Raw genomic sequence first — 57,671 nt, 5'->3', positions numbered from 1 at the left:
TTACTAAACGTTTCTTCTGCAGGTGGATTGAACTTTCCTTTCAACTGAAAAGCGACAACTAATACGAAAACAATACAAAATGTAAGTACAATTAATCGTTTATTCATTCCCCTTCTCAACCTCACTTTTCAAATTACAGCCTTTTCTTGCTTATTATGAGAAAGGGACTCTATGTTTATACAAAAAAAACACTCTCCTGAGGAGAGTGCTTGTACTTTCGTCTATTTAAGCTAGGAACTGATCCGATTATGATGGTATTGTTCAATCGACATTAGCACCTCTCGAGGCTTGCTGCCTTCGTACGGGCCGACGACCCCTTTGGCTTCCATAGAGTCAACCAGCCTTGCCGCACGTGTATACCCGACTCTCATACGTCGTTGCAGCAGGGACACAGAGGCTTGCTTGGCTTCCAATACAATTTGAACAGCCTGGTCGTACAGCTCGTCTTCAAATTCATTTTGTTGTTCCGGCATTTCTTCCACATGCGGAACCATTTCTTCTTGGTAATTCGCCTGCTCCTGCGTGCGTACAAATCCAACCACATGTTCAACCTCTTGGTCAGATAAAAAGGCACCCTGAATACGAACAGGTTTGGACGCGCCAACTGGCAAATAAAGCATATCGCCTCGACCTAACAGCTTCTCGGCTCCGACCATGTCCAAAATGGTCCTTGAGTCTACTTGAGACGAAACACCGAACGCAATACGTGATGGAATATTGGCTTTAATCACACCCGTAATAACATCAACGGATGGTCGTTGTGTAGCAATAATTAAATGAATACCCGCAGCACGGGCCATTTGAGCAAGTCGCGTGATAGAATCTTCCACATCATTAGCAGCAACCATCATTAAATCGGCTAACTCATCCACAATAACCACGTAATAAGGCAGAGGGACTGCTGTACCGCTTTCTGTCAACATTGCATTGTAGCCCTCAATATTTCGGGTTCCGCTTTTTGAGAATAGTTCATAACGCTTTTCCATCTCAACGACGACTTTCTTAAGTGCTAACGAAGCTCGTCGAGGATCAGTTACAACTGGTGCCAGTAGATGAGGAATCCCATTGTAAACATTCAATTCAACCATCTTCGGATCGATCATAAGAAACTTCACTTCATTCGGCTTTGCTTTATACAAAATGCTCGTAATAATCCCATTAATACAGACGGATTTACCTGAACCGGTCGCTCCAGCTACAAGTAAGTGAGGCATTCTTGCCAAATTTCCGACAATTGGTTGTCCAGAAATATCTCGTCCAAGTACAACGGATAGCCTTGAGCTGGATTCTTGAAAAGCAGATGTTTCCATGACTTCACGCATGGTCACAATCGAAACCTCCAGATTCGGCACCTCAATGCCGATCGCAGCTTTACCAGGAATCGGCGCTTCCATCCGAATATCCTTGGCTGCAAGCGCCAACGCGATATCATCGGTCAAAGAGACGATTCGGCTGACCTTCACACCCACATCAGGCTGTATCTCGTAGCGTGTCACGGCAGGGCCTCTGACGACCTCCAGCACCTTGGCACGAACCCCAAAGCTCTCCAAGGTGGCTTCTAGCTTCCTTGCATTCGCTTTATAGTCCGCCATCTCACTGCCTTTGCCAACAGCAGGCTTCGCTAATAATTCAAGGGACGGCATCTCATATGGCCGTGTTTGCACAATCGGCACATTCTCCTGAAATTCTAGCGTAACTGGTTCATCATCCGTGTCAACAGCCCCTGCTCCCTGTACTTTAGAAACAGGCGCTGTAGAGGAAGCTGCAGGATGTTTGACTGCCTGCTGAGCTTCTTGAAAAACCTGCTCCTGAAAATCACGAATAATAGGTGTGATTGGTTGATCTGTGGATGGTGAATCAGATTCAGCAGCTTGCTTCGCACTTGACTTATAAAGAACTTGCTCGGTTTCATCTGCTGCATCTAAATCATTTAATTCATCTGAATTTGAATTACTCTCGACTGCCGTCTTTTTCCGACTTTCCTTATTTGGACGAAGCAGCTCCATAAAGAGTGGTGTCTTCTTCGCCCGTTTAACAGGCTGGAAAACCTCCTCATCGAACTCATCATCAACTGGAACATAAGAGGATTTCTTCGCCTTAGTCGTACTAGTACCTGCGGAGACAGTTTGGGGCTGACGTGTTTCGCGATCCTGCAGCCACTCTTTCATTCTATCTTTAAAATTTTGGCCAACATTACTGAATCGACCCTTCACGATATTGCCAACGTCCACGTAAGAAATGCCTGTTGCCAGAATAAAGCCCATGACAAACAGGGCGTATTGGATTAATCTCGCTCCCAAATAATCGAACAGAAAGTAAAGGACACTGTATAGCATAGCGCCAATCATTCCGCCACCAATACCATGTTCCAATGCCGCTTTGCCAGCTTCTGTTGGTTTCAGACCATCTAACATAGCATTCCATGTGGATGCAATGACTTTCCCTGATGTGAAACCGCCATCAGGATATAATTGAGCGAACAAATCAATATGATTTTTTATTAGTAGGCCAAGAATGAACAGCAGTATGCCTGCTTTCTTGGGCGTAACCATCTGTGGCCAAGCTCTCTTGATCATCGCATATAAGGCCACATATATGAAAATCAGCGGTATAAGTGAATACCACGTTCCCACAAAAAATCGAAAAAGGTAAATCAACGAATTCCCAACATGCCCTTGATGAGCAAGTGCAATGACCGAGAAGATTAGAATGAGAATACCATATAACTCGAATAACAAGCTTGTTTTTAGAGCCTTGCCTTTTTTCTTGCGTTTCGCCACGCTTGCCACCCCCAAGTCCACATTATACCATATTTGACTTGGGGGATGATACAGGAAGAGCAGGCTAGAAAGTTAAAGTTGCCTCAACTACAGGACTATATGAAATAATAGTTCCTGGGGCATATTGATTGTTCAAATAATCCTGAGGATTACAGCTAAACAACCTAACGATTCGTGCCTGAAAGCCACTAATCGGTTCAATTTGCATTTTGACTCCACCCTGATCGATCTCGATAAACTTGGGTTCATAAGTCTCCATTCCTTCAAAAATCACATCCATCGGGATAACGGAGTAATGGATCATTGTACAATGCCTCCGCTCGCCGCTGCTTTCTTAATCTCTATACGCTGATTAAGCTCACGGATTGCATCACCGATACCGCCTACTTGATCTATCAATCCATACTTAACAGCGTCTATACCAATGACTGTTGTCCCAATATCCCTTGTCAACTCCCCAGTCTTAAACATCAACTCTTTAAACTTTTCTTCTGTTACATTAGAGTGCTTCGTAACAAACCGCACAACACGTTCCTGCATTTTATCCAAATATTCAAATGTTTGTGGGACTCCAATAATTAAACCATTTAAACGAATTGGGTGAATTGTCATCGTTGCCGTTTCAGCAATAATCGAGTAGTCCGCTGATACTGCGATAGGAACACCAATACTATGTCCGCCACCAAGTACCAAAGCAATGGAAGGCTTCGATAGTGTTGCCACCATCTCTGCGATGGCAAGTCCTGCTTCTACATCTCCCCCTACCGTATTTAAAATAATCATAACGCCTTCAATCTTCGGATTCTGCTCTGCGGCGACTAATTGCGGAATTAGGTGCTCATATTTGGTCGTTTTATTCTGGGGAGGGAGAACAATATGTCCTTCCACTTGTCCAATAATGGTGAGGCAGAAAATATTAGATTCGCCAGAAAGTGTATTCGTTTGACCTAACTGTTGAATGTTTTCGAGAACTGCGTTTTTCTTACCTTCTTCAGTTATTGGTTCTTGTTGTTTCGGTCCTGTGGGTTCTGCCACTGAAAATCCCCCTTCGAGTTTTGCTTTTGCAAAAACAGCTTTGTAAGCTTAAACTGCATTGTGCTAGCAAACTTTGCATGTACGGTTCATAATCTCCCATAGTATGAATAAATTTGCGTACTTTCATGCATTCGCACCCTGCGGACTAGAAGAAAAAAAGCTCCCTCCAGTGATGGAGAGAGCTTTTACTATTTGCATAGGTTCAAGTGACTTGTTCGAGCCTAGACTTCCATGATAATAGGAAGGATCATCGGTCTTCTTCTGGTTTGTTCATATAAAAAGCGTCCGAGAACATCTTTCACATTTGTTTTTAAAGATGCCCACTCATTTACATTTTCATTCATTAATTTCGTTAACGTATTCGTTACGATACGATTAGCTTCTTCCAAGAGACCCTCAGATTCACGTACATACACGAATCCGCGAGAAATAATATCTGGTCCAGATAAAATTTTGCCATCTTGTTTGCTGAGTGTAACTACGACCACAAGGATTCCGTCCTGAGACAGTAATTTACGGTCACGCAACACAATGTTGCCTACATCTCCAACACCCAGTCCATCAATCAGAATGTTGCCGCTTTGAACTTTAGATCCTTTGCGAGCAACGCCATTTTGAATTTCTACCGTGTCACCGATATCGCACATAAATATATCTTCTTTAGGAATGCCGACAGACTCGGCTAGGATGGCATGTTGACGCAGCATGCGATATTCGCCATGAATCGGAATAAAGTACTTAGGCTTCATAAGATTGAGCATTAATTTCAATTCTTCTTGACTACCGTGACCTGATACGTGTACGCCAGTAACAGAACCTGGACCGTAAATCACATTAGCGCCAATACGGAATAACTCATCTACGGTACGGCCTACATAACGCTCATTCCCCGGAATTGGAGTTGCCGCAATAATAACCGTATCACCAGGTAAAATATCAATTTTACGATGGGTTGAACGTGCCATTCTTGTAAGAGCCGACATCGGCTCTCCTTGGCTTCCTGTGGAAAGAATGACAACGCGATCAGCGGCAAGCTTGTTAACTTCCTCTGGCTCAATTAGCATGCCATCCGGAATGTGCAAGTACCCTAGCTCGCTAGCGATCGAAACCACGTTAACCATACTGCGACCGATTACTGTTACTTTGCGATTTGTTGCTGCGGCTGCATCAAACACCTGTTGAACACGGTGAATGTTGGATGCAAATGTCGCAATAACAACTCTTTGCTTAGCTTTACGGAACACTTCTTCAATTTCAACCCCAACACTGCGCTCAGAACCTGTGTAACCAGGGCGTTCTGCATTTGTGCTGTCGGAAAGCAAGGCAAGTACGCCTTTCTTCCCAATCTCTGCCATACGATGCAAGTCCGCATATTGATCATTTACAGGAGTTTGATCGAACTTAAAGTCTCCTGTATGAACAACAACACCTTCCGGTGTATCTAAAGCGACACCCACAGAATCAGGAATACTATGATTGGTTTTGAAGAATGTTGCAGTAAGAACGCCTAAGGATAGAACGGATTCCGAATTAATGAGGATCCGATTCGTAGTACCAAGTAAATTTGCTTCCTTCAGCTTAGCTTCGATAAGTCCCATTGTAAGCTTAGTTGCATAAAGTGGAACGTTAAGATGCTTAAGTACATAAGGTAAGCCGCCAATATGATCTTCGTGGCCGTGAGTGATGATAATGCCGCGCACTTTATCCCGATTCTCCGTTAGATATCCAATGTCTGGAATCACGATGTCGATTCCAAGCATGTCCTCCTCTGGAAATTTCAAACCACTATCAATGACGATGATATCGTTCGCATACTGAACGCAATACATATTTTTTCCGATTTCGCCCACGCCGCCAAGAGCGAAGATCAAAAGTTTATCAATATTTTTTTTGGACAAGAATATACCTCCTTCTAAGATTGGACGACGAATTTTAAATGAAAAAACCGAACTAGTCACTTGCAACCATTATACATGAAAAAAAACAACAAATACAAGTTAATACCTATTACTTTAGATTTCCCAAAAAAAGAAAACCGATGCCGGAAGCACCGATTCATTAGGCGTTATCATACAAAAAGTGATTGGATGAATTGTCCTTCTTGCTCGGATACACGAACTAACGGAAGTCTTACGCCTCCAGTTTGAATGCCTTTCAATGCAAGAGCATGTTTAATTGGAGCAGGACTCGGTACACGGAAAATGCCAGTAAAAACAGGATGAAGCTTACGATGAAGTTCTGCCGCTTGCTGAGTGTTACCATCTAAATAATACTTTATCATAGATTGCATTTCTTTTCCAATCACATGACTAGCAACACTAATAATTCCCTGACATCCTACCGCTAGAGCAGGCAGCGCACTGCTGTCATCCCCGCTATACACAAGGAAATTAGGAGCTGCATCATTAAGTATACGTGTCAATTGATCCGTGTTAGCGCAATCTTTGGTAGCCACGATATTCGAAATTTGGGATAGACGAATAGTTGTCTCCGCATCCAAATTCACCCCTGTGCGTCCCGGTACATTATAGAGCATAATCGAAATCTGAACAGACTCAGCTACTGCTTTAAAATGCTGGTACAACCCTTCTTGGGAAGGGCGGTTATAATAAGGAGCTACGATCAGTAAAGCATCGACTCCAAGTTTCTCAACTTTTTGGGAAAAATGAATAGTGTGCACAGTGTCATTACTTCCAGTACCTGCAATGATCTTGCAGCGCCCCCTGGCATAACGAACGGATAGTTCGATAAGCTTCAGCTTCTCATCGTCTGTTAATGTTGGTGCCTCACCGGTCGTGCCACAAATAACAAGGCTATCGGACTGCTGTTCTTCGATCAAATAGTTAATTAATGGTTCCACTTGCTCCCAGTTCACCTGTAAGTTCTCGTCAAAAGGAGTGACCATAGCTGTAATTACTCTTCCAAAATCCAACGTTATACCTCCTCAATCTCACATTTCACTTATATAAATTGAACTTATGATGTAGTGCCCTAACTGATTTAATCATATCAATACCATGGACAAGCACCCAAATCGTTGTATTAGAGTCGGCTGATTGAAGGATACGTATATCCTCTACCGTTAATGCCTCAACAATTTGCGCCATAATACCTGGCACTCCGTTCATACCGCCGCCGATCACTGAAACTTTTGCACACCCACTCACGGCCTTAGGATCATAGCCTTGACTTCTGAGCAGTTTTAAAGCGCGTTCCGCTTCATGATCGAACACCGTATAAACGACTCCCGATGGATTGACGTTTATAAAATCAACACTAATCTGATGCAGCGCCATCGTTTTAAATACACGAAGCTGAAGATCGAATTGACCTTCAACCGCAGCAACATGAATTTGAGTAATGTTCGTAAAATGGGCAATTCCTGTAACGAATCGATCCTTCACTTGACTAATATCCGTAGGGCTACTGTCTGAGAATGTTACCAACGTTCCTTCTTCTTTGGAAAACGTAGATCGCACGCGAATCGGAATATTAGCCTGCATGGCTACTTCTACCGCGCGTGGATGTATCACCTTAGCACCGTTATGTGCCATATTGCAGATTTCAGCGAAGCTTACGCGAACTAACGGTTTAGCATCCTCAACGATCCGTGGATCCGCTGTCAATATCCCGTTGACATCCGTGAAAATATCTACAATTTCAGCTTTAAGGGCAGCCCCAAGAGCAGTAGCCGATGTATCACTACCCCCGCGCCCTAATGTGGTTAGTTCGTCTTGGCTTGTTTTACCTTGAAATCCGGTAACAATGACTACCTTATCTTGCTCCAACAATTCAAGAATCCGGTTGGGCTGCATAGCTACTATTTGGGCATTACCGTGAACATCATTCGTAAGAATACCAGCTTGCCCACCTGTCAAAACCGTAGAGCTAATACCTGTTGCCTGTAATAAGCTGCACAAATGTACCGCAGATATTAACTCTCCGCAGCCCATTAACATATCGAGTTCCCGGGCTGGCAGCCCCTCCCCGTTCTTGCGAACGAGGTCTAAGAGCGTGTCAGTCGCATAGGGTTCTCCTTTTCTTCCCATCGCAGATACAACAACAACCAATTTATAATGATTGATAAGTGCGTCTTGAATGTGTCCAATAACGTGTTCTCTGGCATGAGCGGTAGAAAGCGAAGTGCCTCCAAATTTTTGTACAAGGATTCGCATGAGTTTCCCCCATATTCACTGCATGATGATTACCGCAGTCATACTTGCCGATTATTGTTCTATAGCAATATATTCAGCAATTTGTACAGCATTCCAAGCAGCACCTTTAAGCAGATTGTCAGAAACAATCCACATATTTAGCGCTTTCGGATTACTCAAATCACGGCGTACACGACCAACGAAAGTTTCCAGTTTACCCGCTGCATCTGTAGCAAGTGGATATTGCTGCTCAGCCGGGTTGTCAACTAGAACAATACCAGGGGCATTAGCAAGTAACGTCTTCACTTCTTCTACGTCGAAATCTTCTTTTAATTCAACATAGACAGACTCAGAATGACCATAAACAACCGGAATACGAACGCATGTAGCTGTAACTTCAATGGACTCATCGCCCATAATTTTTTTCGTTTCAAGAATCATTTTCATTTCTTCATTGGTAAAACCGTTATCGAGGAACTTATCGATTTGCGGAATCGCATTGAAGGCGATTTGATGTTTCACTGGCAAAGAACCAACCGGCAATATATCCGGATTCACATCATTTCCTTCAAGCACTTCTTTCGATTGTCTCAACATTTCGTTAATCGCTTTAGCACCAGCTCCAGAAACAGCTTGGTACGTAGATACGATGATACGGGAAATCCCATATCGATCATATAAAGGCTTAAGTGCAGCTACCATTTGGATCGTGGAACAATTCGGATTGGCAATAATGCCTTTGTGCTCGTTAATTTTCTCGACATTTACCTCAGGTACCACAAGTGGTGTTTCAGGATCCATGCGGTATGCACTCGTATTATCGATACAGATCGTCCCCGCCTTAACAGCGTGAGGAGCCAATGCCTTCGTAACATCGCCTCCAGCACTAAATAAAGCTATATCAACGCCTTGAAAGCTTTCCGGTGTCGCTTCTTGAACGGTTACTTCTTGACCTTTGAAAGAAAGCTTTACGCCCGCTGAACGAGCGGAAGATAGTAATTTCAATTCCTTGATGGGGAAATTCCGTTCTTCCAATAGACGGATAATTTGTTCTCCTACTGCGCCTGTAGCGCCTACGACTGCAACGTTAAAAAGCTTCTGGTTCGACATGAGCTGGACTCTCCCCTTCAAGATGTTATATATGAATTAGTATAGAAATCTCTCAATAATCATGGGCTGCAATTGCTTACCTTCAAGAGCAGCTTCACAGGCTTCCATAATCAAGTCCATTCGAGCTACCAACGAATTTGGCTTCGCTCCAGGTGCATCTTGACCATAGGGCACAAAATATATGTTTTTGGTAATGAGAAGCTTTGCGATATTCATCGCGTTCAAACCTAGCCCATCATTGGTCGAAATCGCTAAAACTAGCGGCCGCAAATTTCTCATTTGCGCTTTTGCTGCCATAAGTACTGGACTCTCTGTCATTGCATTTGCTAGCTTGCTAGTCGTGTTCCCTGTGCATGGTGCAATAACCATCACATCAAGCAGCTTGGATGGACCTAGAGGCTCTGCAGCTACAATAGTAGATATAATTTCGTTCCCTGTTATATCCTTAATCTGTTGCTGCCAGTCATCTGATTTGCCAAAACGTGTGTCGGTGGTCATGACTGTATTCGATACAATCGGAATGACACGTGCACCTGCATCTACAAATCTCTTAATCTGCGGCATGACTTCTTCCAACGTACAGTGAGAACCAGTTAAAGCATATCCGACTGTTTTCCCTTGCCAATTCATTCCACATCGCTCCTGTCTTTGAAGTCTTCCACGATCAGCTGACTGAGTGTGTTTGCCATGATGCGGCCAGCTGTTTTGGGGGCGACGATGCCAGGTAAACCGGGCGCTAGCATCGCTTTGATGCCTCTTTTCTCGGCAAATCGGAAGTCCGTTCCGCCGGGTTTAGAAGCCAAATCGATGATGAGCGCGCGATGTGGGATATTAGTAATAACTTGCGCTGTGACTATCATAGTCGGAATTGTGTTAAAAAGCAAGTCAATATTCCCCACTTCCGGGTACAGGTCCTTTGTATAAAAAGGCTGAAAACCCATCTCCCACGCCCTTGCAAAATGCTCCGGTTTCCTCACGCCAACCTTCACGGTTGCCCCTAATCCCTGCAAAGTTTTGGCCATTGTAAACCCTGTACGACCAAAACCTAAAACCATACTGACTGAACCATGGATGGTAATATCGGTGTTCTGGATCGCCATCATGAGCGCTCCCTCAGCAGTCGGAATGGAGTTATAAATCGCAATATCATCACGCTCGAATAACTCCACTACCTCAATCCCATGTGCCGCACAAAGCTTTTTCAGAAAGCTTTTGGCCATTCCTGTATACACTTTGGCATGCTTTGGCAGTGATGACATAAGATCATCCGTCAGTCTCATCTCTTCACTCGAGAATATAGATTCCACTTGTCCCGAATCATCCGTACCTACAGCAGGTAAAATAAGTACATCTACGGTTTGAAACAGCAAGGGATCGAGTTTAGCATTTAAAACACCGCTAAATTGCCTCCCTAAATTGTCAAAGCCGATTAATGTCACCGTAGCATCAAGTTCAGTAAATTTCTGAATTACTTCAAGCTGCCGGGCGTCTCCACCCATAATAGCAACCGAAATCCCAGTGAGCATTCTTACACCTCTTTCTCGGTCCGTTTCGATACGTTATAGTATGCGTTCGCCTAAGGATGGGTGACTTTCCGTGCTCAGTTCGTTGGAAAACAAAAAGAACCCCTTCAATTGGAAGGGGTTCTGGCATTTATGCTTACGTATGTAGAAGGTCTATTACCGTCCTGTATGGCCGAAACCGCCTGATCCTCGCTCCGTCTCCGTTAATTCCGAAACCTCATTGAGCTGGATCTGTGGCACAAGCTGGAAAACCATCTGCGCAATTCGCTCATTCCGCTGAATGGTGAACGGCTCCTGACCATGGTTAATCAGCAGCACTTTCACTTCCCCGCGGTAGTCGGCATCAATCGTTCCCGGTGAATTCAGTGTTGTGACGCCATGCTTGTAGGCAAGTCCGCTCCTCGGACGGATCTGAGCTTCAAGCTCAGGCGGCATGCTGAGTGCAAAGCCTGTCGGGATGAGTTGACGCTCACCCGGACCTAGCACTATCGGCTCGCTTACTGCAGCATGAAGATCGAAGCCGCTTGCAGCAGCGGACATTTTCTGAGGCAGAAGGATATCCTCTTGTCCGGATACCCGTTTAATTTGAACATCAAAGTTAGAGAGAGACAAGCTGATCCCTCCTGAAGCCGTTAATTACATCATCCGAATTTCCCACCATAGACAGAGAAAAAGGTGTGGAGAAAAGCGTTTTCGTCAATTGACGAATGTTCTCCATCTGAACGCTTTCAATTCGCTCAATCATTTCGTCGAGGCTGTAATGCTTACCAGTCATCAACTCATTTTTCCCGAATCGGTTCATCCGGCTGCTGGTACTCTCCAAACTAAGGATCAAGCTGCCTTTCAGCTGCTCCTTTCCTTTCTTTAGTTCAGAATCTGTCATTCCATTCACCGCAATATCATGCAGCAGCTCCATAGTCACTTTGAGCACTTCTTCCGTCTGCTTCGGTGCTGTTCCTGTATAAATCGTGAACATGCCGCTGTCGATATGCGAAGAATGATACGAATAAACGGAATAAGCAAGTCCGCGTTTCTCACGAATCTCCTGGAACAATCTAGAACTCATTCCACCGCCAATGGCATTATTGAGCAGTACCATCGGATATAGATTCTCTTCTTGAAGCGAAAGACCTGGAAGCGATAGACAGATGTGATTTTGCTCTGTTTTTTTCGCATGGAAAATCAGTTCTCCTAGGAAATCCGGTGCATCATAACTTGTTTCCACACCCGTTTGAGCGAATTCACCGAAATGCTTCTCAATAAGCTCGCGCACACTATCGTCAATATTGCCAGCAATACTTAGAACCGTATTATCTGTATTATAATATTGCTTCATATAGTTACGCAGATCTTCGGATTTCATTTTCGATAAATTGTCTTGGGTTCCGAGGATCGTATACCCCAGCGGATGTGAGCCATAAGAAGCTTTGGCCAATAAATCATGAACCAGATCGTCCGGTGTATCTTCATACATTGAGATCTCTTCATAAATGACGTTCTTCTCTTTTTCTAACTCACTCTCATCAAATGCAGAATGGAAAAACATGTCTGAAAGCATATCCATCGCAAGAGGCAAATGATCATCGAGAACTTTTGCATAATAGCATGTGTACTCTTTGGAGGTGAATGCATTCACATTTCCTCCGATTCCATCAAATATCTCCGCGATATCTTTGGCTGAATGGCGCTCTGTTCCCTTGAACAACATGTGTTCAATAAAATGCGAAATGCCGTTATTATCTTGAGACTCATTACGCGAGCCCGTCTTCACCCAGATCCCGAACGTTACTGATCGGAACGTAGGAATTTGTTCCATGACGACTCTCAAGCCATTATGTAAGCGATATTTGATCACCAAGGTTCCTCCTCGAATTGTAGCACCTAAAGTCCTTTTCCCAAATTATACTTACTCAGTCTAACAAAAATGTGCCAATGACTCAACTTTGCGGCTGATTCGTCGATTATTTTGCGATTTTACCTGCTTCAGCAACACGTTTAGAGGATAAAAGCTCAGATACGGTGCCAATCGACAATCCTTTATTTTTAATGATACGGATCATACCATGCAGCGCTTCCTTGGATGAGGTCGTTGGATGCATCAAAATAAGTGATCCTGGCTCGACACTAGTCGATAACCGTTGAAGGATTCGCTCAGACCCTGGATTTTTCCAATCTATCGTATCGAAAGTCCAAAGTACCGTTTGCAGATTGAACTCCGATGCTACTTGAACCGTTTCTTGGTTAAAATAACCCGAAGGAGGCGCAAACAGCATGTTCTTCACACCAAGCTGCTGCTTCAACAGATCCTCTGTTTTAGAAATTTCCTCAACCGCTTTACTTCGCGTTATACTTCTCATATCCTTATGCGAATAAGCATGATTAGACAATTCATGCCCTTCGCTTTGGATCTTTTTGGCCATTTCTACGTTCTTCTTCAACCACGAGCCATCCAGAAAGAAAGTCGCATGTACATTTTCTTTGCGGAGAGTGTCTAACATACTAGGCAAATACTCATTTCCCCAAGCAACATTGATCATGAAAGAAACCATTGGTTTCTTGGGATTCCCTTTATATATCGGATTCGGACCGAGATCGTTCAATTGAATACTTGGTTGCACTTCTTTCATTATATAGTTTATTTTATTCGGCGTTAAGTGATGCTCTGCTAGCTTAAGCGTCTCCTCAATATCGACTTCCAATCCATTGTAACCGGGAATAGCTTTCCAAACGGGATCAATTTTGGCATTGATGGGGGCAATCTTTCGTTTTTCAGCTTCTTTCATAATCGTTTCTAATAAAATGCTTTGCTTTGACTTCTTTTGTTCAGTTGATTTTAAGGTGGCAGTGGCAAAGACAGGGAGTGTTTCTTCACCTCTCCAATTATTATCTGCTAGATACTTACTTTGATTATTTTTCACTGCATGAATGTAAGTTCCTATGCTAGGGATTGCATCCAATGTAAGCAGAACCAAAGCAAAAAAACTTCCAAGAAGAAGCCATTTTTTGTGGAGCATACACAGATCCCCCTTCCTTATGTCCTGATTTTATGCAGGAAAGGACAAGAGTAGAACGAGGCATGTCCAGGTATGTCTAAATAGCAAAAAAGAGACAGATTGATCTGACTCTTTATCCAAAACTATTTAAAAGGGACTTTACAAGTCACGCGGCTTAGGTTTGAGCCGGGACTTGCGAAGTTAATGTCGCTTTGCGAGAAAGATTAACTCTTCCTTGTTGGTCAATTTCAGTTACTTTGACGGTGATTTGATCGCCAATGTTTACTACGTCTTCCACTTTCGCTACACGCTCTGTGGAGATTTGTGAAATATGAACCAAACCTTCTTTACCAGGCAAAATTTCTACGAATGCTCCGAACTTCTCAACGCGTTTAACGGTTCCAAGGTAAGTTTCACCTACAATAACCTCGCGAACGATGCCTTCGATAATCGAACGTGCTTTTTCGTTCATCTCTTGATTGGATGAAGCGATGAATACACGGCCATCTTGTTCGATATCAATTTTCACGCCTGTTTCTTCAATAATTTTATTGATGATTTTACCACCGGCACCAATGACATCACGGATTTTGTCCGGGTTGATGTTCATCGTAAGAATCTTAGGCGCGTATTTGGAAAGAGTCTTCTTCGGCTCAGAAATACGAGATACCATTTTACTTAAAATGTGCAAACGGCCTTCTTTGGCTTGCTGCAAGGACTGCTGTAGGATACTGCGATCAATCCCATCGATCTTGATATCCATTTGCAGGGCTGTAATACCTTCAGCGGTTCCCGCAACTTTAAAGTCCATATCGCCAAGATGATCCTCCATACCCTGAATATCGGATAAAATGGAGAAATGATCTCCGTCTTTGATCAGACCCATTGCAATACCAGCAACCGGAGCTTTAATTGGAACACCAGCATCCATAAGAGCAAGTGTACTTGCACAAATACTAGCTTGGGATGTTGAACCATTCGATTCCAACACTTCAGATACAAGACGAATTGTGTAAGGGAATTCAACTTCATTAGGGATGATCGGCTCAAGAGCTCTTTCTCCTAATGCACCATGTCCGATTTCACGACGACCCGGTGGACGAAGCGGTCTTGCTTCCCCAACGGAAAACGGAGGGAAATTGTAGTGATGCATGAAACGTTTGGTTTCTGTAAGATCCAAGCCATCCAATATTTGAACATCGCCTAAAGCGCCTAATGTACAAATACTAAGAGCTTGTGTTTGTCCACGTGTGAACAAACCTGAACCGTGAGTACGCGGTAACAAATCAATATCACAATCAATTGGACGAATTTCTTCTGGTTTACGTCCATCTGGTCTCACTTTATCATGTGTGATCAAACGACGTACTTCTTCTTTAACGATATCATAAAGCGTTTCTTTCACATCGCCAAGTAACCCTGGAGTTTCTGCATACAAGGCTGTAAAATGTTCCACAGCTTCGGCATTCACAACATCGATTGCATCTTGTCTTGCATGCTTTTCAGGAATTTTAATTGCATCAACTAATCTAGCTTGAGCAAATTCACGAACTGCACGATTTACCTCGGCATCAACCGTATGAAGTTTGACCTCCATTTTCGGTTTCCCCGCTTGTTCAACTAATTCTTCAATCACCGCAACAATCTTACGGATTTCATTGTGCCCAAACATGATTGCTTCGAGGACAACTTCCTCTGAAACTTCATTCGCACCAGCTTCTACCATCATTATTGCATCTTTCGTGCCGGCAACTGTCAAGTGAAGATCACTTTTCTCCGCTGTCTCACCCGTCGGGTTAATAACGAATTGCCCATCTACTCGTCCAACAATCACGCCACCAACAGGCCCATTGAAAGGAACATCAGAGATTGCTAGTGCGGCAGAAGTACCAATCATTGCTGCCATTTCTGGCGGACACTCTTGGTCTACGCTCATAACGATGGAAACGATTTGCACGTCATTACGGAAGCCTTCAGGGAAAAGAGGGCGAATCGGACGATCCGTTAAACGGCTCGCAAGGATCGCTTTCTCACTTGGACGTCCTTCACGTTTAATAAAACCACCTGGAATTTTACCTACGGAATACAATCTTTCTTCATAATTAACCGTTAACGGAAAGAAATCCAGATCTTTCGGTCCGCTTGAAGCTGTTACTGTACTCAGCACAACCGTATCGCCATAACGTACAGTTACAGCTGCATTCGCTTGTTTGGCCAGTCTGCCCGTTTCAAGAATGAACGGTTTGCCGCCAAGTTCCATTTGTACCCTTTTCTCCATAACATCCTCCTAAGGAATTGTTCTATTCAATTCATATGTGTTTGATAAACACGCACAGAAAGTAAGGTTCAGAAACCTTTATTATTATGCTCCGTATGTACTCAAAAATTGCCTAACGTTGGAGTCATTCACTATTTCTGCGTAATGTCTAGTATTTCCTTCTTTTTCCGTTTTAAAAATACAAGAAAAAGCAACCTCGTTGCCTTTCTTCGCCAAAGCTTTATCAAGCCCAGCAAAGGAGCAACAGGTTGCTTCTCATTGTCGGTTTTATCGACGCAAACCAAGCTTTTCGATCAAAGCACTGTAACGGCTCACATCTTTGTTCTTCACGTATGCTAGTAGCTTACGGCGTTGACCAACCATTTTGAGCAAACCACGGCGGGAATGATGATCTTTCTTGTGAGTCCGCAGATGATTAGTCAGGTTGACAATGTTTTCTGTAAGGATTGCTACTTGTACCTCAGGTGAACCCGTATCGGTATCATGTACCTTGTGAGTTTGAATCAGTTGTGTTTTACGCTCTTGAGTTAATGCCATGATTATTCATCTCCTAAATTCTATTGTATCCCCACTAGCCTAGAAATCGCCGATGATAGCGTAGGTCCAAGCTAAGGTTCATGCCACAAAGGATAGTTCCTTTTGGCAACGTTATTCAGTATATCATAATCGCATAGTAGAAGTAAATGCTTGTTTCAACTGGAACGTTATAATTTGTTCTTGGCCGTTTCGACGTCAAGTTTAATTTGAGTAACCAAATCGTCTAGGGATGAGAATTTCCGCTCTGGTCGAAGGAAAGCTATGAGCTCAACATTCATATGCTCGCCGTAAATTTGTTCGGAGAAATCAAATAAATGAGCTTCGAATGAGGGCTTTAATTCTCCGGTTGTGAAAGTAGGCTTTACACCTATATTCATAACCCCTTTATAGGTTTCCCCTTTAACAGAAGCTTTAATCGCATAAACACCATTCGTAGGGATGACGTAAGACTCTTCCAGTTGAATATTAGCTGTAGGAAAGCCAAGTGTTCTCCCACGCTTCTCTCCATCCACAACGATGCCGCTTATACTATAGGGACGCCCAAGTAGTCTGGTAACTGTGTCGATGTCTCCTTGCTGCAATGATTCACGAATGAGTGTACTGCTAACTTTTTCGCCATCCATATGAAAGGGTCTCACCACTTCTACAGAAAATTTCCCATGACTCAACTCACAAAGCGAATCCGGGGTACCTTTACCTTGGAAACCAAATGTAAAATCAAAACCACATATGACACTTTCCACACCAAGCCGATCCAATACTTGATCCACGAAATGTTCCGGGGATAACCGCATTAAAGAGGCATCAAAGGTAACAATGTAGGTATGATTCACACCCAGCGATTCAAACATTTTCATTTTCTTACTCATCGGAGTTATTAGATCTGTATATCTATCTTGACCCATTACTGCCCTAGGATGTGGATGAAAGGTCATAATGGCGGCCTTCAGCCCAAGATTCTTAGCCGTACGTAGGGCTCGTCCAATGACTTCCTGATGTCCCAAATGTACACCATCGAAATCACCAATTGCCACCACTTGCTCTCCTACAATTAGGTCCAAATCATCCATATTAATGGGGTATGATATTGGTATTATGCGCATAACTTTCCACCTACCCATTTCAACCTGTCCCGTGACGTTATAATTAGAGGAAAACTTTGGCTGGGATCAGGACTTGGCTAGCGCTGTTCCATTCATACAAACCAAGAAACCGTTCATCAGGCGAATAAGCCCTGAAAATGGTTTGTGATGCATCTGCATGAGCCGTCCGATTCGCAGTCATAGGTATTTTCTTCCCTTGTAGTGCATGTATAGCTTCCCCGGCAGATAGTTCAATGAATGGGATATGTGAAATCGCCTGATCCATAGGAATCATATGCGCCTGTAGTAATCCTTGAGCCTTCATTTGTTCAATCTGTTCAAATGTTAAGCACTGCTCTTGGCGAATACTGCCCGTCGATGTACGAATTAAACTTTTCATCACCGCCGGATATCCGAGAGCCTTACCTATATCCACACATAAGGTTCTTATATAGGTCCCTTTGGAGCAAGAAGCACGAAATTGAATCTCTGGATGGTTTTGCTGTAGATCCATATGAAGAATGTCTAGCTTATGAATCGTCACTTTACGTGACTTCCGCTCTACTTCTTTGCCTTCACGGGCTAATTCATAGAGTCGTTTCCCATCAATCTTCACTGCTGAGAACATCGGTGGGACCTGTTCAATTTCTCCGACAAAAGAATGAAGAACCTCACGGACCCTTAATTCATCCAAAGTCACCTGCGGAACTTCTTCCAACACCGTACCCGTCATATCCTCCGTATCGGTAGAAAGACCGATTCGAAGAACAGCTTCATATTCCTTGGGCAGCTCCTGAATGTACTCAACCATTCGAGTCGCTCTACCTATACATAATGGCAAAACCCCGGTTACTTGCGGGTCTAGCGTTCCCGTATGGCCGATGCGTTTGATCCCAAGGATACCTCTAACTTTGGCTACAACATCATGAGAAGTGAAGCCCGCCGGTTTCCATACAGGCAAAATGCCTTCTAACGTCATATGAGTTCGTTCCCTACTTCCTGAACCATTTTGGCTATTGCTTCCTCAAGCGTACCTTGGATTGTACAGCCTGATGCACGAACATGGCCGCCTCCGCCAAGTGATTGCGCAATTGCAGCAACGTCAACAAGTCCTGATGAGCGGAGACTTACTTTAATTACACCGACTGACTTCTCTTTAAATAGCATGCCCACTTCCACACCTTCCACATTACGCGGATAGTTGACAAGCCCATCCAGATCGTCGCTTGAGGCACCAGTTAACTCTAAATCTGCCAGAGAAACAGCAAGCCATGCTAATTTACGATCATTTGCAAATGAAAGTGTCGATAAAGCTTTTTGCAGAAGTACGATTTGAGAATAAGTGACTCTTTCCAGCACCTGCTCAGCTATGACAGAGCCCTGAACCCCAAGTGATAACAGCGTTGCTCCGATCTGCATGACCTCAGGCGAGGTGTTTGAATACCGAAAACCACCTGTGTCTGTCAGCAAGCCAGTGTAGATACAATCACCAAACTCCAAATTCGGTACAAGCTTCATATGTATAGCTAAATCATATAAAATTTGAACGGTTGCAGCGGCATCATGTTTAATTAAATGGCACGAACCAAATCTATCGTTCGTTGGATGATGATCAACATTGAGCAGCCGTGCTTGGTCATCAAAAAGAGTGCTGATCCTACCCATTCTGGAGAAATCAGCACAATCTACACTTATGATGGTTTGATAAAGTCTTTCTGGAACTTCCTTGCCATAATCAAGTACTCGATCACTTCCCCATAAATAGGAAAATTTAGAGGGCATAGTGCCCTCATTGATCATTGTAAAGGATTTTCCCAGTTGTTTAAGAATCCAACCGGTTGCATACGTAGAACTGGCGGCATCCCCATCCGGTTGGATGTGAGATACCACCAGGAAATCATCATGCTGCTCGATAAACGTAGCTGCTGCTGCCAGCTGCTGTCTGTATTCGGTGGCATGGTTCATTCCACTTCTCATATGCTTGAATTTCCTTCCTGATTAAGCTTATGCAACAAGTTATCGATATGACTTCCATAATCAATAGAAGCATCGAACTTAAATTGCAGTTCTGGAATTTTACGTAAACGAATTCGCTTGCCTAATTCCGAGCGAATATATCCAGAACCTACAGAAAGCGCCTTAAGTGTTGCAGCTTTCTCTTCTTCTGTCCCCATTACGCTAAGAAAAACGCGAGCTAAGGATAAATCGTTCGTTACTTCTACACCAGTTACGGTTAAGAAACCAATGCGTGGATCTTTTAATTCGGACTGAACGATCTGGCTTAATTCTTTCTTGATTTGTTCGCCAACTCGACCTACACGAACTCTAGCCATTTGTCATCACCTCTCAACGGACTCCATGATGAAGGCTTCAATAATGTCGCCCTCTTTAATATCATGATAACGCTCAAGAGATATACCACATTCATAACCTTGTGCCACTTCTTTTTGGTCATCCTTGAATCGTTTCAGGGAGTCAATTTTACCTTCGTGCACGACAATACCACTGCGGATCAAGCGTGTTTGTGCATTTCGAGCAATCTTGCCTGAGATAATCATACATCCAGCAATTGTACCTGAACCCGTAATTTTGAACACATTACGTACTTCTGCTTGACCGAGTACAACTTCTTTAAAGATAGGATCCAGCATGCCCTTCATCGCTTGCTCGATTTCTTCAATTACGTTGTAGATAATGTTATGCAGACGGATATCAACTTTCTCTTGATCTGCCGTTGCTTTCGCAGCAGGTTCAGGACGAACATTGAAGCCGATAATAATCGCATTAGATGCAGAAGCCAGAATAATATCAGACTCCGTAACAGCACCAACACCGTTGTGAAGAATTTTAACGCGAACGCCTTCCACTTCGATCTTCTCAAGTGAGCTTTTGAGGGCTTCAACAGAGCCTTGAACGTCACCTTTGATGATTACATTCAGTTCTTTGATTTCGCCGTCTTTAATGTGTTTAAAGAGGTCATCCAACGTAACACGCGAATTCGCCGTCATCTCGGATTGTCGAAGTGCTATGGAACGACGATCTGCAATGTCTCTTGCCTTACGCTCATCTTCATAAGCAAGGAATGGATCCCCAGCTTGTGGAACTTCTGTAAGACCCGTGATTTCAACTGGTGTTGAAGGACCGGCTTCTTTCAGACGTTTACCTTTATCATTCACCATCGCTCTTACGCGGCCGAAGCACACGCCAGCTACGAAGCTATCTCCGACTTTTAATGTACCATGTTGAATCAGGATTCTGGCAACTGGACCACGACCTTTATCCAACTCGGCTTCGATTACGGTCGCTCTAGCACGTTTGTTCGGATTAGCTTTATACTCTTGAACTTCCGCAACAAGCAGAATCATCTCAAGCAGATTTTCAAGTCCAATCCGTTGTTTTGCGGAAATTTCACAGAAAATCGTATCTCCGCCCCACTCTTCCGGAACCAATTCATAAGCTGTAAGTGCTTGTTTGATTTGATCTGGATTTGCGCCTTCTTTATCAATCTTGTTAACTGCAACAATGATCGGAACACCCGCTGCTTTAGCATGGTTAATAGCTTCAACCGTTTGTGGCATTACGCCGTCATCAGCAGCAACAACGATAATTGTAATATCAGTTACTTGTGCACCGCGGGCACGCATGGTTGTAAAAGCTTCGTGACCAGGCGTATCCAAGAAAGTGATTTTCTTTTGGTTAACTTCAACTTGGTAAGCACCGATGTGCTGCGTAATACCGCCTGCTTCACCCTCGGTTACACTTGTTTTACGAATAGCATCAAGTAAAGTCGTTTTACCATGATCGACGTGACCCATGATCGTAACAACTGGCGGACGCTCAATCAGATCTGCCTCATCGTCAATTTCTTCGAAAGTTTCGAAATTGTCTTCTTCGACTTTAATCTTAATTTCAACTTCAACGCCAAACTCGGATGCAATCAATTGAATAGCTTCCAAATCAAGCTCTTGGTTGATAGTTGCCATTGTACCCAAGAACAAAAGCTTTTTAATAACTTCAGAAGCATCTTTGTGAAGTAATTTCGCTGTTTCACCAACAGTCATACTGCCACGAACGATGATTTTCTTAGGAGTGTTGTCAATTTTCTCTTTTTTAACAGTTTCCTGTTGGTATCTTCCTCTATTGTTACCGCGTTGATTGCCTCTGTTTTGTCCACCAGGTCCGCGATTGCCGCCGGAACGGTTATCATCAAAACGCTTAGGTGTTGGTTTGGATTTCTTAGTTGTAATTACACCTGCTTTAGCTGCTGCATCATCCAATTCAGCTGCTGTGGCTCCTACGTGGAACTGCGGCTTCGCTTCTTGAATGACAGGTCTTCCGCTTTGATTATTGTTGCGGTTATCAAACGGTTTAGACTGACGGTTTGGACCAGCACTGCGGTTCGGGCCTGCATTTTGTGGACGGCCGCTATTCGCGCTTTGTCCACCACCAGCTCCTGGTCCTCCAGTACCCTGACTCGGACGGGAACCTGCATAGTTACTATTCGTGCGTGGAGCTCCGCTTTGGCCTTGACCTTGGCTGTAGCCTTGACCGCCGCTAGGACGTTGGCTATTGTAGCCGCCGGTAGAGCCGCTTGGACGCTGGCCACCTGGATTGGATCCTTGATAACCCGTACGTTGTCCGCCTTGGCTGGAGCCTTGACCACTAGGGCGCTGACCACCTGGATTAGAACCTTGATAACCCGTACGTTGTCCACCTTGGCTGGAGCCTTGGCCGCTAGGACGCTGTCCGCCTGGGTTGGAACCTTGATAACCTGTACGTTGTCCACCTTGGCCCTGACTGTTTGGACGTTGTCCGCCTTGCGAAGATCCTTGACCGCTTGGGCGTTGATCACGCCCAGGTTGAGATGGACGACTAGCCGTATTAGGCGTAGATTGTCCTTGAGGCGCTGTTACAGCACCATTTGTAGTTGTGCTGTTCGTTGGTTCTGAAGCAACTGGCTTCGAAGCCGGTGTTGCTGCACCTTTATTCTCTTGTGCTGGAGCCTGCGTTGCAGGATTCTGATTCGTCGTAGATGAACTCACATTTCCTCCGTCCGTAGCTGCTCGTTTGGCAGCCGCATTGGCTTTAATATCACGAAAAAACTTTTCTACACTGCTTACTGCGTCATTTTCCATTACACTCATATGATTGTTAACGGGAATATTCAGACGTTTAAGGATGGTAATAATTTCTTTGCTGCTCATATTGAGTTGTTTTGCGTATTCGTAAACGCGAGTCTTATCTTTATTGTCTTGTTTATTGGTCAATATGTTTCACCTCCGCAGGATTTTCTTGACTCTTCTGCAGCATCTGCGCGAAGCCTCCGTCCAATACACCTATGGTGACACGCATTTCTTTCCCAATGCTGCGGCCCAACTCATACTTCGTACCTATTTCCATGAGTTTAATCCCATAGAATTGGCATTTGTCTTGAAATTTCTTACGTGTATTAGCGGATGCATCTTCCGCCATAATGACAAGCTTGGCTTCTCCCGAGCGAATCGCTTTAAACACACCTTCATCACCGGTTACTAGCTTCCCTGCCCGCATCGCCAAGCCCAATTGGGATAGAAATTTAGGATTCATCTTCAGACTCCTCCTCTTTGGAAGAGAGGAACTCATCTTCAACACGAATGAAATCTTGCTCCAATTGGTCATAAATATCGGCACCAACGGCATGCTTCAGCGCTCTATCCAGGGCTTTACTTTTCTTCGCCAATTTAAAACAAGAAACTTTACCGCACAGGTAGGCACCGCGCCCAGACTTTTTCCCTTTAAGATCTATGAGAATTTCATCTTCAGGCGTTTTGACGATGCGGATCAAGTCCCTCTTCGGCATCATTTCCTGGCAGGCCACGCATTTTCTCAGAGGGATTTTTCTCTGCTTCATTCCGATCACCCCTTGCTCCAAACAAAAACTTAATCGACACTCACAGAATCTTGATGCATTTCTTCTGAATAAGTTTTCACTCTGCCATATTCTTGTTCGGCTTGTGTTTCACTTTTGATGTCTATTTTCCAACCTGTCAATTTGGCAGCAAGACGAGCATTTTGCCCTTTGATTCCAATAGCCAAGGAAAGTTGATAGTCAGGGACAATGACACGCGCCATTTTTTCATTTTCATGAATTTGCACTTCAAGCACTTTGGAAGGGCTAAGCGCATTGGCTACGTATTCTTCCACGCTTTCCATCCAACGAACGATGTCTATTTTCTCGCCGCGCAGTTCGCTTACAATCGTTTGAACACGTAAACCTTTAGGCCCTACACAGGATCCTACGGGATCAACTTCAGCGTTGCGAGAATGAACAGCAATTTTGGATCGGAAACCGGCTTCACGCGCAACTGAACGAATCTCGACCACACCATCAAAGATTTCAGGCACTTCCAGTTCAAAAAGACGCTTCAACAGTCCTGGATGTGTTCTTGATAAAATGATTTGCGGTCCTTTCGTCGTATTTTCCACTTTCGTGATATACGCTTTAATCCGATCGCCCTGTTTGAACTTATCTGTAGGCATCAATTCAGTCAAAGGCAGCACAGCCTCAACTTTACCCAAGTCCACATAAATGTTACGTTGATCTTGGCGCTGAAGGATACCTGTAACGATATCTTCTTCCTTGTCGATAAAAGCATTATAAATTAAGCCACGCTCGGCTTCACGAATACGCTGAGTCACCACCTGTTTGGCAGTTTGAGCAGCAATACGTCCGAAATCACGAGGAGTCACTTCAATTTCAACGATATCTTCCAATTGGTAATTCGGATTAATTTCACGAGAAGCGTGAAGTGAAATTTCCAATCTCGGATCTAATACTTCCTCAGTTACGGTTTTACGGGCATATACCTTGATGAGGCCAGTATGGCGATTGATATCAACTCGCACATTCTGTGCGGTGTTGAAATTACGTTTATAACTTGAAATCATCGCTGCTTCAATTGCATCGATAAGTAACTCCTTTGAGATACCCTTCTCACGTTCAATTTCCGACAGCGCTTCGATAAAATCCGTGTTCATTTGAACTGAGTCCCCCCTTTCAATAAGTAACGGTCACTAAAAAACGATAGCTAGACGAGCGCTTGCTACTTTAGCGAACGGGATAATTATTTTCTTTTTGCCAATTTCAATAACGAGTTCTTCCTCGTCAAAGGAAAGCAGTAAACCTTCAAATTCCTTGGAACCGTCTATCGGTTCATAGGTGGTAACAAATACATGACTATTCACAGCCTTGTGATAATCTTGTGTCTTCTTAAGCGGACGTTCCGCGCCTGGTGAAGAAACTTCCAAGAAATAGGCATCAGCAATGGGATCTTTTTCATCCAATTGAACACTTAAGTATTCACTGATGCGGCCGCAATCATCTATATCAATTCCGCCTTCCTTGTCTGCATAGACACGAAGGAACCAGTTGCTGCCCTCTTTGACATATTCAATATCCACGAGTTCAAATCCATTTTGTTCAATGAAATCCTTCAGCATGTCCTCAATGACGGATTTGATTTGCGCTTGTATAGCCACAGATAAATGTACCTCCTAAATTGACTTTCCCTTATCGTATTCCGAAAAGTCCTATATCAAAATGTAAAGAGTGGGTTTCCCCACTCTTTAATCACAAGATGATATCCTCATTATTGCCAATAAAAATTATACCATAACCATTCTTTGCATTACAATAGCAAACTTGTTAATCATTTTCACTTGACAGCTAAAAGTTTTTCTTAGAAAAACTGACTTCGGAAGCTTAGAATAAGGACAATTGATTCGATTCCGGCAGCCCGCGGAAACATCCCATCGCGCTGAGCATCTCAATGACCGTCTTTGAGGCTTTGGATCGATTTTGGAAATCTTCGATGGAGAGGAAGTCGCCCTCCTCTTTAGCAGCGGCAATATTTTTGGCTGCGTTATCTCCGATACCTGACATTGCTGCAAATGGCGGGATAAGTGACGTACCATCGATAATAAACCGCGTCGCATCCGAACGATAGATATCAATCGGTTTGAAACTGAAGCCACGAGACGTCATTTCGAGGGACATCTCCAAAATGGAAACCATCGCTTTTTCTTTCGGCAGCGCTTGGAAGCCTTTCTCTTCAATCTCAATCAACTTTTTAAGAATGGCATCATATCCTTGGCACAGAAGCTCTAAGTCAAAGTCAGCCGCACGAACACTAAAATAAGTCGCATAGTACGCTATCGGATGATAAACCTTAAAGTAAGCAGTACGAACAGCAGAGATAACATAAGCAGCAGCATGCGCCTTTGGAAACATATATTCAATCCGTTCACAAGATTCAATATACCAAGCTGGCACATTACAGCGTTTCATCTCATCTTTCCATTCATCTGTAAGCCCCTTACCTTTACGAACACTCTCGGTAATTTTGAAAGCAAGACCTGCATCCATTCCTGCCTTATAAATTAAGAAGAGCATGATATCATCCCGACAGCCAATAACTGTCTTAATGTTACATATCCCTTTTTTAATTAACTCCTGTGCATTTCCAAGCCAAACACCCGTTCCATGTGACAAACCAGAAATTTGCAGTAAATCGGCAAAGGAGCTTGGCTGTGTTTCCTGAAGCATCTGACGAACGAACTTGGTTCCCATTTCTGGAACACCGTAAGTCGCTACTGGAGATCGAATTTGATCCGGTCTGACCCCAATCGCTTCTGTTGAGTTGAAAATACTCATCGCTTTCGCATCATTCATAGGGATGGTCGTTGGATCAATGCCTGTTAAATCTTGCAGCATCCGCATCATCGTCGGGTCGTCGTGTCCGAGAATATCAAGTTTCAGCAAATTGGCGTCAAAGGCATGATAATCAAAATGGGTCGTTTTCCATTCCGAATTCTTATCATCAGCTGGGTATTGAACGGGTGTGATATCATCAACTTCCATATAATCCGGTACAACGACAATACCGCCGGGATGCTGCCCCGTGCTTCGCTTAACCCCAGTACAGCCAGCAGCCAATCGGCTAATTTCAGCACCTCGCCACTTCTGGCCTTGCTCTTCTTCATACTTCTTGACGAATCCGAATGCCGTCTTCTCAGCGACAGTACCGATGGTACCCGCACGGAATACATTCTTCTCACCAAAAATTTCTTTCGTAAAATTATGCGCAATCGGTTGATAAACGCCAGAGAAGTTCAAATCGATATCGGGAACCTTGTCCCCTTTAAAGCCAAGAAATGTCTCAAACGGAATGTCGTGACCGTCACCTTTTAAATTCCCCCCGCAATTCGGGCAAACTTTATTAGGAAGATCGAATCCACTCGGAACGCTCCCGTCCAGGAACCACTCACTATGCTGACAAGATACACATATATAATGAGGAGGCAGCGGATTAACCTCGGAAATGCCTAACATCATCGCAACCACGGAAGAACCAACGGAACCCCTTGAACCTACGAGATAACCGTCCGCATTCGACTTTTTCACAAGACGTTCGGAAATCAAATAGTTGGCAGAGAAACCGAACTTAATAATCGGAACAAGCTCTTTCTCAAGCCGGGCGATAATGACTTCCGGAAGTTCATCCCCATACATTTTCTTCGCTGTATGGTAACAGGTGGTACGAATTTCTTCGTCGGCACCTTCAATGATAGGTGTAAACAGCTTGTCAGGGAAAAGCTCAATAACTTCAAAGCGATCCGCTAGATCATTCGTACTGCGAATAACAACCTCAATCGCCTTTTCTTCACCAAGAAACTTGAATTCTTCCAGCATCTCTTTGGTCGTACGGAAATGAGCATCCGGTTTTTTCATAGCTTTAAGTGGACTAAACCCGGTAATTCCATTAATGGCAATATCCCTGCATACTTTCTCACGAGGATTCAGATAATGAGCATTCCCTGTAGCAATAACCGGTTTACCTGTCTTATAACCAATTTCACAAACACGTCGTACAGCATTTTCTAAATCTTCGACGCTCCCAACAAGGCCCTTCTCTACCAGATGCATGTTATAGCTCACAGGTTGAATCTCAAGAATGTCATAGAACTCAGCCACTTGTTCGGCTTCTTCGATTGATTTATTTAGAACAGCTTCAAAGAATTCCCCTTTTTCACAGCCCGAGGTGATAAGAAGACCTTCTCTATGCTCTACTAGAACACTTTTGGGAATCGTAGCAGACCGCTGCAAATAGGTTGTATGGGATAAGGATATAAGTTTGAATAAGTTCTTCTTCCCAACGGCATTTAGCGCGTAAACACAACAATGGAAAGGACGCTGATTAGACAAATCTTTTCCTACATAATCATTCAATTTAGCAAGATTCGTTATTTGTCGATCATTAGCCTCATTAATTAAATGATATAAAACAAAACCTAATGCAATAGAGTCATCAATCGCCCGGTGATGGTTGTCCAAGCCTACTTTAAATTTATCCGACAAGGTATTCAATCGATGGTTCTTCATTGAAGGGAATAAAAATCTAGCAAGCTCTAGGGTATCCAGTACGGAGTTCGTAACCTCTGGCAATCCCATACGTTTCAAATTCGCTTGAAGGAAACCCATATCAAATCGTGCATTATGGGCTACGAGAACACAATCACCGACAAACTCAATAAACTTAGGTAGCTCATCCTCGATATCTGGTGCATCTTTTACCATTTCATCGTTAATGTTCGTCAATTGTTGAATGTTATAAGGAATTTTCTCGTGAGGATTAATGAACGTTGCAAACCGATCAATTTCTTTACCGTCCTGCATTTTAACACCTGCAAGCTCGATAATTCGGTTATTGGTAACAGAAAGCCCCGTTGTCTCTACGTCGAATATCACATAAGTTGCTTGCTTCAGATCCATATCTCTACCATTCATTACAATAGGAACAGAGTCATTCACAACGTTTGCTTCCACACCATAAATCACTTTAATTCCGTGCTTTTTGGCTGCTTTTCCTGCATCAGGGAAACACTGAATGTTACTATGATCCGTAACCGCGATGGCTTTATGTCCCCATTTAGCCGCCATTTTCACATATTGATCAATAGGTGTCAAAGCATCCATGGTACTCATGGTCGTGTGCAAATGAAACTCAACACGCTTCTCAGCTGCATCGTCCATCCGATCCTTGGGAGCCATGACTTCATTCAGGTCATTCGGAATCATGACAAGTTCAGGAATTTGCATGAAACGATCATACTCGACCTTCCCTCTCGCTCTAATCCATGTTCCATTTGCAAGAAGGCTCATAATTTTCACGTCATCTTTGGTTTTCGCAAATACTTTCATCGCCAAAGAATCTGTAAAATCGGTCAGGTTAAATGTAAATAATGTGTTTCCATTTCTCAATTCCTTGACGTCTAGTCCAAATACGGTACCCTGAACCGTTACTTTCTTCTCTTCTTCTTGAATGTCCTTGAGTGGTGTTGGCACCTCTTTGATATCGTAGCCCATAACAAGCTTGAGATCCGTATCTGGTAATGAGGATGCTTCTTCTTCCATGTCGATGGACATCATGATCTCTTGGGTGATGGTCTTCTCGCCTTGCTCGCGACGCTTCGCAAATTTCTCATACTCAGCTTCGATCTCAGTGGAATCACTAATCGCATACTTTACGTTTAATTCTGTTTGAAAAAAGTTATGAAAAAAGTTCCGTATGAACATATCTACATTTTTCTTTTTAGCAAGTTCAAGTCCAATCTGATCTAGCATTATTAGCGTTAGCGTATGACCTTGTACCTCAAACCTTGCTTTGGACATCCAACCATTAATCGATGCTACTTCACGCTGCAGCCACTCCATAAATAGACTCCAGTATTCATCCACCAAAGCAGCGGGTTCTACTTGCTCATATTTCCAAATAAAACGAATCTTCGCAATTTGAGCGAACTTCTCTTGAATCATTTTACAAAAAGACCGATAAATATTTTGAGGCACTATTTCATTTTTCACCAAATAAAAGGTCCAGTCGCGATTTTTTCGACTAATTTCTACTTGCTCGATGTAGCCTTCCGCAAAAAATGACCGCACGATATCGGCTGGAATCTCGGCTTGCTGCATCAAAAGCTCAAAGCGATTCCGTTTATCAGCCAAATTACTCATGAACAGCCTCCCCATAAAAATACGAAGGGCAATGGAATTGTTGCTTCCATTTGCCCTTGATTGTAATTAATAACTTCGGCCAAAAACGACCGTATGTTTAGCGGCATCGCCGCAAACCAGACATGTTGATTTCGTTTCTGAAGGTGTGAATGGAATATTTCGGCTTGTTGCCCCCGTCTCTTCCTTCACTTGATCTTCACAAACGCTAGACCCGCACCAGCCGGCCAATGCAAATCCGCGTTTCGTCTCTAGGAATGTTTTGAACTCATCAATAGAATCTACCGCAATGTAATGATCGTCACGGAACTGCTTCGCTTTATCATACATCTGCTGATGAATCTCAGCAAGTAAATTTTGAACTTCCTGAACGAAGTCAGTTTGCAGAACTGTTTTCTTCTCCCCGCTTACACGAGAGACGAGAACAACTTGTCCATTTTCCATGTCACGAGGTCCTAATTCAACACGGATCGGTATACCGCGCATTTCATATTCATTGAATTTCCAACCTGGGCTTTGGTCGGCTCGGTCATCCACTTTAACTCGAACGCCTGCTTTCTTAAGCTCTGCATACAATTCGTCTACCCGTCCAATAACTTGTTCCCGTGTTTTTGGAGGACCAATCGGAATCATGATGACTTGAGTTGGGGCAACTTTAGGTGGCAATACCAACCCACGATCATCGCCATGAACCATGATAAGCGCACCGATAAGTCGAGTACTAACTCCCCATGAAGTCGTATGAGCAAATTGATGCTGATTTTCACGGTCCAAGAACTTAATATCGAAAGCGACTGCAAAATTCGTACCCAAATAGTGAGATGTGCCAGCTTGCACCGCTTTCCCATCTTTCATCATCGCCTCAATAGAGAAAGTATCGATAGCACCCGCGAATTTCTCAGAAGGAGTCTTCTGCCCAACAATAACTGGGATTGCTAAGAAATCTTCCGCAAATTGGCGATAAACATCCAACATCTGCATCGTTTCACGGCGTGCATCCTGCTCATCCTCATGAGCCGTATGGCCTTCCTGCCACAAGAACTCCGTAGTTCGAAGGAAAGGCAATGTGCGCTTCTCCCATCGAACTACGTTAGCCCATTGATTAATCAAAAGGGGAAGATCGCGATAGGAATTGATCCACTCCGAATACATATGACCAATCATCGTTTCCGAAGTTGGACGAATAGCTAGACGTTCTTCGAGCTTCTCTCCGCCTGCTTCAGTGACCCAAGGCAGCTCTGGATTAAAGCCTTCTACGTGTTCTTTTTCCTTCTGGAAAAAACTCTCTGGAATAAATAACGGGAAATAGGCGTTCCGGTGACCCGTTTCTTTGAATTTGCTATCGAGTTCACGTTGTATGTTTTCCCATATTTCATAGCCGTCCGGTTTAAACACGATACAGCCGCGCACTGGTGAATAGCTCATTAAATCAGCTTTCTTGATCACATCAATGTACCAACGGGAGAAATCCTCTCCCTGTGGTGTAATCTCTTTAACAAACTGTTTATCGTTTGACATAAACCCTCCTACACAATTAGGACTATCCCTTAATTAATCTTAAAATGTCATTGTAAGTAACCGCCACCATGAGCAGCATTAGCAGTGCAAAACCAACAAAATGAACCATACTTTCCCGATTCGGATCAATTGGCTTCCCGCGTAATGCTTCTAGACCCATAAATAGAAGTCGGCTTCCATCTAAAGCTGGAATAGGCAGGAGATTAAATATACCTAGATACAGGCTTAATGTAGCTGCCCATGAGATTAAGTAAGTTATTCCCATTTTGGCAAACTCAGCTGATACTTGAGCTGTCCGGACAGGTCCGCCAAGATCATCAAGTTTAAACTGCAGCATCACAAGCTTCTGTAAACCAGTCACAATGCCTATCGTTGTTCCAACGACTTGTTCGTATGTGCCAGTTAACACTTCGCTAAAGGTTGCGCTTCTGCGATCCCCAGAAATGACTACACCGAGCTTACCGGCCCCTGCTTCCATTTCAGGTGTAACCTGAAGAGTAATTGGATTACCTGAACGATCCACAACCCAGGTCATCGGCTTTCCTGCAGATGATTGAATCGAGGTGACAAGCTTCTCGCGGTCATCACCAATCGGTTGATTATCAATCGATATGATGATATCCCCTTTGTGGAGACCTGACTTCTCCCCGGCTTTACCTGCAAGCACGGAATCAAGCTTAACGTTCGTAAATACGCCCGACATAATAACAACGATAAAGAATAACACAATCGCAAGTATGAAGTTCATCACAGGGCCCATCACAATAGCAATTGCTCTCTGGCCAACCGTTTTGGAACCAAACTGACGATCATATGGAGCAATCTGTGTTTCTGTCCCTTTGGTCACCATCATAGCTTGTGGATCAATGGGATAAGTAACGCTTTCTCCGTCAACATCAAGTGAAACTTGAAGCGCTCTTTCTAAATCAATTTGTTCCACGACACCAATGATAACATTCGAACGTCGATCTAGTTGATCAAGATAAAGAGATGAAACTTGATTTTGTTTATTTAATTTAACGGCAACCGTTTGTCCAGGGTTCACTTGGACAAGTTCCGGGTCTTCCCCTGCCATGCGAACGAATCCGCCAATTGGCAGAATACGCAACGTATAGCGAGTTTCCCCTTTTTTATATGAGAAAATTTTGGGTCCAAAGCCGATTGCAAATTCTCGAACTAAGATGCCTGCACGTTTCGCAAAGTAAAAATGACCCCATTCATGAATCGTAACGAGAACGAAAAACAACAAAATAACCTTCAATCCAACTTCTATGGCTGACAAGTCGTATTTCCTCCTTCGAGTTTTCTTCAGAAAACTTACCTATGTTTGCAAAAACCATAACGTTTTCGTTTGAAAACCTGCCTTCTAAGCATCCACTTATGGACAGCATGTTCTTAGATTAACATTATTGAACTGCTGAATACAAGCTATGCCCTTTTAGCACAGTATACGAGCTGAGAGTTTGAATTAGACTTTACTTTATTGAGCGCCTAGCTGATAGATTGAAAAAAGAGCCGAGCCAACCTCGCTGACCTAAGCTCTCATAAAATTAAAAAACGATGGATGATGCAAAGGCTCTTGCCCAAATATCCTGCTCATGAATGACGTCTAGATGAGGTTTAGAATGGGATTCGTGTTTCTGCAAAACAGCTTCAATGATCTGCTCAATTTGCAAAAACGTAATCTCACCTTTGAGGAAGCGTGCAACTGCGATTTCGTTCGCTGCATTATAAACAGTAGGTGTAGTACCTCCCTGTTTTCCGCTCTCAAATGCCATTCGTAAACACGGATACCGATTGTAATCCATCTCACGGAAATGAAGCTTGCCAATGGCTGCTAAATCTAACCGATGGGTAGGCGTAGGGTATCTATCTGGATAGGTTAATGCGTATTGGATAGGAACACGCATATCCGGATTACCCAGCTGAGCAATAACACTATTGTCAACAAATTCAACATAGGAATGAATGACACTTTCAGGATGGATGAGGACATCTATTTCGTCATACGACAGATCGAATAACCAATGAGCCTCGATAACCTCAAGACCTTTATTGACCATCGTTGCTGAATCGATCGTAATTTTGGCTCCCATCGACCAATTCGGGTGCTGTAGGGCTTGTTCGACCGTTACTCCCTCTAATTCTTCTCGCGATCGATCTCGAAAGGAACCCCCAGAAGCAGTAAGCGTAATCTTCGCAATCTGTGAGCGATTCTCACCATTCAAACATTGAAATATAGCCGAATGTTCACTATCAATAGGCAGCAAAGATACGCCTTTTCGACGAATAGCATCCTTTACAATGTGCCCTGCACTTACTAACGTCTCCTTATTTGCGAGTCCAATGTGTTTGCCAGCTTCAATCGCGGCCATCGTAGGCTTAAGTCCTTGACTCCCTACCAAAGCAGTTACAACCAAGTCTGCATCTGTTGATGCAGCAACTTCCATTAATCCCTCTTCACCATATAACACCTTCGTAGATGACGAAACATTCTTGGAAACTTCGTCGGCCAGCTCCTTGGTCGCTACGGATACTACTTTTGGGCGAAACTTTTTAACTTGTTCAATCAATAATTGACTATTATAACCGCCAGATAATGCTTCAATTTGAAATTTATCTGGGGCATGCTGGGCAATATCTAAGGTTTGTGTACCAATAGACCCTGTAGACCCCAGAATGGCAATCCGTTTCATCATATTCCACCTCGCCTATGACTATTAGTGAGTAAGAATTCCAAGCCAATGAATAAATGGAAATACGATAAGCCAACTATCCATCCGATCGAGTACTCCACCGTGCCCGGGAAGTAAGGTTCCCGTATCTTTTATACCCTTTACTCGCTTATAAGCCGACTGTATTAAGTCTCCGACTTGTCCAACAACAGCAATTATGAAGCCAAGCATCAATGCTTTGCCAAACCCAAGCAAATCCGGTGCATACAAGGCGAATCCTAGTGCGGCAATCATCGAAATAACGACGCCACCTACAGCTCCTTCAATTGACTTCTTAGGACTGATTTGAGGCCACAGAAGATGTTTTCCCAGCTTCGAACCGACAAAATAAGCTCCTGAATCCGAAGCCCAAATACATACAAACACAACTATTGACCAAAATAAGCCATGCTCCATTAAGCGTGCAGCAATCATATAATTGAATCCAAAACCTATGTAAATGACTCCAAGTAAAATAATAGAAACCTGATCTATTGTTATCGTATTTTTTGAAGCGACTGTAATGAAAAGCAAAACAAACATGGTCAGCCAAATAATGGCGGTCGAAGAAACGGGAAGTGAACCACCAAAAGCCTCCCACGGTACCGTTAAGAATAACAAGGAGATTAAAGCAACAACCGCTGTTAATTTATACTTCGTGAAGTCATTCATTTGCATATATTCACGATAGCCGATTATTGACAGTAACACGATTAACCCAGCGTACCAATAACCACCTAGTACTAATAACGTAATGAAAACGAGCCCGGCAATGACCCCCGTGACGATCCTTTGCTTCAAGTTGAATCCCCCTAGATGAACACACACCGGAAACATACGAAGTGATTAGATACCTCCGTATCTTCTCCCGCGGCGCTGATATTCTGCAATTGCTTGCATAAATAATGATTCCGTGAATTCCGGCCAGTATGCCTCCGTAAACCAAAGCTCCGAATATGCTAATTGCCAAAGTAGAAAATTGCTTAGTCTGAGCTCACCACTTGTTCGAATTAACAAGTCTGGATCTGGTAAATCCGAAGTTAACATATAGGAAGAAAAACTTGCCTCATCCAAATCTTCTATTTGTAGTTTGCCATTTTGAACATCACGAATCATATCCTGAACACCAGCAATCATTTCTTTACGCCCACCATAATTCAAGGCAAAGTTCAGAATGAGTCCTGTATTATCTTTCGTCCGTTCGATAGCTCCCTCAATCGCTTTGAGTGTGTAATCAGGTAAGCCTTCTTTCCAACCAGTCATTCGGATACGAACATTGTTTTCAATCAGCTCTTCAATTTCTAAAGGAAAAAATTCTTGAGGAAGTTTCATCAGAAATTCAACTTCTTCCTTCGGTCTTTTCCAATTTTCCGTTGAAAAAGCATACATCGTTAGCACCTTAACACCGATCTCATTTGCAGCCATTGTAATTTTCTTAACATTTTTCATGCCGGAATGATGCCCTGCTACGCGAGGCAAGCCTCTTTGCTTAGCCCAACGACCGTTCCCGTCCATAATGATAGCGACATGTGCTGGCACTTTGTCTAATTCGATAGCTGGTATAGCTGAAGAAACAGACTTAACATTGATTCCTAACCATTTCTTAATTAGCTTGAGCACAGTTGTTCCTCCCAACTAGGGAAAGATGAAAAACCCCCAGCGAATACCCGGGGGCATATCTATCTTATACTTCCATGATTTCTTTTTCTTTAGCAGCCAAAACTTTCTCAACTTCAGCTACGAATTTATCTGTGAACTTTTGGATATCTTCTTGATGTTTGCGGGACTCGTCTTCGGATATCCCTGCTTTTTCTAACTTTTTGATCTCATCGTTGGCATCACGACGAATGTTACGAATAGCAATTTTTGCTTCTTCGCCAAATTTCTTCGTCATTTTTACAAGATCGCTACGACGCTCTTCTGTTAAAGCTGGAATTACAATTCGAATAACCAAGCCGTCATTAGATGGCGTTAATCCTAAGTCAGACTTCATAATCGCTTTCTCAATCGATGTCATCGAACTTTTGTCCCATGGCTGAATGAGTAAAGTACGCGAATCAGGTGTTGTTAAATTCGCAAGTTGATTCACAGGAGTCATTGCTCCGTAATATTCCACTTGGATGCGATCTAATAAAGATGGCGTAGCACGGCCTGCACGAAGAGAAGTTAAGTCTCTTCTCAATGCGCCAATTGCTTTATCCATCCGATCTTCTGCATTCTTTTTTACTGATTGTGGCATGGTTTAGACACTCCCTTTAACTGTAGTCCCAATTTTCTCGCCAAGGACCACTCGTTTGATATTCCCTTTTTCTGTGATATTGAACACCACTAACGGGATGTTGTTATCCATACAAAGGGAAGATGCGGTGGAATCCATGACACCAAGATTGTTACTGATAACTTCCATATAGGTTAACGTCTCAAATTTCTTCGCCGTTGGATCTTTGAAAGGATCTGCTGAGTATACGCCATCCACTTTATTTTTGGCCATGAGAATAACTTCTGCTTCAATTTCAGCTGCTCTTAAAGCTGCAGTTGTATCCGTTGAGAAGTATGGATTCCCTGTACCTGCCGCGAAAATAACAACTCTCCCCTTTTCAAGGTGACGCATTGCTCTTCTGCGGATGTATGGTTCAGCCACTTGCTGCATAGTAATGGATGATTGAACTCTTGTAGGCACATCGAGATTCTCTAGTGCATCCTGCAGAGCCAATGAATTCATGACAGTTGCAAGCATACCCATGTAATCGGCTGTCGCACGATCCATACCCTTCTCACTACCTGCAATACCACGCCAAATGTTTCCACCGCCCACTACAATAGCGACTTCTACATTTAACTCCACAACATCCTTTACCTGTTGGGCAATGGAAGTAATGACTTCCGAATCAATGCCATAACCCTGCTGTCCTGCCAAAGCTTCGCCGCTCAATTTTAGCACTATTCTTTTATAAAAAGGTTGACCCAACTTGTATAACCTCCGTTTCAATGCTTGAAAAGATCTCTCTTATTGGCTAAAAAAGAAGGAACACCAAGTGTTCCATCTTTTTTAAATGCCTATTATAGTTTAACTTGGGACATAACTTCTTCCGCAAAGTTCTCTTGTTTTTTCTCAAGACCTTCACCAAGGCCAAAACGTACAAAACGACGAATGGAGATGTTCTCGCCGATTGCTGAAATTTTTTCATTCAACAATTGGTCGATTGTTTTGTCTGGATCTTTAACGAATTGTTGCTCCATCAAACAGAACTCTTCGTAGTATTTACCGATACGGCCTTCAACCATTTTGTCAATGATTTTCTCTGGTTTGCCTTCATTCAAAGCTTGGTTACGAAGAATTTCTTTTTCTTTCTCCAAAGCTTCTGTAGGCACTTCTTCACGACGTACATAAGTCGGGTTAGCTGCTGCGATATGCATTGCGATATCTCTGCAGAAAGTACGGAATTGCTCTGTTTTACCAACGAAGTCAGTTTCACAGTTGATCTCAACAAGTACGCCTACTTTACCGCCAGCGTGAATGTAAGATTCTACTGCGCCTTCAGTAGCAATACGGCCTGCTTTGTTAGCTGCAGCAGAAAGACCTTTCTCGCGAAGCAATTCGCCTGCTTTGGTGATATCCCCGTTTGCTTCTTCAAGCGCTTTCTTACAATCCAACATTCCTGCGCCTGTTTTTTCACGTAACTCTTTCACTTGTGCTGCTGTAACTGCCATTGAAAGAAACCTCCCGATAGTTGTTATTGGTATGTAAAACCTTTGATTCTTTAAAAAAAGGGTGGTGACAGGCTGTTACACCTTCCAACCACCCTTTTCACATTCCTATAGATTAAGCTGTTGTTTGCTCGCCTTGGTGTGCTTCGATAACTGCATCAGCAATTTTTGCTGTTAATAACTTAACGGCACGAATCGCATCATCGTTACCTGGGATCACGTAATCAATTTCGTCCGGATCGCAGTTTGTATCAACGATACCAACGATTGGGATACCCAATTTGCGAGCTTCCGCAACAGCAATACGCTCTTTGCGTGGGTCGATAATGAAAAGTGCGCTAGGCAGACCTTTCATGTTCTTGATTCCGCCCAAGAATTTCTCAAGACGATCTTTCTCTTTACGGAGAATGATAACTTCTTTCTTAGGAAGAACTTCGAAAGTACCGTCCTCTTCCCATCTTTCAAGAGTTTTCAAACGGTCAATACGCTTTTGAATCGTTTGGAAGTTTGTTAGCGTACCACCCAACCAACGTTGGTTGATGAAGTACATTCCGCAACGTTCTGCTTCTTCAGCAACGGAATCTTGTGCTTGTTTTTTTGTTCCTACGAAAAGAATCGTACCATTATCTTCAGAAACGGATTTAACAAAGTTGTATGCTTCTTCAACTTTTTTAACCGTTTTTTGTAGATCGATAATGTAAATACCGTTTCTTTCTGTAAAGATGTATTTGTCCATTTTCGGGTTCCAACGACGTGTTTGGTGACCGAAATGTACGCCAGCTTCTAAAAGCTGTTTCATGGAGATAACTGCCATCCCCAATCCCTCCTCTAAAATGGTTTATTTGGTATCCGCCGCCTGTCGCATCTTTGCATAAAACTTACCAAAGTAAGCACCATTATGCAAATTGACGGGCGTGAGTTTTTAACACCGTGAATAAATATACCACAACTGAAATGCCTATGCAACCTTTTGTCATAATAGTCATTTTGCCCTTCAAATGGCATCTATATGTACAGAAACAACAAAAACAGACCTCATAATTAAGATCCATTTGTCGGACTATCTATTGAACTGTAATTAAATTGGTCACGACTTTTGGGATATCCGTAACTCCCTCGAAAACATGGTAACCGATTTGAATTTTGGTGTTGCCACCTTGTTTTTCAAGCTCCGTAACGAAAGCTTTCCGATCAGTAATAATACCAGATTTCACAAGAAGTTCACTGACAGCTGTCGCATCAAGATTTGGCTGTACATAAATAATTATTTTCGGAGTAGCTTCAGGTGTATTTGCTTTGGGCTGTTCCTGAGGTTTAGCTGCCGTCAATTTGTCTGTTTCCTCTTTGACCTTTTTCAAAACTGCTGCATCGAACTCAGTTTGTGTATATACTTTTGTGTTCTTATCGAATACTTGGTAGTATTTCGTAGCTTCAACCTTTAACTTCTGAGGATCCATTTCATCCAATGCAATGCCTATTTGACCAGGTGCACTAGCCCGCACAGACATAATTTGCAGAAGTAAGGCTCCTACAATAATTCCAGTCCCTATTCCAAAAACGTACGACCTATTTTTAAACACGGGCCCTTTCCTCCTGTCTGGATAATTGAAGGATTAGACTGACCTCGCCTTTATTCATGCCTAGCTTCTTAGCAATGGCTTCGACGCCTTTTCCTTGATCATGGAGTGAAAATAGCTCACTGTATCTGCTCTTCATACTCAATCCAGTGTAGATAGGTTCTTCCACTATCGATTCTTTAGAGGCTGCAGCAAGTTCAGAGGATGTAACTTGAACAGAATCGGCTGGATTAGTAATAGGTATACTCGAGTCTACAGCATGCTGAGCTTCAGACGAGATATCAGTAGCCGCATTTGTTCTTTGATTCATTTGATGATTGACATGCACTTTCGTTAATTCCTGGGACAGTTCATGCTTTTGCTTTTCCAATGATTCCAGTCTGCCTGCAAGCTTAGCAAGCTCTATCTCGTAATCTTGTTTCGTTTTGGAGAACAAATTGAGCAGCGTTTGATTTTGTTCGTCCATCTCAGCAGCGAAATGCTCGATGGTTTCCTCGATGTCTTGGACTACGTTCTTCTTAGTGGACGCTGACGCTTGCTCCTTAGGCAGGAAACGTGCATAAACAATCAAGATAAGTCCTAGAAGTACGACATACATCCACGGCTGCATAGCCATTGGGTTCACCTTTTTCTATATGTGAGATAACTTGTTATAAGGATAAATCAATATGATGCCCTTTATATGGATGATCTGGCTGATGACTGCCTTCAGGGGAAGCTGAAACTGTCTTACCTTTGTTCTTTGCGTTCCCCTTATTAGACTGCTGACGCTGGTCGCCATGATCCTTGATATCTGTACGAACGCTCTCTTCAAGCTTGCTGTTACGATGACGATCCTTCTCCGTTGTTTGAGCAGCTTGATTCTCCAAAATCGTTTCGTCCTGCCGCGGTTTTTGCATAAGCTGATTTTGACGGATGCCCGCTTCATCGTTTTTGTGTACAGCGAACTGTAAATCGATGGCTTTAAAACTCATCGCTTACCCTCTCCTTCACTCACACATAGGCACTCATGGAAATATCGCCTTCACTTAAACGGAACGTCATACGGTTTGTTGGATCTTTGACAAATTTCGTATACCGGCCAATGACAATCTTCGTTCCTCCATAAATGGTAGACAATACTTCTACCTTCGCTTTTTCGGAGTCCTCTAACGATTTCTCAATCTCAAACATACGCTCTTTAATGGTATTTTGCTCTTCTAAAGCTTGTTTTTTCGTATGAGTCAACTTGATTCGCATGGCCACTTTATCCGTGCTTAGTTGACCTGCTGCTGCTAATTGATTTAATAAGGTAAGCGCTTTATCCGTTTTATCCATATTTTCCATATACACTTTTAATTGGTTGCGTAGATCAATCATTTCATTACGAAGCTCAGGTAGAACACCAACTTCAACAACAGTAGCCGTTGACATCGAATTCCCTATCGTCCTCGCAGTAACACGCTCCCCGGCTTGTATGGTGCCTCCAACAATGAGTCCTTTGGAACCATTACAGTTTACAGCCTTGCCTGCTCTAATCGTTGAATGCATGATACTCTGAGAAACCGTTAGTTCTCCAGAGACTTCAACAATTGCATCCTGAATGAAGGAACTTTTTACATTCTTCCCTGCTTTGACATGTGCTTTATTCTGCCCTACAATGCCTGCACTAATTTCAATAGAACCTTCGGCTTCCAGTTCTGCCGCTTCCACACCACCAGTGACACGAATATCCCCAGCTGCACGGATTTTAAAACCAGGAAGGACATTTCCTCGAATAACCACTGTCCCGATAAAATCAATATTCCCAATATTATAATCAACATTTCCATTCACTTCATAGACAGGAAACACATTAATTTTGTCACGATCTGTTCTTACCACCATACCATCAATAGTAGAATAAAGGCCCATTTGTTCAGCGTCCGTTACCACATTCTTGCCTAATTTAAATCTAGCTTCTTTCCCCGCTTTAGTAAAAAGGGTCTCGCCTGTAACCGCTCTTCCCGGTGTGCCTTCCGTTGCCAGAAAACGCTGCCCGATAAGCTGTCCTTTTCTAACATTATGAAGGGATACAACTTCTTTATAGTTTACTCTGCCGTCATCCAGCTCCAGCGGTTTTTTTTCATCCTCATCGAAATCAAATATAAATTTAATATAGCCGCTCTGGCCTTCTATTGCCTTCGTCCCCGCTGCAATCGCTACTTTTTGATGATAAAAAGGTTTCGGATTTGCAGCTATTTGAGCAAGTAAAGGTCGGTTTAAACCGTGAACGATGTGATTCCTTTGAGCTAACTCTTCCAATTGTCCTGCTGTTACTTGAAAGTCGTTATCAGCATTGTTAATTAACAAATAAGCTGTTAATTTGTCATCCGAGATGGAAATACTAATGTAAAAATCCAAAGGCATGTTCCTCTCAAGCATAGACAAACCACCTTTCATTACCTTCTGATTGTATGCTATGTATCTTGAAATAATTGCGTCTTAAATCGACCTAGTACGCCTTTAAGCCGAAGAATTGCTTTCGAATGTAATTGTGAAATACGAGAAGGAGACAAGCACATTACCTCAGCAATTTCGCTTAAGGACAGCTCTTCGAAATAGAATAACGAGACAACCGTTCTCTCTTTCTCCGTTAATCTTTCAATAGCCTTCGCCAAAGATTCCTTCAAATAAAACTCATTTACTTGAAACTCAGGGTTCTTAGCCTTTTCGTCAACAAGTAATGAAAGGCGTGTTTCCGAATCTTCCTCTCGGATGGGATCATCGATCGAACAAACAGTTGTAATCGAAATATCCTGAAGCATTTGCTGAAAATCTTGCTCACTAATTTGCAAATAATTGCTGATCTCAGCATCCGTAACGGAACGTAGATACTGCTGCTCTAGCTTCTGGTAAGCATCTTCGACCTTCTTAGCCTTTTCTCTCACAGAACGAGGTACCCAATCCCCTTGCCGAAGTCCATCAATAATAGAACCACGAATTCTCCAAGAAGCATATGTTTCGAATTGTAGTCCGCGTGAATAGTCAAATTTCTCCACAGCATCGATAAGGCCCATCACACCAAAGCTCGATAGATCCTCTCTCGAAACACTTTTGGGAAGTCCTATTGCCATACGTCCGGAAACATAATCAACTAAGGGCAAGTAGCTCTCGATAAGCGACTGCTTAGCGGGAACCCAGCCCTGCTCCTTCCATTGCTTCCATAACTCGATATTGACTAGCTGTGATTGCTTTTGTTCGATCATGATTTATGTTTCACCATCCTTAGTCTTCAGACATTCGCCTTAAGGCACCCGCCAGTTGTTCAGGGTCCAAATTATTCTTGGTGACTAGCTTAGGTGGATTCAGTGGTGAAAATTGCATTTCGTTAGATCGTACAGAGTTATTACTGCCAAGGTTAGCCTTCATCATCTCACGTGTTTCCTCATCCTCATCTGGCGTAGTCAAATCCAATGATTGACCAACGGATGATTCTGTCGCGGGATTCGCATAAGATGCTCCGCCTGCAGCATGTTCAGCTCCTATCATTACACCCAACACCCATCTAAAACCAAATGTTAGAACGAATAAAATAAGAAAGCTGTATGCACTTTTAAGACAAGTAGAAAGAAATAAATTATTGCCGATCGATAAGGCAAATGTAAATAAGCCCGCCAATGATGCTACGATGACATTAATTCGAATGGTTCCAATCATCATCAAATTTCCTTTACTCCTAATTGGACACTTCGAATAACCAGGATGCCGGTTTCACTATGGAATTCTATCGTTCGACCGTAATTAGCCCCGGTATCCTCAGCACGAATCGGAATTTTGTATTTATTCAACATTTCCTTACAAGATTCTACATTTCTTGGACCAATTCTCATCGTATCATTATTTCCAGCAAATGCAAACATTTGAGCACCGCCTGCAAGCTTAGCTTCAAGCCTATTTACAGTAGCTCCGAGCTTTTCCATTCTGGATATTAACTCAGGAATAGCCGTATCCGCGTATTTAGCAAGGTTCAGCGAGCCTTCACGAGCTATCTCGGACGAAGGCAGCATCACATGAGCCATACCTGCCACTTTTACGCGGCTATCATATAAGGTGACACCCACACACGAACCCAGCCCTGTTGTCTTCAATACACCTGTCTGGTGAGCAACATTCAGGTCAGCCATTCCTACTTTAACTAAATTATCTAACGTCATGGAGACTCTACCCCTAATGCCGAAAATATTTTGCCAAACGATTCCGGATCAGGAATTAAGAAGAAATGCCCTTGTACTTCATTTTCCCCTTCCATAAATTTGGTATCAATGAGAAGCGCTTGATCTCCCATTTGACCAAATTGCAATAAACCATAGCTTAAAATGGCACCAGCCATGTCAATTGCTAACGCAGGGACAGTAGGCTGCATATTCAAATTCGTGAAATCAGCAAGAGAGGATAAATAAGAACCGGCAAGAATATTCCCGATTTCATTCAAAGCCGATAATTCCAGCTCTGAATACTCTTCTTGATCTTCGATATGTAACCCAATCAATTCTCTTAACATGTTTTTGGCGGCATCTAAATCTAGGATAAAAAACATATTCCCTGGCGCATCTCCATCAACACGTAAGAAGATTGCAAGAACAACCGTTTCTGCTCCGCCAACACTTTCGCAGATTTCTTCGAAAGGAAGCATTCTAACCTTTGGTACAAGCATATCTATTGGCTTATCCAGCAAAGTAGATAAGGCAGTAGCTGCATGCCCCGCACCTATGTTACCTACTTCTTTGAGAACATCCATTTGAAAATCCTCTAAGCGACTAAACACATCCACAAGTTATTCCTCTACTCTTTCTAGCTGTTGAATTTCATTGCGATCCAATACTTGCTCTAAATTCAGCAGAACTAGCAATCTTTGTTCGCCAACGCGTGCGATACCATCCAAATACTTGGCTTTGATACCGCCCACGATTTCCGGTGGATTATCAATATTGTCTGTGTCCAGATCGATAACATCATTCGCAGAATCTACGATAAGGCCAACTTCAAAGTCACCGGCAGATACGATGATGATACGAGTAGCATCTGAATTAACTAGCTCTTCAAGTCCGAATCTTGAGCGAAGATCAATAATTGGAATAACAACACCACGAAGATTAATAACGCCTTTAATAAAGGCCGGCGCTTTAGGTACGCGCGTCATTGGCTGCATTCTTTCGATCGTTCTAACTTTCTCAACTTCCACACCGTACTCTTCCGTTCCAAGTGCGAAGACGATTACCTTTTTCTCTTCTCCCATTGTGAAACCCTCCTTAAAAGTATGTAATTATTTAATCAATGCATTCGGATCAATGATCAATGCGACTTGTCCATCCCCTAGAATCGTTGCACCAGATATTGCAAATAGTCCGGATAAATATTTACCTAATGTTTTGAGAACGATTTCTTGCTGACCAATAAATTCGTCTACCATCAAGGCAACTTGTTTGTCCCCTTTACGTACAACAACAATCTCAGTCTCTTCCTCAAGATCCTCATTAAAATCTGGTACATTAAACAATGTACTGAGAGATACAAGAGGAATAACCGTATTACGATACTCCACCATTTTGTTACCGTGAATGTTTCGAATCTGTTGCTTCTGAATAGCTGAAGTTTCAACAATGGATGATAACGGTATCGCATATTTTTCGCTGCCAAGACGCACAAGCATGGCAGAAATAATGGACAACGTCAGTGGTAATTGAACAGAGAACTTACTTCCAAAACCTGGTTTGGAATCAACTTGAACATGCCCACCCAACATCTGAATCTTCGTTTTCACAACGTCAAGACCAACGCCACGTCCAGAAATATCAGAAATTTTCTCGGCCGTACTAAAACCAGATGCGAACAACAAGTTGTATACTTCCAAATCACTTAACTTCGCTGCTTGTTCTGCTGTTACAAGGCCATTCTTGAGTGCAGTCTTCAATACTTTTTCTCTATAAATCCCTCTACCATCTTCTTCAATTTCTATAAAGACATGATTCCCACTATGGAAAGCACGCAACTGAATGGTACCTTGCTCACTTTTACCAGCTGCCAATCGATCGCTGATAGACTCAATACCATGATCTACGGCATTACGCAGTAAATGTACAAGGGGGTCACCGATTTCATCAATAACGGTCCTATCTAATTCCGTTTCAGCACCTGTAATGACCAAATCTACTTTCTTATCTAGCGATTTAGCCAAGTCCCTTATCATCCGTGGGAAGCGATTGAATACAGAATCAACAGGAACCATGCGGAGCTTCAATACTATATTTTGCAAATCACTGCTGACCCTAGACATATGTTCAACGGTTTCAGTCAGATCATTACGTTTAACCTCGCTAGCAAGTTGTTCTAAACGTACTCGATCAATTAATAGTTCGCTGAACAGATTCATGAGTGCGTCTAAGCGTTCAATATCAACACGAATTGTACGACTTGCAACAGGTGCCCCACCTGCAGCTGGTTTAACTGCAGTCGCAACTGGCTCAACATTATGTATGGCTTCAACAGATACAACAGGTGTGATCGCTTCTGCAACAGCTGCAGCTATTTCTTGTCTTGCCGCCTCAACTTCAGTTCTTGGGCGGGATAATTCGGCAAGCGATTCGGAATCAACTGTGATAATGACGGCAGATTGGATTTCGGAAACGTTCAAAATTTCTTTCTCTAACGTTGCTTGATCAACCTTAGAAATGAAATAAAGTGAGAAGGAACGATCAAATTTCTCTTGTTCGATTTCTTGTACGGATGGCGTCGCTTTCACGATTTCGCCCATTCTTTCCAGTGCATCGAACACCATATATGCCCTTGCTGCCTTAAGTACACAATTTTCATTAACACTTACTTCGATATAGAATACAAGGAATCCCGAGTCAATCGATTGTTGAAGAATAGAGAATTGAAACTCATCAACTTCGATACCTTTTGCTGGTTCCTTCGCAGCTGTCACAGCCGGAGCTTGTGCGGTTTTATAGTCACCTGTCACGATGGAACGAAGAGCAACGACGATTGGTGAAACATCTGCTTTCCCAGTACCACCTTGAATAATATCTTCAACCATGGATTCCAATGAATCAAGACTTTTGAAAATGCAGTCAAAAATGAATGGGTTCATTTCAATTTTACTGTTACGTACCAAGTCCAACACATTTTCCATCTCGTGCGTAAGGGCAGCGATATCCTCGAAGCCCATTGTTGCGGACATCCCTTTCAACGTATGAGCAGAGCGGAAAATGTTATGAACAATACTAATATCCTGGGGATTGCTTTCTAAATTAAGTAAGTTCTCATTCAAAGATTGCAAATGCTCTTTCGATTCATCGATAAACATGGATAAATATTGACTAAGTTCCAAAACCACACACCTCCAATAGAATCATTATGTAACCTGCATGCTAAATTTCATTAATTAAGTACGCATTGAGCTAATCGAATGGCTATATCCTGCTGTGGCAAAACATGCATCGCAGCTTGGATCTCTACAGCAGCTCTAGGCATCCCGTATACGACACAGGTTTCTTCGCACTCGGCAATGGTTGTTGATACGCCAGATTGCTTTAATGAGAGCATGCCTTTAGCTCCATCGCTGCCCATACCGGTCATCAGGACGATGTGCCGCTTCAACTCACTCATACCAAGCAAGGACTCAAACATGACATCCACCGAGGGCCGGTGGCCAGAACGAGGATCTTCTTTGGTCAATCTAATTTTGTACGTTTTGTCAGTATCTTTGTAGATGATCATATGCCATCCTCCCGGAGCTACATAAGCTGTTGCCGTTTGTAGCACATCCCCTTCCGCAGCCTCGACAACCTGTATCTGAGAAACGTCATTCAGACGTTGGGCTAATGATTTGGTGAAATTAGGTGGCATATGTTGAACAATTAAGATCGGCGCAGGAAAACCTGCAGGAATATGAGAGATCACCTGATGTAAGGCGCGAGGTCCTCCTGTTGAAGTACCTATAGCTACTAGATGATCGAAATGCGTTGAAACAGGCTTAGCAGCAAGTTTAGTATCCGGTGCTTTCATCAAACTGTCATTACCTTTGGATATTAACGGTTGTATAACCTGCGGAGACACAGGCTGCTGCTGTACCGGCCTTAACTTCGTTCGAACTGCCATATGCAGCTTCTCATGAAGAAGTTGTTTAACTTTATACAGGTCAAGGGATATGGAGCCTGACGGCTTTCGAATAAAGTCGACAGCGCCCCACTCGAGCGCTTTAATCGTTTCAAAAGCACCCTCCTGGGTTAAGGAACTTAACATAATGACGGGCGTTGGTTGTTCTGCCATGATTCGTTGTAAAGCATCCAAACCGTTCATTATTGGCATTTCCACATCCATCGTAACGGCATCGGGGCGTAAAAGCTTCACTTGTTCAATAGCTTCTTGACCATTTTTTGCTGTTCCTATTACTTTGTACTGAGGATTATCTGAGATCAAATCGCTTATAATTTTTCGCATAAAGACGGAGTCATCTACGACAAGAATGTTATATGGTGCCAAGCTGCTTACCTCCCTCTTATGTGCATATTCGACACGATTTGCGAAAATCCTATTTTAAAAGTTTCATCATTTTATTTAAAAAGCCCTTGACACCGGATGTTGGTGTTTCGACTACTTGATAACCATTCAAATAATTATCAACTAATAATTGAAGACTGCGTGATGCAGCCGAATTGGGAAAAGCAACAGTAAAAGGAATCTGCTTTTTAACCGCCTTAGATACAGCCGCATCATCATCAACGAATCCTAAGGTAGGGATTTGAATATCCAGAAATTGTTTAGCTACTAAAGAAATCTTATCAGCCGTGTGCTTGCCTTCCTTGGCATCGGTTACTCGGTTGATAACGAGTTTAAAAGAAACGTCATGTCCCATTGAGTTAACCATTTTAATAATGGCATAAGCATCCGTTATGGAAGTAGGCTCAGGCGTTGTGACAACGAACGCTTCTTCGGCGGCAAGAATAAATTTCAACGTTTCTTTGGACAATCCAGCTCCTGTGTCAAAAATGATAAAATCAACATACCCGTTGAGCTGCATGACTTGCTCGGCAAAGTAGTTCAGTTCTTCATCGGTTAAGCGAAGTAAATCGTTAAATCCAGAACCACCAGCAATAAAATCTAAATCATTGTAGCCTTTCTGGATAATTTCCCAGATCGTTTTTTCCTTTTTCAACAAGTGATACAAATTGTATTTGGAGGAAATCCCCATAAGCACATCAATGTTGGCAAGCCCAATGTCTGCATCAAAAACAAGAACCTTATAACCTTGGGACTGAAGCGTTAAAGCAAAGTTTAGCGTAAAATTTGATTTGCCTACGCCTCCCTTTCCGCTAGTCACGGTAATAATCCTGGTTGCTTTTGTGCCTTTGTCATTCTGTATCTGTACCAGGTTCCGCAACCCTTCTGCTTGATCCTTCATGCTCTAGGTTCCTCCAATAACAAATCGATGATTTGCCACTCATTCATTTCCGTAATATCATCGGGTACGCTTTGACCGTTCGTAACATACGAAAGCTGCAGTGAGAACTCGTGAACAACATTTACAATAGCACCGTAGGAGTCTGTTTCGTCCATTTTGGTGAATAAGACTTTGTCTAACTTAAACTTATTAAAATTGTTCGTGATCGCTCTCATGTCCCGATACTTTGTTGTTAAGCTAAGTACCAGAATGGTCTCACTATTTCCTTGTGTCTTAAGCAAAGAGTTAAGCTCCGAAACATACATTTCATTTCGAAAATTGCGTCCAGCCGTATCCATAAAAATGATGTCACATTGTTCTAGATTATGAAATGCTTTCGCTAAATCCTGCGGCGAGAAAACAACTTCAAGGGGTACATTCAAGATTGTTCCATATGTTTTCAACTGCTCAATTGCTGCAATTCGATACGTGTCTGAAGTAATAAAACCAACCTTACGTTGATATTTCAACACTTGCTCTGCTGCTAATTTTGCTATGGTTGTCGTTTTACCAACACCTGTTGGACCTACGAAATGTACCACACGTGTTTGTGGTGAAATTTGTTTACTGCAATTGGACTGAAACACCTGTCCCAGCTTGGATCGCACGACTTGAAGAGCTGACTCATCCGTTACAGGCTCTTCTGCAAGTTGAAAATCTGCCATTACCTCATCCATAATCTGACGAACTAATGTAGGATCTACTTCTTGGTCAAATAATCGTTGTTCAATCTTCTGTAAAGGTTCAGGGAGATTTGACACGTCGGATGCGTGAGTAAGCTTTCTCATCATTTCCTTCATTTGTTTGAGCTCCTCCATGAGATGCTCATCTTTGAGATTGACTCTATTAGGTGCATTTACCGAAACAGGTGAGTAAGACTGCTGTGATGTATATGTCTGTTGCGTCTCAACGCCTGCGCTAGCGGTAACGGGTACTTTTTTAGCAGAAACAGGAGCGATCACATCTGGGACATCAGGAAAATCTGACAAATGCGTTTGGGCTCTTGCAGGTTGATCTTGAGTTATGACTTTTTGTTGCTGAGGCTGCGTATGAGGTGCTAACCGCTGAGCGGCCCCTCCTGAATTCGTGCTTGCTCCATCAATTGCAGCGATAACTTCAATCTTTTTCTTTCCGAAAAGACCAAGAAAACCACCTGTGCGAATTTCCTTGGTATTGAGGATTACCGCATCCTTGCCTAAATCCGTTCGAATTTTTTGCAAAGCGTCCGGCATGGAATCGACAACGTATCTTTTTACTCTCATAAATTGACTACCCCCATACTCTGAATTTCAACGCTAGGCTCTAATTCGCTGTAGGATAATACAGGTATATCTTGCAAAGTTCTCTCAAGCAATTGTCTTAGATACATCCGAATCGTTGGTGAGGTTAAAATAACAGGCTGTTGTCCGGATTGAATCAATTTAGTAACTTGCTCGCTGACGCGATGATAAATAATTTGTGAAGAAGATGGATCTAGTGCTAAGTAGCTTCCTTGATCTGATTGTTGAACAGAATCGGCAATTTTCTTTTCCACAGAAGGACCAACCGTAATAACTTTTAGGGAATCACCTAAAGAAGTAAACTGCTGAGTGATTTGTCTTGATAATGACTGTCTAACATATTCAGTCAGTATTTCTGGATCCTTTGTATAAGAGCCATAATCAGCAAGAGTTTCCAAAATCGTTACCAAGTCACGTACAGAAATTTTCTCACGCAGTAACTTTGCCAATACCTTCTGAACGTCCCCAACCGATAACACGGAAGGAATAAGATCATCAACAAGTGCTGGATAAGACTCGCGAACATTCTCAATAAGTGCTTTTGTTTCTTGGCGACCCAGAAGTTCATGTGTATGTTTCTTAATAATTTCGGTTAAATGTGTAGCCACTACGGAAGGAGGATCGACGACTGTGTAGCCAGATAGCTCCGCTCTTTCTTTAGTCACTTCATCTATCCATATAGCAGGTAATCCAAAGGCAGGCTCAGTCGTTTCAATACCTGCTATTGAATCATCATCAATACCAGGACTCATGGCTAGGTAGTGATTTAGAAGTAGTTCGCCGCGTGCAACCGTATTGCCTTTTATTTTGATGATATACTCATTAGGACGTAGTTGAATATTGTCACGTATGCGAATAACGGGTACGACAACCCCAAGCTCAAGCGCACATTGTCGGCGAATCAAAATAATCCGATCTAGTAAATCTCCACCTTGTTGGGTATCAGCAAGTGGTATTAAACCATAACCGAATTCAAACTCGATGGGATCCACTTGTAACAAGGAAATGACACTTTCAGGACTTCGCACTTCCTCAATTTGCTGCTCTTCCACCAATTGTTCTTCTTTGATCGCTTCGCGTTCCAAATTCTTTTGCATTCTAAATGCCGCAAAAATTAACAAACCAGCAATCGGAAACGTGGTAAACCAATGAATAGGAGTGAAAATGCCAAGTACCATAAGTGTCCCAGCAACAATATAAAGAAGCTTAGGTTGTGCTGTTAATTGTTTCGTAATATCGTGGCCTAAATTACCTTCAGAAGATGCTCGTGTTACGATAATACCGGCAGCCGTTGAAATCAATAGAGCAGGAATTTGACTGACGAGTCCATCACCGATGGTCAGAATTGAGAATGTTTCGAGTGCTTCGCCGAAAGGCATCCCTTTCATGGTCATCCCAATAATGAAGCCACCAATCAAATTGATGACGAGGATGATAATGCCCGCGATGGCATCCCCTTTTACAAACTTACTCGCACCATCCATTGCTCCATAGAAATCAGCTTCTCGTTCAATCTTTTGTCTACGTTCACGGGCTTGGACCTCGTTGATTAAACCTGCATTCAAATCTGCGTCAATACTCATTTGTTTTCCGGGCATCGCATCGAGTGTAAATCTCGCTGCAACCTCGGCAACGCGCTCAGAACCTTTGGTAATTACAATGAATTGTACCAAGACAAGGATGAGAAACACGACGAATCCCACGACGATATTGCCTTGAGCAACGAAAGAACCAAAAGTTCTGACCACGTCGCCTGCTTCTGCATGCGACAAAATGTTTCGCGTCGTTGATACGTTTAACGCCAACCGAAACAAAGTCGTAATCAGGAGCAAAGAAGGGAAGATTGAGAACTGAAGGGCTTCTTTTGTATTCATAGCAACCAAAATAATCATTAAGGCAATCGATATATTAATAATTAAAAGAAAATCCAGCAAGGGGATTGGAACCGGTACAATCATCATTAATACAATTCCGATAATGCCTATAAGAACAAATAAATCCTTGATCTTCATCTGATTGTACCTCCCTCCTCATTAGTTCGTTTTGCCCTTCACTTTATATACATAAGCCAATACTTCAGCGACAGCCTGGAACAGCTCAGCGGGAATGGATTCACCAATTTCCACCTGTGCAAAGATCGCTCGAGCAAGCGGTTTATTTTCCATCGTCATAATACCGTTTATCTTCGCAACTTCTTTAATCTTTAAAGCAACATAATCCGCGCCCTTAGCAATAACAGTTGGGGCTTGCATATTGTTCGAATCATATTTCAAAGCAACCGCAAAGTGGGTTGGATTGGTAATAATAACATCAGCTTTGGGGACTTCTTGCATCATGCGCTGCATGGCCATCTGGCGCTGTTTCGCGCGGATCTTTCCTTTGATAAGGGGATCCCCTTCACTCTTCTTATACTCATCCTTAATATCCTGTTTGGACATTTTCAGACTTTTCTCGTGCTCATACTTTTGGTAAATGTAATCAAAAATGGCGAGTACAATTAAAATCGCTCCAATTTTGATCCCTAGTTTTAGCGTGAGTGAGGCAATAAATGAAAATGTACTCTCCAATGGAGCATGGCCAAGACCTAGCAGTTTAGCTTTTTCCCCCATTAATGTCGTGTACACGACATATCCGATAATTAACATCTTCAATGTCGACTTAAGAAAATCCATAACGGTTCGCAGCGAAAAAATTCGCTTGAAACCTTCGATCGGATTGATCTTGTTAAACTTCATCATCAGGGGTTCGCCAATGAACATAAAGCCAATTTGTGCATAATTCCCAATAAAAGCTACTAAAACCACAAGGATGAAAATTGGAGCTAAAATGATTAACCCTTGTTTAACTAAATCTACGAATAATACCTGAACGTTTGCGGCTGTAATGTCCATCGTCAGTTGATTCTCATAAACGTTGCGAAAGATTTTTATTATCTTCTCTTTCATATAACCACCGAACATGAGGAACGATAGAAATGAAAAGAGTAAAATAAATGCCGCAGGCAAGTCCATACTCTTCGCAACTTGACCCTTTTTACGAGCATCTTGCCTTTTCTTTGCTGTAGCAGGTTCCGTCTTTTCCCCAGCAAACCATTGTAAATCAAGCTTCAATCGAAATGTTTGGGACACGGCTTACCTCCTACTTAGGTGATGGTTGCTGTGTGCCGCTAATCAGTTGAAGCAACTTCTCCATGTAATCAAAAATTGTTGCAAATAAATGTTGAAATTGTGATATTAATTCAGGGAAAAGAATAATTAACAGGAAAAAACCAAGAATCATCTTCAAAGGTGCGCCAATAACGAAAATATTGAACTGCGGAGCCACCCTCGTTAAGAGACCTAGTCCTAAATCTGTCAAAAAAAGGGTTGCTATGATAGGAGCTGCGAGTTGAAACGAGAGATAAAACATTTTAGACAGCGATTGAAATAAGAAATTCGAAATTTGTCCATCATAGATGCGTGTGAACAGCTGATTGTCGAGCGGTATCCAGCGGTAACTGTCAATAATTGCTCTAATCAAATAATGGTGTCCATCAAAAGAAAGAAAAAGAAGCACAGCGACCATGTATTTAAGGTTACCTAACATTGGGGTTGAGGCCCCCGTTAGAGGATCAATCACACTCGCCATACTGAAGCCGATTTGCATATCCATAAAAGAGCCGGCTGTTTGGACAACCGTAAAGAAGATATAGGCGAGAAAACCAAGTAAAACGCCAACAAGCATTTCACGAATGATCAATAGAATGTATTCACCATCCATGGGAATGGGTTTATCCAACCCCATAGTCGCAAAAATGATTAGCGAGATGAATACAGATAGACCGATTTTGAACATCATCGGAACATTTCTTGAAGAGAGAATTGGAACTACGACAAAGAACGATGTAATTCGACAAAAAATAAGCAGAAAGATAGGGATAACTTGGAAAAAGTATGTCATATCGCTCACAACCTATCCAACGAATTTGTAAAGGTTGTTGAGTAAATTAAAGGTAAAGTCAACCAGTGTATTCATAATCCAAGGGCCAAATATTAAGATAGACAGCAGAACCGCGACAATTTTGGGAACAAACGCTAAGGTTTGTTCTTGAATTTGCGTCGTTGCTTGAAAAATACTTATGATCAGACCAACGACAAGCCCAATAATAAGCATGGGTGCACTTGCTTTAAGAACGGTATAAACAGCCTCACCAGCAATCCGTATTACAAATTCCGAGCCCATTTAGGAAACCTCCGATATCTTGATCCTTAACCATAGCTTAGGAGTAATGATCTCACCACAAGATACCAACCATCTACAAGTATGAAAAGTAGAATTTTAAAAGGGAGTGAAATCATAACAGGCGGTAACATCATCATTCCCATTGCCATTAAGGTACTGGATACAACCATATCAATGACTAGAAATGGGATGAAAATCATGAACCCCATCTGGAAAGCTGATTTCAGTTCACTTATTGCGTATGCCGGAACTAATGAAGTAATCGGTATATCTTCTACGCCTGTAGGTGCTTTAGCTTTGTTGTAGTCTAAGAACAACTTTAGATCCTTCTGACGTGTATGTTTAAACATAAACTTCTTCATTGGTAAGGCTGCTTTCTCAAAAGCCTGGGTCTGATTAATTTCACCCTTCAGATAAGGCTGCAGAGCTGTCTGATTAACCTCCCCCAAAGTTGGAGACATGATAAAAAAGGTTAAAAACAGAGCTAGTCCGATTAGAACCTGATTAGGCGGCATCTGCTGGGTTCCAAGTGATGTTCGAACGAATCCAAGCACGATGACAATTCTTGTGAAACAAGTCATTAAAATAAGAAAAGATGGTGCAAGACTTAATACGGTTAATAAGAGCAATAAAGTTACGGTATTAGATGATCCACCTGCTGTGCCACTAGTTCCAATATTCACATTTAACCCTGGTATCGGATTGTTTGGATCTACTTCAGCAGCAGAAGCTGTCAGAGTTAAGAGGAATACTGATATTACTACAATCAGAAATGTAATAACTATTTTATTTCTTTTCATTCATCATTCAACCGATCTGTTTGTTTTTGATCAGAAAGCCATTCGTGAGCATCTTTATTACGGTTTGATACTCGCTGCAGCCTATCGTGAAATACTTGTTGAAAGGATGAAGTAATTTCCACTTCTTCCTCGATCTCTTTCTTTCTAACAGAAAGTTTGCTTATCCAGTTACTTATTGCACCAAAGCCAACACGATCATCTTGAGAAGAAGTAAGCAATTCCGAAATATACGCAACTTCATCGGCGTCATTGATCTTATCCAACAACTGAATGTTCTCACCGACGCCAACCACGAAGAGCGAATGACCAATTTCAACAATCTGAATCGATTTATTTTGTCCGAGGGGAACTCCACCTAAAGAACGAATTGAGTTCCCGAACATCATACCTTTATTTTTCTTAGCTATGTACTTTATAAGAACAAAGAATAAGAGAATAATTAATACGAGAAAGAAAATGACCTTGACAATCATGCCAAACGAATTAAATGAGTCCGTAGTCGGAAATTCCGATGTTGGAAGACCTTGTCCCGGCTCTGTTTCAGCAAAGCTAATAGCTTTGGTATATAACATTGCGACTACACTTAATATTGCAGTAATCAGTCGTTTCGATTGGAGTCTTCTCATAGTCACAACCCTTTCGGTTTATGTAAGACTCAACCGAACGTAGACGGCTTAACCTAGAGTCTTTTTAATCGCTTCGATAACACGGTCTGCTTGGAATGGTTTCACGATAAAGTCTTTAGCCCCTGCTTGAATGGCATCAATAACCATGGCTTGCTGCCCCATCGCCGAACACATAATGACCTTAGCAGTAGGTTCAATTTTTTTGATTTCTTTCAATGCTTGAATGCCGTCCATCTCAGGCATCGTAATATCCATTGTAATTAAATCTGGTTTCAATTCCTTGTATTTTTCGATGGCTTGAGCACCATCATTCGCTTCTCCACAAACCTCATAACCATTTTTAGATAAAATATCACGAATCATCATTCTCATAAATGCAGCATCATCAACAATTAGAATACGGTTAGCCATGAGTAAAATCCCCCTAAAATTAAATTATTGTAATTTTTGAATTCGTTCCCACTGGTTAACAATGTCTGTAACACGAACCCCAAAGTTTTCATCGATGACGACAACTTCGCCTTTGGCAATCAACTTATTATTGACTAAGATATCCACAGGCTCACCTGCCAGCTTATCCAATTCAATGATAGAACCCTGGGAAAGTTCTAAAATGTCTTTAATCACCTTGTTCGTTCTGCCTAATTCTACAGTTACCTTAAGAGGTATATCCAGTAGTAAATTAAGGTTTGTATCATCAGCCTGCGCCAACGAACCCGATTGTAAATTCCCGAATTGTACGGGTTGAACATTTACATTTCGATTAGGCATTCCACCATAAGCTGCCGGAGGCTGCTGATACATGGGTTGTTGTGGCGGGTACATGGGCTGTTGTGGTGGATACATGGGCTGCCCCATTGGTGGCTGTTGATACATCGGTTGTTCATACACGGGCTGCTGTTGTTGGTACATAGGCTGATCGTATATTGAACTAGGAGCTGCAGGAGGCGGTGTATGAGCTTCCTGTGCTGGTACTGGTGACGGAGCCGGTGCTTGAGCCGCTGCTTGAGCCGCTGGCGCAGCCTCCATTGAAGAGTCAGAATCACCACCCATGAGAATCGATACCATTTCTTTGGCGAATGGAACAGGTAATAATTGCATGATGTTAGAATCAATAAGATCGCCAATGGCTAGTCGGAACGATATCTTTATAAATACGTCCTCGTCGGGTAGTTTTCCTTCTCCTTTCGACAAATTTAATATGTCGATTCCTGGGGGAGAGATATTGACAAATCGATTGAAGATAGTGGACATGGACGTAGCAGAAGATCCCATCATCTGATTCATGGCTTCTTGGACAGCGCTGATGTGAATTTCACTAAGATTTTCATCACCGCCAGTACCATCACCGCCCATCATTAAATCAGCAATGACCTGGGCATCACGTGTTTTAATGACAAGTAGATTAATACCATCAAAACCATCAACATAATTCACATGAACGGCTACATGAGGTCTTGGAAACTGCTCTTCCAATTCTTCTTTACCAATAATAGAAACCTTTGGTGTCGTAATGTCTACTTTCTTTCCAAGCAAAGTCGAAAGCGCTGTCGCTGCACTACCAAACGTGATATTACCAATTTCACCAAGTGCATCCTGTTCTAGGGGAGATAAATAGTCTTCAACTTTAGGAGGCCCGTTAAAAGAAGAGGCTGAACTATCGTCCGATGACTGTCTCAACAAAGCATCGATCTCTTCCTGGGACAAATAATCTCTGTTATTCGTCATAATCTTCTTCTCCTTCGTTTACGATTTCTGTAATTTGTACAGCCATCTTCCCTTTTAAGGTACCGGGGCTTCCGAGATATTTCAGCTTCTCGCCCACTTTGACTTGAAGCGAATCTTCGACGGATTTATGCAGCGGGATTACATCGCCAGGCACTAAGCCAAGGAAATCACGTATTGAAATTTCGGACGATCCCAATTCTGCAATGAGAGGCAGCTTGGTTTTTTCCAAGCGCGATTGAAGTGCTTCCACTTCTTCAGGTGCTCTCGTCTTCTTCTGGGAGACAAACCAATGATGCACAGAAAGTCGAGGCATGATGGGTTCGATAACCACATGAGGGATACACAAGTTGATCATCCCTGTTGTATCACCGATTTTGGTGCTAAGTGATATTAGTGCAATGGTTTCATTGGGTGAAACAATCTGCATGAACTGCGGATTTGTTTCCAGGGCCTCTAAACGAGGTTGAATATCAATGACAGTCTTCCATGCCTCTT

At 42.6% G+C, this 57,671-nt stretch carries 56 protein-coding genes (2 of these 56 only partly in view); all 56 read right to left on the bottom strand.

The window, feature by feature from the left end; translation table 11 throughout:
- Nucleotides 1-107, bottom strand: partial view of a spore cortex-lytic enzyme gene (gene sleB, locus QFZ78_RS02635; RefSeq protein ID WP_307545152.1) — the beginning only. It extends 673 nt beyond the left edge of the window; 107 of the gene's 780 nt are visible here — the first part of the coding sequence; its start codon is at nt 105-107; its stop codon lies beyond the left edge, outside the window.
- 123 nt (nt 108-230) lie between these two features.
- The gene (locus QFZ78_RS02630) at nt 231-2,780 is read right to left on the bottom strand and encodes a DNA translocase FtsK (protein WP_307545151.1); all 2,550 of its coding nucleotides are present in this window, start codon (nt 2,778-2,780) and stop codon (nt 231-233) included.
- A gap of 64 nt (nt 2,781-2,844) precedes the next feature.
- Nucleotides 2,845-3,084 (bottom strand): YlzJ-like family protein, encoded by a 240-nt coding sequence (locus tag QFZ78_RS02625; RefSeq protein WP_171688227.1) that lies wholly within the window; start codon nt 3,082-3,084, stop codon nt 2,845-2,847.
- Nucleotides 3,081-3,815, bottom strand: coding sequence for a ClpP family protease (locus QFZ78_RS02620; RefSeq protein ID WP_373460108.1), 735 nt, complete (start codon nt 3,813-3,815; stop codon nt 3,081-3,083). The genes QFZ78_RS02625 and QFZ78_RS02620 overlap by 4 nt, the downstream gene beginning before the upstream one ends.
- Before the next feature lie 221 nt (nt 3,816-4,036).
- The gene (locus QFZ78_RS02615; RefSeq protein ID WP_307443445.1) at nt 4,037-5,713 is read right to left on the bottom strand and encodes a ribonuclease J; all 1,677 of its coding nucleotides are present in this window, start codon (nt 5,711-5,713) and stop codon (nt 4,037-4,039) included.
- Nucleotides 5,714-5,883: 170 nt separating this feature from the next.
- Nucleotides 5,884-6,747: a 4-hydroxy-tetrahydrodipicolinate synthase gene (dapA, locus tag QFZ78_RS02610; RefSeq protein WP_307545150.1), complete on the bottom strand. Its 864-nt coding sequence runs from the start codon at nt 6,745-6,747 to the stop codon at nt 5,884-5,886.
- 25 nt (nt 6,748-6,772) lie between these two features.
- Entirely contained in the window at nt 6,773-7,990 is a 1,218-nt protein-coding gene (gene dapG, locus QFZ78_RS02605) for an aspartate kinase (RefSeq protein WP_307545149.1), read from the bottom strand.
- Between the two features lie 51 nt (nt 7,991-8,041).
- A complete protein-coding gene (locus QFZ78_RS02600; protein WP_307545148.1) occupies nt 8,042-9,079 on the bottom strand; it encodes an aspartate-semialdehyde dehydrogenase in 1,038 nt (345 codons plus the stop codon).
- Between the two features lie 36 nt (nt 9,080-9,115).
- Nucleotides 9,116-9,709 carry a dipicolinate synthase subunit B gene (locus QFZ78_RS02595; RefSeq protein ID WP_171648901.1) on the bottom strand — a complete coding sequence of 198 codons (594 nt, stop codon included), beginning with the start codon at nt 9,707-9,709 and terminating at the stop codon, nt 9,116-9,118.
- A complete protein-coding gene (gene dpsA, locus QFZ78_RS02590) occupies nt 9,706-10,605 on the bottom strand; it encodes a dipicolinate synthase subunit DpsA (RefSeq protein WP_307545147.1) in 900 nt (299 codons plus the stop codon). The genes QFZ78_RS02595 and dpsA overlap by 4 nt, the downstream gene beginning before the upstream one ends.
- 153 nt (nt 10,606-10,758) lie before the next feature.
- Nucleotides 10,759-11,214, bottom strand: coding sequence for a dUTP diphosphatase (dut, locus tag QFZ78_RS02585; RefSeq protein WP_307545146.1), 456 nt, complete (start codon nt 11,212-11,214; stop codon nt 10,759-10,761).
- A complete protein-coding gene (locus QFZ78_RS02580; protein WP_307545145.1) occupies nt 11,201-12,457 on the bottom strand; it encodes a M16 family metallopeptidase in 1,257 nt (418 codons plus the stop codon). The genes dut and QFZ78_RS02580 overlap by 14 nt, the downstream gene beginning before the upstream one ends.
- Nucleotides 12,458-12,563: 106 nt before the next feature.
- On the bottom strand, nt 12,564-13,616 hold the full coding sequence (locus tag QFZ78_RS02575; RefSeq protein WP_307545144.1) for a polysaccharide deacetylase family protein: 1,053 nt from the start codon (nt 13,614-13,616) through the stop codon (nt 12,564-12,566).
- 154 nt (nt 13,617-13,770) lie between these two features.
- Nucleotides 13,771-15,873 (bottom strand): polyribonucleotide nucleotidyltransferase, encoded by a 2,103-nt coding sequence (locus QFZ78_RS02570; protein WP_307545143.1) that lies wholly within the window; start codon nt 15,871-15,873, stop codon nt 13,771-13,773.
- Between the two features lie 267 nt (nt 15,874-16,140).
- Nucleotides 16,141-16,410 (bottom strand): 30S ribosomal protein S15, encoded by a 270-nt coding sequence (gene rpsO / locus QFZ78_RS02565; protein WP_029195252.1) that lies wholly within the window; start codon nt 16,408-16,410, stop codon nt 16,141-16,143.
- A 167-nt stretch (nt 16,411-16,577) separates the two neighbouring features.
- Nucleotides 16,578-17,513 carry a bifunctional riboflavin kinase/FAD synthetase gene (locus tag QFZ78_RS02560; protein WP_307545142.1) on the bottom strand — a complete coding sequence of 312 codons (936 nt, stop codon included), beginning with the start codon at nt 17,511-17,513 and terminating at the stop codon, nt 16,578-16,580.
- Between the two features lie 43 nt (nt 17,514-17,556).
- The gene (truB, locus tag QFZ78_RS02555) at nt 17,557-18,471 is read right to left on the bottom strand and encodes a tRNA pseudouridine(55) synthase TruB (protein WP_307545141.1); all 915 of its coding nucleotides are present in this window, start codon (nt 18,469-18,471) and stop codon (nt 17,557-17,559) included.
- Nucleotides 18,468-19,469, bottom strand: coding sequence for a DHH family phosphoesterase (locus QFZ78_RS02550; RefSeq protein ID WP_307545140.1), 1,002 nt, complete (start codon nt 19,467-19,469; stop codon nt 18,468-18,470). Before QFZ78_RS02550 ends, truB begins: the two co-directional genes overlap by 4 nt.
- Entirely contained in the window at nt 19,466-19,825 is a 360-nt protein-coding gene (gene rbfA, locus QFZ78_RS02545) for a 30S ribosome-binding factor RbfA (protein WP_307545139.1), read from the bottom strand. Before rbfA ends, QFZ78_RS02550 begins: the two co-directional genes overlap by 4 nt.
- A 6-nt stretch (nt 19,826-19,831) precedes the next feature.
- On the bottom strand, nt 19,832-22,759 hold the full coding sequence (gene infB / locus QFZ78_RS02540) for a translation initiation factor IF-2 (protein ID WP_307545138.1): 2,928 nt from the start codon (nt 22,757-22,759) through the stop codon (nt 19,832-19,834).
- Nucleotides 22,749-23,078 (bottom strand): L7Ae/L30e/S12e/Gadd45 family ribosomal protein, encoded by a 330-nt coding sequence (locus tag QFZ78_RS02535; protein WP_235549131.1) that lies wholly within the window; start codon nt 23,076-23,078, stop codon nt 22,749-22,751. Before QFZ78_RS02535 ends, infB begins: the two co-directional genes overlap by 11 nt.
- Entirely contained in the window at nt 23,068-23,382 is a 315-nt protein-coding gene (gene rnpM, locus QFZ78_RS02530; RefSeq protein ID WP_029195245.1) for an RNase P modulator RnpM, read from the bottom strand. The genes QFZ78_RS02535 and rnpM overlap by 11 nt, the downstream gene beginning before the upstream one ends.
- Before the next feature lie 29 nt (nt 23,383-23,411).
- Nucleotides 23,412-24,509 (bottom strand): transcription termination factor NusA, encoded by a 1,098-nt coding sequence (nusA, locus tag QFZ78_RS02525; RefSeq protein ID WP_047672911.1) that lies wholly within the window; start codon nt 24,507-24,509, stop codon nt 23,412-23,414.
- A gap of 36 nt (nt 24,510-24,545) precedes the next feature.
- Entirely contained in the window at nt 24,546-25,004 is a 459-nt protein-coding gene (rimP, locus tag QFZ78_RS02520) for a ribosome maturation factor RimP (RefSeq protein WP_307555430.1), read from the bottom strand.
- A 229-nt stretch (nt 25,005-25,233) separates the two neighbouring features.
- Nucleotides 25,234-29,544, bottom strand: coding sequence for a PolC-type DNA polymerase III (locus tag QFZ78_RS02515; protein WP_307545137.1), 4,311 nt, complete (start codon nt 29,542-29,544; stop codon nt 25,234-25,236).
- Between the two features lie 66 nt (nt 29,545-29,610).
- Entirely contained in the window at nt 29,611-31,059 is a 1,449-nt protein-coding gene (proS, locus tag QFZ78_RS02510) for a proline--tRNA ligase (RefSeq protein WP_307545136.1), read from the bottom strand.
- 22 nt (nt 31,060-31,081) lie between these two features.
- Nucleotides 31,082-32,341: an RIP metalloprotease RseP gene (gene rseP, locus QFZ78_RS02505; RefSeq protein ID WP_307545135.1), complete on the bottom strand. Its 1,260-nt coding sequence runs from the start codon at nt 32,339-32,341 to the stop codon at nt 31,082-31,084.
- 268 nt (nt 32,342-32,609) lie between these two features.
- A complete protein-coding gene (locus tag QFZ78_RS02500; RefSeq protein WP_307555428.1) occupies nt 32,610-33,755 on the bottom strand; it encodes a 1-deoxy-D-xylulose-5-phosphate reductoisomerase in 1,146 nt (381 codons plus the stop codon).
- Nucleotides 33,756-33,779: 24 nt separating this feature from the next.
- The gene (locus QFZ78_RS02495; RefSeq protein WP_307545134.1) at nt 33,780-34,574 is read right to left on the bottom strand and encodes a phosphatidate cytidylyltransferase; all 795 of its coding nucleotides are present in this window, start codon (nt 34,572-34,574) and stop codon (nt 33,780-33,782) included.
- Nucleotides 34,575-34,619: 45 nt separating this feature from the next.
- Nucleotides 34,620-35,393 (bottom strand): undecaprenyl pyrophosphate synthase, encoded by a 774-nt coding sequence (locus QFZ78_RS02490; protein WP_029195237.1) that lies wholly within the window; start codon nt 35,391-35,393, stop codon nt 34,620-34,622.
- A gap of 64 nt (nt 35,394-35,457) precedes the next feature.
- Nucleotides 35,458-36,012: a ribosome recycling factor gene (gene frr, locus QFZ78_RS02485; protein WP_029195236.1), complete on the bottom strand. Its 555-nt coding sequence runs from the start codon at nt 36,010-36,012 to the stop codon at nt 35,458-35,460.
- 3 nt (nt 36,013-36,015) lie between these two features.
- The gene (gene pyrH, locus QFZ78_RS02480; RefSeq protein WP_029195235.1) at nt 36,016-36,741 is read right to left on the bottom strand and encodes a UMP kinase; all 726 of its coding nucleotides are present in this window, start codon (nt 36,739-36,741) and stop codon (nt 36,016-36,018) included.
- 92 nt (nt 36,742-36,833) lie between these two features.
- Nucleotides 36,834-37,484, bottom strand: coding sequence for a translation elongation factor Ts (gene tsf / locus QFZ78_RS02475; RefSeq protein WP_307443477.1), 651 nt, complete (start codon nt 37,482-37,484; stop codon nt 36,834-36,836).
- Between the two features lie 112 nt (nt 37,485-37,596).
- Nucleotides 37,597-38,295 carry a 30S ribosomal protein S2 gene (gene rpsB, locus QFZ78_RS02470; protein WP_029195233.1) on the bottom strand — a complete coding sequence of 233 codons (699 nt, stop codon included), beginning with the start codon at nt 38,293-38,295 and terminating at the stop codon, nt 37,597-37,599.
- A gap of 250 nt (nt 38,296-38,545) precedes the next feature.
- Nucleotides 38,546-39,061 carry a hypothetical protein gene (locus tag QFZ78_RS02465; protein WP_307545133.1) on the bottom strand — a complete coding sequence of 172 codons (516 nt, stop codon included), beginning with the start codon at nt 39,059-39,061 and terminating at the stop codon, nt 38,546-38,548.
- Nucleotides 39,054-39,674 carry a DUF6115 domain-containing protein gene (locus QFZ78_RS02460; protein WP_307545132.1) on the bottom strand — a complete coding sequence of 207 codons (621 nt, stop codon included), beginning with the start codon at nt 39,672-39,674 and terminating at the stop codon, nt 39,054-39,056. The genes QFZ78_RS02465 and QFZ78_RS02460 overlap by 8 nt, the downstream gene beginning before the upstream one ends.
- A 34-nt stretch (nt 39,675-39,708) precedes the next feature.
- Nucleotides 39,709-40,032, bottom strand: coding sequence for a hypothetical protein (locus QFZ78_RS02455; protein WP_307545131.1), 324 nt, complete (start codon nt 40,030-40,032; stop codon nt 39,709-39,711).
- Nucleotides 40,033-40,051: 19 nt separating this feature from the next.
- Nucleotides 40,052-41,461 (bottom strand): flagellar assembly protein A, encoded by a 1,410-nt coding sequence (locus QFZ78_RS02450; protein WP_307545130.1) that lies wholly within the window; start codon nt 41,459-41,461, stop codon nt 40,052-40,054.
- A gap of 35 nt (nt 41,462-41,496) precedes the next feature.
- Nucleotides 41,497-42,285 carry a FliA/WhiG family RNA polymerase sigma factor gene (locus QFZ78_RS02445; RefSeq protein ID WP_307545129.1) on the bottom strand — a complete coding sequence of 263 codons (789 nt, stop codon included), beginning with the start codon at nt 42,283-42,285 and terminating at the stop codon, nt 41,497-41,499.
- Between the two features lie 19 nt (nt 42,286-42,304).
- Complete coding sequence (locus QFZ78_RS02440; protein ID WP_307545128.1) at nt 42,305-42,742, bottom strand: hypothetical protein; 438 nt, start codon at nt 42,740-42,742, stop codon at nt 42,305-42,307.
- Nucleotides 42,739-43,233 (bottom strand): chemotaxis protein CheD, encoded by a 495-nt coding sequence (locus QFZ78_RS02435; RefSeq protein WP_307545127.1) that lies wholly within the window; start codon nt 43,231-43,233, stop codon nt 42,739-42,741. Before QFZ78_RS02435 ends, QFZ78_RS02440 begins: the two co-directional genes overlap by 4 nt.
- Entirely contained in the window at nt 43,230-43,817 is a 588-nt protein-coding gene (locus QFZ78_RS02430; protein ID WP_373460110.1) for a chemotaxis protein CheC, read from the bottom strand. Before QFZ78_RS02430 ends, QFZ78_RS02435 begins: the two co-directional genes overlap by 4 nt.
- A gap of 36 nt (nt 43,818-43,853) precedes the next feature.
- On the bottom strand, nt 43,854-44,315 hold the full coding sequence (locus tag QFZ78_RS02425) for a chemotaxis protein CheW (RefSeq protein ID WP_307545125.1): 462 nt from the start codon (nt 44,313-44,315) through the stop codon (nt 43,854-43,856).
- Nucleotides 44,316-44,342: 27 nt separating this feature from the next.
- Entirely contained in the window at nt 44,343-46,409 is a 2,067-nt protein-coding gene (locus QFZ78_RS02420; protein ID WP_307545124.1) for a chemotaxis protein CheA, read from the bottom strand.
- 50 nt (nt 46,410-46,459) lie between these two features.
- Nucleotides 46,460-47,563 (bottom strand): protein-glutamate methylesterase/protein-glutamine glutaminase, encoded by a 1,104-nt coding sequence (locus QFZ78_RS02415; RefSeq protein ID WP_307545123.1) that lies wholly within the window; start codon nt 47,561-47,563, stop codon nt 46,460-46,462.
- 49 nt (nt 47,564-47,612) lie between these two features.
- Nucleotides 47,613-48,482, bottom strand: coding sequence for a MinD/ParA family protein (locus QFZ78_RS02410; protein WP_307545122.1), 870 nt, complete (start codon nt 48,480-48,482; stop codon nt 47,613-47,615).
- A complete protein-coding gene (gene flhF / locus QFZ78_RS02405; RefSeq protein ID WP_307545121.1) occupies nt 48,479-49,783 on the bottom strand; it encodes a flagellar biosynthesis GTPase FlhF in 1,305 nt (434 codons plus the stop codon). The genes QFZ78_RS02410 and flhF overlap by 4 nt, the downstream gene beginning before the upstream one ends.
- Nucleotides 49,780-51,813: a flagellar biosynthesis protein FlhA gene (gene flhA, locus QFZ78_RS02400; RefSeq protein ID WP_307545120.1), complete on the bottom strand. Its 2,034-nt coding sequence runs from the start codon at nt 51,811-51,813 to the stop codon at nt 49,780-49,782. Before flhA ends, flhF begins: the two co-directional genes overlap by 4 nt.
- Before the next feature lie 21 nt (nt 51,814-51,834).
- Nucleotides 51,835-52,929 carry a flagellar biosynthesis protein FlhB gene (gene flhB, locus QFZ78_RS02395; protein WP_307545119.1) on the bottom strand — a complete coding sequence of 365 codons (1,095 nt, stop codon included), beginning with the start codon at nt 52,927-52,929 and terminating at the stop codon, nt 51,835-51,837.
- A gap of 10 nt (nt 52,930-52,939) precedes the next feature.
- Nucleotides 52,940-53,740: a flagellar biosynthetic protein FliR gene (fliR, locus tag QFZ78_RS02390; protein WP_307545118.1), complete on the bottom strand. Its 801-nt coding sequence runs from the start codon at nt 53,738-53,740 to the stop codon at nt 52,940-52,942.
- Between the two features lie 12 nt (nt 53,741-53,752).
- Nucleotides 53,753-54,022 carry a flagellar biosynthesis protein FliQ gene (gene fliQ / locus QFZ78_RS02385; protein ID WP_029195371.1) on the bottom strand — a complete coding sequence of 90 codons (270 nt, stop codon included), beginning with the start codon at nt 54,020-54,022 and terminating at the stop codon, nt 53,753-53,755.
- 26 nt (nt 54,023-54,048) lie between these two features.
- Nucleotides 54,049-54,822, bottom strand: a complete 774-nt coding sequence (fliP, locus tag QFZ78_RS02380) for a flagellar type III secretion system pore protein FliP (RefSeq protein WP_307545117.1) — start codon at nt 54,820-54,822, stop codon at nt 54,049-54,051.
- Complete coding sequence (locus tag QFZ78_RS02375) at nt 54,819-55,448, bottom strand: flagellar biosynthetic protein FliO (RefSeq protein WP_307545116.1); 630 nt, start codon at nt 55,446-55,448, stop codon at nt 54,819-54,821. The genes fliP and QFZ78_RS02375 overlap by 4 nt, the downstream gene beginning before the upstream one ends.
- Before the next feature lie 48 nt (nt 55,449-55,496).
- Complete coding sequence (locus QFZ78_RS02370) at nt 55,497-55,859, bottom strand: response regulator (protein WP_029195368.1); 363 nt, start codon at nt 55,857-55,859, stop codon at nt 55,497-55,499.
- A 24-nt stretch (nt 55,860-55,883) separates the two neighbouring features.
- Nucleotides 55,884-57,176 (bottom strand): flagellar motor switch phosphatase FliY, encoded by a 1,293-nt coding sequence (gene fliY / locus QFZ78_RS02365; protein WP_307545115.1) that lies wholly within the window; start codon nt 57,174-57,176, stop codon nt 55,884-55,886.
- Nucleotides 57,166-57,671, bottom strand: partial view of a flagellar motor switch protein FliM gene (fliM, locus tag QFZ78_RS02360; protein ID WP_171688257.1) — the 3' portion only. 493 nt of this gene lie beyond the right edge of the window; the window shows 506 of its 999 coding nt (coding positions 494-999); the start codon falls outside the window, past its right edge — the gene reads right to left on this strand; it ends in the stop codon at nt 57,166-57,168. The genes fliY and fliM overlap by 11 nt, the downstream gene beginning before the upstream one ends.

Source organism: Paenibacillus sp. V4I5, assembly GCF_030817255.1.
Lineage (GTDB): Bacteria > Bacillota > Bacilli > Paenibacillales > NBRC-103111 > Paenibacillus_E.
Note: the sequence above shows the minus strand (reverse complement) of the source record. Positions and strands in the feature narration are given on the sequence as shown.

Coding starts and splice junctions, on each gene's coding strand:
- QFZ78_RS02625 (WP_171688227.1), bottom strand. CDS start 3,084: ATGATCCATTACTCCGTTATCCCGATGGATGTGATTTTTGAAGGAATG.
- dapG (WP_307545149.1), bottom strand. CDS start 7,990: ATGCGAATCCTTGTACAAAAATTTGGAGGCACTTCGCTTTCTACCGCT.
- QFZ78_RS02600 (WP_307545148.1), bottom strand. CDS start 9,079: ATGTCGAACCAGAAGCTTTTTAACGTTGCAGTCGTAGGCGCTACAGGC.
- QFZ78_RS02595 (WP_171648901.1), bottom strand. CDS start 9,709: ATGAATTGGCAAGGGAAAACAGTCGGATATGCTTTAACTGGTTCTCAC.
- dpsA (WP_307545147.1), bottom strand. CDS start 10,605: ATGCTCACTGGGATTTCGGTTGCTATTATGGGTGGAGACGCCCGGCAG.
- QFZ78_RS02575 (WP_307545144.1), bottom strand. CDS start 13,616: ATGCTCCACAAAAAATGGCTTCTTCTTGGAAGTTTTTTTGCTTTGGTT.
- QFZ78_RS02570 (WP_307545143.1), bottom strand. CDS start 15,873: ATGGAGAAAAGGGTACAAATGGAACTTGGCGGCAAACCGTTCATTCTT.
- rpsO (WP_029195252.1), bottom strand. CDS start 16,410: ATGGCATTAACTCAAGAGCGTAAAACACAACTGATTCAAACTCACAAG.
- QFZ78_RS02560 (WP_307545142.1), bottom strand. CDS start 17,513: ATGCGCATAATACCAATATCATACCCCATTAATATGGATGATTTGGAC.
- truB (WP_307545141.1), bottom strand. CDS start 18,471: ATGACGTTAGAAGGCATTTTGCCTGTATGGAAACCGGCGGGCTTCACT.
- QFZ78_RS02550 (WP_307545140.1), bottom strand. CDS start 19,469: ATGAGAAGTGGAATGAACCATGCCACCGAATACAGACAGCAGCTGGCA.
- rbfA (WP_307545139.1), bottom strand. CDS start 19,825: ATGGCTAGAGTTCGTGTAGGTCGAGTTGGCGAACAAATCAAGAAAGAA.
- QFZ78_RS02535 (WP_235549131.1), bottom strand. CDS start 23,078: ATGAATCCTAAATTTCTATCCCAATTGGGCTTGGCGATGCGGGCAGGG.
- rnpM (WP_029195245.1), bottom strand. CDS start 23,382: ATGAAGCAGAGAAAAATCCCTCTGAGAAAATGCGTGGCCTGCCAGGAA.
- nusA (WP_047672911.1), bottom strand. CDS start 24,509: ATGAACACGGATTTTATCGAAGCGCTGTCGGAAATTGAACGTGAGAAG.
- QFZ78_RS02515 (WP_307545137.1), bottom strand. CDS start 29,544: ATGAGTAATTTGGCTGATAAACGGAATCGCTTTGAGCTTTTGATGCAG.
- proS (WP_307545136.1), bottom strand. CDS start 31,059: ATGTCAAACGATAAACAGTTTGTTAAAGAGATTACACCACAGGGAGAG.
- QFZ78_RS02500 (WP_307555428.1), bottom strand. CDS start 33,755: ATGAAACGGATTGCCATTCTGGGGTCTACAGGGTCTATTGGTACACAA.
- frr (WP_029195236.1), bottom strand. CDS start 36,012: ATGCCACAATCAGTAAAAAAGAATGCAGAAGATCGGATGGATAAAGCA.
- tsf (WP_307443477.1), bottom strand. CDS start 37,484: ATGGCAGTTACAGCAGCACAAGTGAAAGAGTTACGTGAAAAAACAGGC.
- rpsB (WP_029195233.1), bottom strand. CDS start 38,295: ATGGCAGTTATCTCCATGAAACAGCTTTTAGAAGCTGGCGTACATTTC.
- QFZ78_RS02460 (WP_307545132.1), bottom strand. CDS start 39,674: ATGGCTATGCAGCCGTGGATGTATGTCGTACTTCTAGGACTTATCTTG.
- QFZ78_RS02455 (WP_307545131.1), bottom strand. CDS start 40,032: ATGAGTTTTAAAGCCATCGATTTACAGTTCGCTGTACACAAAAACGAT.
- QFZ78_RS02450 (WP_307545130.1), bottom strand. CDS start 41,461: ATGCTTGAGAGGAACATGCCTTTGGATTTTTACATTAGTATTTCCATC.
- QFZ78_RS02445 (WP_307545129.1), bottom strand. CDS start 42,285: ATGATCGAACAAAAGCAATCACAGCTAGTCAATATCGAGTTATGGAAG.
- QFZ78_RS02435 (WP_307545127.1), bottom strand. CDS start 43,233: ATGACGTTAGATAATTTAGTTAAAGTAGGAATGGCTGACCTGAATGTT.
- QFZ78_RS02430 (WP_373460110.1), bottom strand. CDS start 43,817: ATGGATGTTCTCAAAGAAGTAGGTAACATAGGTGCGGGGCATGCAGCT.
- QFZ78_RS02425 (WP_307545125.1), bottom strand. CDS start 44,315: ATGGGAGAAGAGAAAAAGGTAATCGTCTTCGCACTTGGAACGGAAGAG.
- QFZ78_RS02410 (WP_307545122.1), bottom strand. CDS start 48,482: ATGAAGGATCAAGCAGAAGGGTTGCGGAACCTGGTACAGATACAGAAT.
- flhF (WP_307545121.1), bottom strand. CDS start 49,783: ATGAGAGTAAAAAGATACGTTGTCGATTCCATGCCGGACGCTTTGCAA.
- flhA (WP_307545120.1), bottom strand. CDS start 51,813: ATGAAGATCAAGGATTTATTTGTTCTTATAGGCATTATCGGAATTGTA.
- fliR (WP_307545118.1), bottom strand. CDS start 53,740: ATGACATACTTTTTCCAAGTTATCCCTATCTTTCTGCTTATTTTTTGT.
- fliQ (WP_029195371.1), bottom strand. CDS start 54,022: ATGGGCTCGGAATTTGTAATACGGATTGCTGGTGAGGCTGTTTATACC.
- fliP (WP_307545117.1), bottom strand. CDS start 54,822: ATGAAAAGAAATAAAATAGTTATTACATTTCTGATTGTAGTAATATCA.
- QFZ78_RS02375 (WP_307545116.1), bottom strand. CDS start 55,448: ATGAGAAGACTCCAATCGAAACGACTGATTACTGCAATATTAAGTGTA.
- QFZ78_RS02370 (WP_029195368.1), bottom strand. CDS start 55,859: ATGGCTAACCGTATTCTAATTGTTGATGATGCTGCATTTATGAGAATG.
- fliY (WP_307545115.1), bottom strand. CDS start 57,176: ATGACGAATAACAGAGATTATTTGTCCCAGGAAGAGATCGATGCTTTG.